This window comes from Halobacillus ihumii (assembly GCF_902726645.1).
Classification (GTDB): Bacteria; Bacillota; Bacilli; order Bacillales; family Halobacillaceae; genus Halobacillus_A; species Halobacillus_A ihumii.
Genome location: NZ_CACVAO010000001.1, coordinates 921,205 through 978,875 on the forward strand (window position 1 = coordinate 921,205; position 57,671 = coordinate 978,875).

At 41.3% G+C, this 57,671-nt stretch carries 49 protein-coding genes and 1 riboswitch (2 of these 50 only partly in view); of the genes, 12 read left to right on the plus strand and 37 right to left on the minus strand.

Annotated features, from left to right (window positions below; genetic code table 11):
* From G6R08_RS04830 to G6R08_RS04850, 5 genes are all read right to left on the minus strand, one after another.
* Positions 1–1,126 carry the 5' portion of a sodium:solute symporter family protein gene (locus G6R08_RS04830; RefSeq protein ID WP_163526934.1) on the minus strand. It extends 527 nt beyond the left edge of the window, so 1,126 of the gene's 1,653 nt are visible here — the first part of the coding sequence; its start codon is at positions 1,124–1,126; its stop codon lies off the left edge, out of view.
* A gap of 15 nt (positions 1,127–1,141) precedes the next feature.
* Complete coding sequence (locus G6R08_RS04835) at positions 1,142–1,438, minus strand: DUF4212 domain-containing protein (protein WP_163526935.1); 297 nt, start codon at positions 1,436–1,438, stop codon at positions 1,142–1,144.
* A 33-nt stretch (positions 1,439–1,471) separates the two neighbouring features.
* Positions 1,472–1,657 carry a hypothetical protein gene (locus G6R08_RS04840; protein WP_163526936.1) on the minus strand — a complete coding sequence of 62 codons (186 nt, stop codon included), beginning with the start codon at positions 1,655–1,657 and terminating at the stop codon, positions 1,472–1,474.
* Positions 1,658–1,892: 235 nt separating this feature from the next.
* Complete coding sequence (gene murQ, locus G6R08_RS04845; RefSeq protein ID WP_163526937.1) at positions 1,893–2,792, minus strand: N-acetylmuramic acid 6-phosphate etherase; 900 nt, start codon at positions 2,790–2,792, stop codon at positions 1,893–1,895.
* 14 nt (positions 2,793–2,806) lie between these two features.
* On the minus strand, positions 2,807–3,715 hold the full coding sequence (locus G6R08_RS04850; protein ID WP_163526938.1) for a BadF/BadG/BcrA/BcrD ATPase family protein: 909 nt from the start codon (positions 3,713–3,715) through the stop codon (positions 2,807–2,809).
* A 251-nt stretch (positions 3,716–3,966) separates the two neighbouring features.
* On the opposite strand from G6R08_RS04850, the gene G6R08_RS04855 reads away from it, so the two are divergent.
* Complete coding sequence (locus tag G6R08_RS04855) at positions 3,967–4,818, plus strand: MurR/RpiR family transcriptional regulator (protein WP_205439394.1); 852 nt, start codon at positions 3,967–3,969, stop codon at positions 4,816–4,818.
* A gap of 67 nt (positions 4,819–4,885) precedes the next feature.
* On the opposite strand, the gene G6R08_RS04860 is transcribed toward G6R08_RS04855, so the two are convergent.
* The gene (locus tag G6R08_RS04860) at positions 4,886–7,996 is read right to left on the minus strand and encodes a chitobiase/beta-hexosaminidase C-terminal domain-containing protein (RefSeq protein WP_163526939.1); all 3,111 of its coding nucleotides are present in this window, start codon (positions 7,994–7,996) and stop codon (positions 4,886–4,888) included.
* A 306-nt stretch (positions 7,997–8,302) separates the two neighbouring features.
* Here G6R08_RS04860 and G6R08_RS04865 point away from each other — a divergent pair, with 306 nt between their 5' ends.
* On the plus strand, positions 8,303–9,031 hold the full coding sequence (locus G6R08_RS04865; RefSeq protein WP_163526940.1) for a DsbA family oxidoreductase: 729 nt from the start codon (positions 8,303–8,305) through the stop codon (positions 9,029–9,031).
* Between the two features lie 63 nt (positions 9,032–9,094).
* Here the strand turns inward: G6R08_RS04865 and G6R08_RS04870 are convergent, their stop codons facing one another.
* Positions 9,095–9,568 (minus strand): acyl-CoA thioesterase, encoded by a 474-nt coding sequence (locus tag G6R08_RS04870; protein WP_163526941.1) that lies wholly within the window; start codon positions 9,566–9,568, stop codon positions 9,095–9,097.
* Positions 9,569–9,755: 187 nt separating this feature from the next.
* A riboswitch (cobalamin riboswitch) is annotated at positions 9,756–9,942 on the minus strand.
* 205 nt (positions 9,943–10,147) lie between these two features.
* On the opposite strand from G6R08_RS04870, the gene G6R08_RS04875 reads away from it, so the two are divergent.
* A complete protein-coding gene (locus tag G6R08_RS04875) occupies positions 10,148–11,665 on the plus strand; it encodes an esterase/lipase family protein (RefSeq protein WP_163526942.1) in 1,518 nt (505 codons plus the stop codon).
* Positions 11,666–11,706: 41 nt separating this feature from the next.
* Here the strand turns inward: G6R08_RS04875 and G6R08_RS04880 are convergent, their stop codons facing one another.
* Positions 11,707–12,087, minus strand: coding sequence for a hypothetical protein (locus G6R08_RS04880; protein ID WP_163526943.1), 381 nt, complete (start codon positions 12,085–12,087; stop codon positions 11,707–11,709).
* Between the two features lie 198 nt (positions 12,088–12,285).
* Here G6R08_RS04880 and G6R08_RS04885 point away from each other — a divergent pair, with 198 nt between their 5' ends.
* Positions 12,286–13,218 (plus strand): LCP family glycopolymer transferase, encoded by a 933-nt coding sequence (locus tag G6R08_RS04885; protein WP_163526944.1) that lies wholly within the window; start codon positions 12,286–12,288, stop codon positions 13,216–13,218.
* A 135-nt stretch (positions 13,219–13,353) separates the two neighbouring features.
* Here G6R08_RS04885 and G6R08_RS04890 read toward each other — a convergent pair whose 3' ends face one another.
* Both G6R08_RS04890 and G6R08_RS04895 read right to left on the minus strand, forming a co-directional pair.
* Positions 13,354–14,262, minus strand: a complete 909-nt coding sequence (locus G6R08_RS04890; protein ID WP_163526945.1) for an acetamidase/formamidase family protein — start codon at positions 14,260–14,262, stop codon at positions 13,354–13,356.
* Between the two features lie 99 nt (positions 14,263–14,361).
* On the minus strand, positions 14,362–15,264 hold the full coding sequence (locus G6R08_RS04895; protein WP_163526946.1) for an EamA family transporter: 903 nt from the start codon (positions 15,262–15,264) through the stop codon (positions 14,362–14,364).
* A 313-nt stretch (positions 15,265–15,577) separates the two neighbouring features.
* Here G6R08_RS04895 and fdhA point away from each other — a divergent pair, with 313 nt between their 5' ends.
* Positions 15,578–16,792, plus strand: a complete 1,215-nt coding sequence (gene fdhA / locus G6R08_RS04900) for a formaldehyde dehydrogenase, glutathione-independent (protein WP_163526947.1) — start codon at positions 15,578–15,580, stop codon at positions 16,790–16,792.
* Between the two features lie 66 nt (positions 16,793–16,858).
* Here the strand turns inward: fdhA and G6R08_RS04905 are convergent, their stop codons facing one another.
* The 5 genes from G6R08_RS04905 to G6R08_RS04925 all read right to left on the minus strand — a co-directional run bounded on the left by G6R08_RS04905 (position 16,859) and on the right by G6R08_RS04925 (position 23,173).
* A complete protein-coding gene (locus tag G6R08_RS04905; RefSeq protein ID WP_163526948.1) occupies positions 16,859–18,778 on the minus strand; it encodes an SEC-C metal-binding domain-containing protein in 1,920 nt (639 codons plus the stop codon).
* Positions 18,779–18,931: 153 nt separating this feature from the next.
* Positions 18,932–19,810: an NAD(P)-binding domain-containing protein gene (locus tag G6R08_RS04910; RefSeq protein ID WP_163526949.1), complete on the minus strand. Its 879-nt coding sequence runs from the start codon at positions 19,808–19,810 to the stop codon at positions 18,932–18,934.
* Positions 19,811–19,905: 95 nt separating this feature from the next.
* Complete coding sequence (locus tag G6R08_RS04915) at positions 19,906–20,832, minus strand: LCP family glycopolymer transferase (protein ID WP_163526950.1); 927 nt, start codon at positions 20,830–20,832, stop codon at positions 19,906–19,908.
* Positions 20,833–21,044: 212 nt separating this feature from the next.
* Entirely contained in the window at positions 21,045–22,535 is a 1,491-nt protein-coding gene (locus tag G6R08_RS04920) for a peptide MFS transporter (protein WP_163526951.1), read from the minus strand.
* A 365-nt stretch (positions 22,536–22,900) separates the two neighbouring features.
* Positions 22,901–23,173 (minus strand): AbrB/MazE/SpoVT family DNA-binding domain-containing protein, encoded by a 273-nt coding sequence (locus tag G6R08_RS04925; RefSeq protein ID WP_163526952.1) that lies wholly within the window; start codon positions 23,171–23,173, stop codon positions 22,901–22,903.
* Between the two features lie 233 nt (positions 23,174–23,406).
* Here G6R08_RS04925 and G6R08_RS04930 point away from each other — a divergent pair, with 233 nt between their 5' ends.
* The 4 genes from G6R08_RS04930 to G6R08_RS22255 all read left to right on the plus strand — a co-directional run bounded on the left by G6R08_RS04930 (position 23,407) and on the right by G6R08_RS22255 (position 28,255).
* Positions 23,407–23,853 (plus strand): MarR family winged helix-turn-helix transcriptional regulator, encoded by a 447-nt coding sequence (locus G6R08_RS04930; RefSeq protein WP_163526953.1) that lies wholly within the window; start codon positions 23,407–23,409, stop codon positions 23,851–23,853.
* Positions 23,854–23,855: 2 nt separating this feature from the next.
* On the plus strand, positions 23,856–26,513 hold the full coding sequence (locus G6R08_RS04935) for an MMPL family transporter (protein ID WP_163526954.1): 2,658 nt from the start codon (positions 23,856–23,858) through the stop codon (positions 26,511–26,513).
* Positions 26,514–27,045: 532 nt separating this feature from the next.
* Entirely contained in the window at positions 27,046–28,119 is a 1,074-nt protein-coding gene (locus tag G6R08_RS04940) for a tetratricopeptide repeat protein (RefSeq protein ID WP_163526955.1), read from the plus strand.
* Between the two features lies 1 nt (position 28,120).
* Positions 28,121–28,255 (plus strand): hypothetical protein, encoded by a 135-nt coding sequence (locus tag G6R08_RS22255; protein ID WP_275897926.1) that lies wholly within the window; start codon positions 28,121–28,123, stop codon positions 28,253–28,255.
* 290 nt (positions 28,256–28,545) lie between these two features.
* Here the strand turns inward: G6R08_RS22255 and G6R08_RS04945 are convergent, their stop codons facing one another.
* The 17 genes from G6R08_RS04945 to G6R08_RS05025 all read right to left on the minus strand — a co-directional run bounded on the left by G6R08_RS04945 (position 28,546) and on the right by G6R08_RS05025 (position 47,961).
* Positions 28,546–30,927, minus strand: a complete 2,382-nt coding sequence (locus tag G6R08_RS04945) for an immune inhibitor A domain-containing protein (protein WP_163526956.1) — start codon at positions 30,925–30,927, stop codon at positions 28,546–28,548.
* A 259-nt stretch (positions 30,928–31,186) separates the two neighbouring features.
* Entirely contained in the window at positions 31,187–31,876 is a 690-nt protein-coding gene (locus tag G6R08_RS04950; RefSeq protein WP_240339648.1) for a YesL family protein, read from the minus strand.
* Between the two features lie 39 nt (positions 31,877–31,915).
* Positions 31,916–32,884, minus strand: a complete 969-nt coding sequence (locus G6R08_RS04955) for a sugar phosphate isomerase/epimerase family protein (RefSeq protein WP_163526957.1) — start codon at positions 32,882–32,884, stop codon at positions 31,916–31,918.
* Between the two features lie 22 nt (positions 32,885–32,906).
* On the minus strand, positions 32,907–33,947 hold the full coding sequence (locus G6R08_RS04960) for a Gfo/Idh/MocA family protein (RefSeq protein WP_163526958.1): 1,041 nt from the start codon (positions 33,945–33,947) through the stop codon (positions 32,907–32,909).
* Between the two features lie 6 nt (positions 33,948–33,953).
* Complete coding sequence (locus tag G6R08_RS04965; protein ID WP_163526959.1) at positions 33,954–34,985, minus strand: Gfo/Idh/MocA family protein; 1,032 nt, start codon at positions 34,983–34,985, stop codon at positions 33,954–33,956.
* A 12-nt stretch (positions 34,986–34,997) separates the two neighbouring features.
* Entirely contained in the window at positions 34,998–35,717 is a 720-nt protein-coding gene (locus tag G6R08_RS04970) for a ThuA domain-containing protein (protein ID WP_163526960.1), read from the minus strand.
* 66 nt (positions 35,718–35,783) lie between these two features.
* Complete coding sequence (locus tag G6R08_RS04975; protein ID WP_163526961.1) at positions 35,784–36,821, minus strand: LacI family DNA-binding transcriptional regulator; 1,038 nt, start codon at positions 36,819–36,821, stop codon at positions 35,784–35,786.
* A gap of 33 nt (positions 36,822–36,854) precedes the next feature.
* A complete protein-coding gene (locus tag G6R08_RS04980) occupies positions 36,855–37,679 on the minus strand; it encodes a carbohydrate ABC transporter permease (protein WP_163526962.1) in 825 nt (274 codons plus the stop codon).
* A complete protein-coding gene (locus G6R08_RS04985; protein WP_163526963.1) occupies positions 37,679–38,539 on the minus strand; it encodes a carbohydrate ABC transporter permease in 861 nt (286 codons plus the stop codon). The genes G6R08_RS04980 and G6R08_RS04985 overlap by 1 nt, the downstream gene beginning before the upstream one ends.
* A 183-nt stretch (positions 38,540–38,722) precedes the next feature.
* Positions 38,723–40,021: an ABC transporter substrate-binding protein gene (locus G6R08_RS04990; protein WP_163526964.1), complete on the minus strand. Its 1,299-nt coding sequence runs from the start codon at positions 40,019–40,021 to the stop codon at positions 38,723–38,725.
* A 347-nt stretch (positions 40,022–40,368) separates the two neighbouring features.
* Entirely contained in the window at positions 40,369–41,406 is a 1,038-nt protein-coding gene (locus G6R08_RS04995) for an acyltransferase (RefSeq protein WP_163526965.1), read from the minus strand.
* 133 nt (positions 41,407–41,539) lie between these two features.
* Positions 41,540–42,409 (minus strand): YitT family protein, encoded by an 870-nt coding sequence (locus G6R08_RS05000; RefSeq protein ID WP_163526966.1) that lies wholly within the window; start codon positions 42,407–42,409, stop codon positions 41,540–41,542.
* Positions 42,410–42,588: 179 nt separating this feature from the next.
* On the minus strand, positions 42,589–43,920 hold the full coding sequence (locus G6R08_RS05005) for a Na+/H+ antiporter family protein (protein WP_163526967.1): 1,332 nt from the start codon (positions 43,918–43,920) through the stop codon (positions 42,589–42,591).
* 30 nt (positions 43,921–43,950) lie between these two features.
* Positions 43,951–45,471: a histidine ammonia-lyase gene (gene hutH / locus G6R08_RS05010; protein ID WP_163526968.1), complete on the minus strand. Its 1,521-nt coding sequence runs from the start codon at positions 45,469–45,471 to the stop codon at positions 43,951–43,953.
* Positions 45,472–45,565: 94 nt separating this feature from the next.
* The gene (gene hutP, locus G6R08_RS05015) at positions 45,566–46,006 is read right to left on the minus strand and encodes a hut operon transcriptional regulator HutP (protein ID WP_163526969.1); all 441 of its coding nucleotides are present in this window, start codon (positions 46,004–46,006) and stop codon (positions 45,566–45,568) included.
* Between the two features lie 204 nt (positions 46,007–46,210).
* The gene (gene panF / locus G6R08_RS05020; protein WP_163526970.1) at positions 46,211–47,680 is read right to left on the minus strand and encodes a sodium/pantothenate symporter; all 1,470 of its coding nucleotides are present in this window, start codon (positions 47,678–47,680) and stop codon (positions 46,211–46,213) included.
* A complete protein-coding gene (locus G6R08_RS05025; protein WP_163526971.1) occupies positions 47,677–47,961 on the minus strand; it encodes a YhdT family protein in 285 nt (94 codons plus the stop codon). Before G6R08_RS05025 ends, panF begins: the two co-directional genes overlap by 4 nt.
* 200 nt (positions 47,962–48,161) lie before the next feature.
* On the opposite strand from G6R08_RS05025, the gene G6R08_RS05030 reads away from it, so the two are divergent.
* Positions 48,162–49,256 carry a PRK06851 family protein gene (locus tag G6R08_RS05030; protein ID WP_163526972.1) on the plus strand — a complete coding sequence of 365 codons (1,095 nt, stop codon included), beginning with the start codon at positions 48,162–48,164 and terminating at the stop codon, positions 49,254–49,256.
* Between the two features lie 216 nt (positions 49,257–49,472).
* On the plus strand, positions 49,473–49,889 hold the full coding sequence (locus tag G6R08_RS05035) for a DoxX family protein (protein ID WP_163526973.1): 417 nt from the start codon (positions 49,473–49,475) through the stop codon (positions 49,887–49,889).
* A 42-nt stretch (positions 49,890–49,931) separates the two neighbouring features.
* Here the strand turns inward: G6R08_RS05035 and nadA are convergent, their stop codons facing one another.
* Genes nadA through nadB form a run of 3 tightly spaced genes read right to left on the minus strand, consistent with a single transcriptional unit; the run spans position 49,932 to position 53,424 of the window.
* A complete protein-coding gene (gene nadA / locus G6R08_RS05040) occupies positions 49,932–51,038 on the minus strand; it encodes a quinolinate synthase NadA (protein WP_163526974.1) in 1,107 nt (368 codons plus the stop codon).
* 3 nt (positions 51,039–51,041) lie between these two features.
* Complete coding sequence (gene nadC / locus G6R08_RS05045; RefSeq protein ID WP_163526975.1) at positions 51,042–51,890, minus strand: carboxylating nicotinate-nucleotide diphosphorylase; 849 nt, start codon at positions 51,888–51,890, stop codon at positions 51,042–51,044.
* Positions 51,871–53,424: an L-aspartate oxidase gene (nadB, locus tag G6R08_RS05050; RefSeq protein WP_163526976.1), complete on the minus strand. Its 1,554-nt coding sequence runs from the start codon at positions 53,422–53,424 to the stop codon at positions 51,871–51,873. Before nadB ends, nadC begins: the two co-directional genes overlap by 20 nt.
* 94 nt (positions 53,425–53,518) lie before the next feature.
* Between nadB and G6R08_RS05055 the strand changes: the two genes are divergently transcribed.
* Entirely contained in the window at positions 53,519–54,661 is a 1,143-nt protein-coding gene (locus G6R08_RS05055; protein ID WP_163526977.1) for an IscS subfamily cysteine desulfurase, read from the plus strand.
* Positions 54,662–54,715: 54 nt separating this feature from the next.
* Here G6R08_RS05055 and uidA read toward each other — a convergent pair whose 3' ends face one another.
* Together uidA and G6R08_RS05065 are read right to left on the minus strand one after the other, a co-directional pair.
* Complete coding sequence (uidA, locus tag G6R08_RS05060) at positions 54,716–56,542, minus strand: beta-glucuronidase (RefSeq protein ID WP_163526978.1); 1,827 nt, start codon at positions 56,540–56,542, stop codon at positions 54,716–54,718.
* Between the two features lie 69 nt (positions 56,543–56,611).
* Positions 56,612–57,671: the 3' portion of an MFS transporter gene (locus tag G6R08_RS05065; RefSeq protein ID WP_163526979.1), read on the minus strand. Its footprint extends 431 nt past the window's final position; the window shows 1,060 of its 1,491 coding nt (coding positions 432–1,491); its start codon lies beyond the right edge, outside the window; the stop codon is at positions 56,612–56,614.

Sequence of the window (57,671 nt, forward strand, 5' to 3'; positions counted from 1 at the left end):
ATGCTGCAGCCATGGCACCTGCAGCCATTAATCCTACAACAAATACACCTAAGTTTGCAATTTCAGGTGTGGCCATAACCACAATGTCATTGCTGATCATGATCTCTGTCCATTGTAAAATTCCATCACCATTGTTATCAGCTAACGATAATTCCCCCGTATTGATCCAGGGCTGGGTCCAGGCTGGCAGATTGCTCAATGAGGAACCCGCCACTTCAGTCATTAGGATGAATCGGGAAAAGGCAGCATAGGCTGGTGCAGATAAATAAAGAAGACCGATAAAGAGAAGCGCCCAGGCCCCGCTCCAACGTGCAGCTTTCATAGTAGCAACGGTGTAAAACCGGACAATAACATGAGGCAGCCCTGCAGTGCCGGCCATTAAAGTAAACATTAACGCTAGAAACTGCCATTTTGTTGCCCCTGTAAAAGGAACAATATATTCAGTAATCCCAAGTTTTTGATCAAGGATCTGCAGTTCCTCGATAATTTGACCGTAAGATAACCAGGGTGCCGGGTTCTGAGTCAATTGCAATGACATGAAAATTACCGGGATTAAATAGGCAACGATCAGGACGAGATATTGGGCTACTTGTGTCCAGGTAATCCCTTTCATACCACCCATCGCAGAATAAAAAGCAATCAGTACTACCCCAATTAAAGTACCTGTAGTTGTGTTCACTTCGAGCAAGCGTCCAATAACAACCCCTGATCCAGATAACTGGCCGACAGAATACGTAAAACTGATAATAATCGTAGCGATCGCAGCAATGATTCGTGCTGTATTACTACGATAACGATCCCCGATAAACTCCGGGACCGTGTAACGGCCGTATTTCCGAAGTTGAGGGGCCAACAAGAAGGTTAAGAGCAAGTAACCGCCTGTCCAGCCCATTATATAGGCAAGTCCATCATAACCGAGAGCCATTACGGTACCGGCCATTCCAATAAAAGAGGCCGCACTCATCCAATCTGCGCCTATAGCCATCCCGTTAAATACAGGTGGAACGCCGCGGCCAGCAACATAGAAGTCCGACGTGGCGCGTGCTTTGTTAAAAACCGCAATACCGATATATAAAGAAAAGGTCGCGATTATGAGGATGAGAGATACAATAAACTGTCCATCCACAATATTTCCCCTCCATTAATGATCTTTTGTGTGATTGTTGGTATCAACAAACTCAGGATCAAAGCCAAATTTTTTATCGATCTTGTCGCTCATAACCGCATTAACAAAAAGCAAAATGATGAAAGTTAAGACCGCTCCCTGCGATCCCATATAATAATGGAATGGAATACCTAGAACAGTAATGGATGAAAGGTCTCGTGCAAAAAATACAATAATATAAGATGCTAAAAAACCGATCGATAAATAAATACAAATCATAGTGGTTCGATATTTAAAATAAGCCTCTGCTTTAGCTGGATCCATTTTTTTCATCTCTCCCACCTCCTTTCAACCGAATAAAGAATTTCAGCTACGTAAATTAAAAATAAAGCGAACGGTATCCCAGAAGGGCATAGGAACCATGATTATTTTCACTAAAGCAAAGCTAAACAAGCCAAGTAATGGAACGAGCATAAAGATTAATTTCTTTCTTCTCAATGCAAATATGACGGAAATAACTGTAATAAGTGAAAGAATGATGACTGGCATCATGGCTAGTCCCTCCCCAAAATTGTAAACGTTATCATTTTACGCAAAAGAAAAAGAGGTTATGATTCCTCTTTCCCATTTTTTCTAATTATTTAAATTTACAGAATATTATGTTTGTTATTATTAGACATATATCGATAAAAGTCAACCATGAAAAATGTCCCACACCGTCCAAAAAGCCCCACCTCAGTTCATCCAAAATATGGATGAACTGAGGTGGGGCTTTTTGGAAATCTGTTTAGTTAGATTCGGCTTGGATGGCTTTCCCTATGTGACCGTTATGTTTAGCTAAAGAAGCATGTACCTGCTCTCCTTTAAGAGAAGTCAATAGTGCCAAAATAGCTGGTTTAACTGCTCCATATTCGTGAAGCACCTGCTCTGCCTTCTTTTCAGAAACACCTGTTGCCTCCATAATGATATGCTTCGAGCGAATCTGCAACTTTTGATTCGTAGGCTGCAAATCAACCATCAAATTACTGTACACTTTTCCTTGCTTAATCATCGTACCTGTCGACAGCATATTTAAAATTAGCTTTTGAGCTGTTCCAGCCTTTAACCGGGTCGAACCCGTAAGGACCTCTGGACCTACATCCGCAACCAACGTAAGGTCTGCTTCCTCTGCCATATCTGATCCCAGTGAACACACAACAGCCAGCACAAGAGCTCCATGGTTTTTGGCCTCTTTCATTGCTCCAATCGTATAAGGGGTCCGACCACTTGCCGCAATCCCGACGATCACATCCTGCTGATTCACATTCTTAGCGTTTATGTCCAATCTACCTTGTTCCACATCATCCTCGGCTCCTTCAAAAGCACTTGTAATGGCTGCCGGTCCACCAGCAATAAGGGCCTGAACATGCTCAGGGTCTGCACTGAATGTGGGAGGACATTCCGAGGCATCAAGAACACCGAGCCGCCCGCTGGTACCAGCCCCAACATAGATCAAACGCCCCCCTAACGACATCCGTTCAGTAATTTTGTCAATGGCGGTGGCAAGCTGAGGAAGAATCTTGCCAATTGCTTGCGGTACAGCATAATCTTCCTTGTTCATCAATTGCACGATTTCAAAACTGCTTGCTTGATCAATCGTCAACGTACTTGAGTTTCTTTGCTCTGTAGAAATTTCCTTTATATTCATAGAAAAATCCTCTCTTATTCAAAAATGCTATGTGAACTATTCGAGCTACAGCTTTTCTTTTTTTCAGCAAGCGAACAAACTCCCATATAAGCAGGCCGTTTAAGATGTCTCACCTCACGAAAAGGGCAGGTGATTTTCTTAGAAAAAGCAGAAAAAAACCGTTCACTGCCTAGCAACACATTCCCTGCCACCACGAGTACGGCTCCTTCATCAAGCTCCATCCTGCCGTAGAGCTGTTCGACCTGTCTGGCAAGTTCACTAGCACCTTCCTGAAGCAGCTGACAAGCCTCCCGATCTCCTTTTATCGCTAATTGATTAATAAATTTAGCAAGAGCAGCCACACTTGTTTTATCCTGGGAATAAAACCAACTTTTCACTTCATTTACCTCGTAAGCCTCCATATAGGACATCACTTTTTCGCAAAAAGGAGTATGATCCAGGCCCATTTCAAGGGCGTATAGTACTCGTTTAACAGCAGACCTGCCAAGAGTGTATCCCCCTCCTTCATCTCCTAATAAATGGCCCCATCCCCCTCTGATAAACAGCTTTTGGTTTTTTTTGCCTGCATGGATCGTGCCTGTTCCTGCAATCGTAAGAATCCCCTCTTGATTAGGCAAACCTGCTTCATAGGCGAGTTCCACATCACTAATAACATCTAATTTCGGATTATTCCGCCACGACTTCGGCAGCGTGATAGTGTGTTTCATCGTCTGATAGCCAGCCATACCGATGACGATATGTTGAATAGGCTGCTCGGATGCTTTCTTGCATGCATCCATCACAGTTTCAATATGCTCAAAAGCCTTTTGTTCATTTATCAATGGATTCCCATAACCTGACTCAAAGGTAAAAAGCACTTCTTCTTCATTATTGATCAGCGCGCCTTTCGTTGCTGTGCCACCTGCATCTATCCCAATAATCATGGATGTGTTCCTTTGCAAAGTTGAAGTCGTTTTTGTTTTATTAAAGTTATTTGTCCTCTTTTTTTCATGAAAAACGCCTCCTACAGTATATAGTTTCAAACAATACTATTTTTTATTGAAATTTAATTTCATTATAGCATATACTTATTCTATGATGTAAACGTTTTTATTTGCTAATATGTTTATAGATCTTCAGAATGATTAGCTACAGAAACGCATCCTTGGAATAGATTGTATGAGGAGGAATAACCATGGCCTACATATCCGGTGGACTCGCCATGTTGAGAAGTGTGGTAAGCAGCCTCCCCACTTCTGAACAAAAAATCGCCAACTACATTTTATCTACACCAGAAACCGTCGTAACAATGACCGTAAAACAATTAGCGGAACAAAGTAAGACAAGCTCTGCTGCGGTTATACGTTTATGTAAATCACTTGAATTAAAAGGATTTCAAGAACTAAAAATGAGAATTGCCGGGGATGTGCAGAAGCCATCCACCTCGGAATACAGGGATATAAACGAAGGGGAGTCTGTGCACCACATCATCGGTCAAATGACGCAGAATGGGATTGAAATTATAAAGCAAACAGAGGAAATGCTGCGACTTGAGGATGTTGAGGAAGCGGTGACCACCATTCATGAAGCGGGATCGATTCACCTGTTTGGAATTGGGGCGTCGGGTCTTGTGGCAGCAGATGGCCAGCAGAAATTCCTGCGTGCCGGTCGATATGCTTTTTGTTTACAGGATCCACACATGGCTTATACCACACTATCCAATGCGAAAGAAAAGGACGTAGCGATCGCCGTTTCTTTTTCAGGTGAGACGAATGAAGTGATTCAATTCTTACGGTTGGCCAAAAAAAATGGCATGAAAACAATCAGCATTACCAAATATGGCTCTTCAACAATATCCCAACTTGCTGATATCCCTCTCTACACATCCGCAACCCAAGAGGCGATGATCCGCAGTGCCGCAACAAGTTCCAGGCTCGCCCAGCTTCACGTAGTGGACATCTTATTTATGAGTTATGTGTCCAATTATTATGAAGAAGTCGTTGAATATCTGGACCGCTCCCGAGCAGCCATCGACGAACAAAAATAATGTGGAAAAAAACACCACCTCAGGTCATCCAGTTTCTGGATGACCTGAGGTGGTTAATTTAGGTAATTTACTTGTGAAAATCTGGGTGAGTGCCTTTTCCTTTCTTCACATGAATCTGGGCAACCATTGGGTCATGATCGCTGGCACGTCCACTTGCTTCAGAAAAGTCTGCATTGATGTGAACGGCATCGATTTTTGTTTCTTTTGCTAAATGATCGCTGACAAGAATGTGATCGAGTACTTGTGAGTTCCCCTGGTAAATATAAGAATAGCGATCTTCAGTCGGAAGTTGCTTAACCATATTGGATAGATCATCGCCTGCAAGTGTTTGCAATGGATTTGAGAACACAAAGTCATTCAAATCCCCGAGCACCACTACATTCTCCCGCTTCACTTCCTCATCGACCTCTTCAACAAAATTATTTACAACCTCAGCTTGCTCGATACGCTGCTCTTCACTTCCCAGCACAACAGGATGTTCCGCTCCAAACAACGCGCCGTCACCGCCTTTTGAATTAAAGTGATTGGCGATAACGATCACTTTTTCACCATTAAATTTGAATTCTGCAGCCAGCGGCTTACGAGAATCATTAAACGCGGCATTCAGTGGATCAATGCGGCCCGGGTTTAGCGTCAACCCGTTTTCGTTAACATCAACAGCTGTGACCGCGTCGCCCTTAGGCTTATCAGTCAGCGATACACGCTCAGGGTTATATAGAAACCCTACACGAATATTTCCACCAGGCTGCCCTCCGTCCATTTTATCAACTGGATTAATGTTAACGAACTTATAGCTTGGTCCGCCTGCAGTTTCAATGGCTTCAATCAATTCTTGATAACTCTTATTTGCAGCGACCGTTCCATCATCTGTCGGCCCGTTATTATCCTGAATTTCAGTCAGCCCGACAATATCAGGACTATTCAAATTCTTCACCAAAGCCTCGCCCAATCGAGCGGCCTTCTCCTGGTCACCCGCTGCGGAGAAATTCTCAACATTGTAACTTGCCACAGTCAGTTTCTGCTTCGAACTCTCAAGCTCCGTCACTTCCCGCTCTGTACCGCCATCCATCAACTCAGGAAAATCTCCGGACGGACGAATCTTGAAATTACTATAATCATAGCTGACCACACCCGTGATCATTTCCGTAAAGTAATCCCCAGTCACAGCATCAATTCCAAGCCCATCCACATCTATCAAAAGACGCTCAGGATTATAATCATTCGGTGAAATGAGCAGACCATCAGCACGGGTAAACCGCTGATCTTCACTAGTTTCCCCATACACAGCGAGCTCTTCATATTTTACTGGTGCCGCAACCGTAGCATCCTTAATCCCAATTAACATCCCTTCAAGACTTTCGTAAAAGTCCAAACCATCCTCTTTCGCATCGAACGACTCCATGCCATCATTTTCAATCACTTCCGTAGGCTGCTCTCGGTCCACGCCTAACACGATTGGATCCGGAAGTTTGGTTCCACCCTTTGTTACGCTTACTTCTGATGCACTAATTTGCGTTGTTAATAAATCCTCTGCATCAGAGTAACCTTCTTCCCGCCATTCAGTTACTTCACCAGCTACCTCTACATGGTCGCCCACCTCTGCTGTACCTGAACGGTCATACACATAAATCCCTTCAGATGTAGCCACTTTGTCATCAGGGTTAAGACTTTGCATGTAGAAACCATTTGATCCATCAAGTTTTGTTACCACGCCTTCTACATGCTCAACGACATTACCTTCGTATGGGGACGTATGACTCGCACCTTGAATGTCATGGATCTCAACATCATCCAGTGGCTTCAGCACCTCGTACTCAAAGGTTGAAACTGGACTTACTTCCCCTGTTTCTTTTACAACAACTGCCTTAATGGTTGTATCCTGCTCAATTGTAATTGGCTCAGTATACTTAGTACTGCTTGGCGTTGGTTCTGAACCATCTGTTGTATAATGGATAGTCGCATTTGATTGCGCGGTGTACAGTTCCACTGTTTCACCCTCTACTAGGGAACCTGACGCTGGATTCGCCTGCACAGCAAACACTTCGTTGACAATATCCCGTGCATTACGTGGAACAAGTCGATATTCATTAAAGCTGTAATTAACGACACCAGCAATTTGCTCATATGTTTTTCCAACTTCTAGAGCATTTTCATCGTTAGGTGTAATCGTAAATGTTCCTGCTGAATCCTGTACGGTGAAATCTCCGTAACTATTTTTGGATAGAACCTCTACCCCATTAACTTGAACAAATTCACCCTCAATTGTTTCACCTTCATTTTGGGAAAATTGTTGAGAAGTTACGTTCTGGGGAGAAGGGACGCCAACTTCTTCTGTGACGACTTCTACATTCGCTGACGAAGCAAGAATCTGCTGCATCCCATAATAATCAGAGAACTCGCCTGTGGCGGTCACTTCATCGCCTGCCTCAGCTGATAAACCGGGAGCACGAACGATAATGCCTCCTGTTTCATCCTGAATGTACAGATTTGTTTGACCACCAGTTTCAAAAGCAACTGTCGCAATTCCTTTTACCTTAACGGTTGCTCCTGGTTCGCTTGTCCGCGCATCCTTAATTGATTGCAGCTCTACTTCAGGAACATCCGGCATTTGATAGCTTCCTAGATACTCCGTCGTATCCTTGGCATAGCTATCCCATTCTCCTGCTGTTTCAAAAGGGTCATCTGTATTTTTGTTCCCAGCAGTAATTGACTCCTTACGAACAAGTGTGACGTCATCAGCATACGATTCTTCGCTGCCAATTTGACCGATAGAATCAACCACCATGCCGTCTTTCTTTAGGACAACGGGATCATTTCCATTAAAATTAATCGCAGAATTGTTAGTGGCATCCGCACTTGTTAAAATCTCTTGATTTGCCCGGCTATTAGCTGCCACGAAAACTTCACCGCTTGGAAGTGTACCAGACAATTCGAAAGTACCCGTCGGCTCCAGTGACCCGTTTGCATACATTTCGATCGTGTAGGCAGACAAATTTATTGAACTGCCCGTTCCGTTATAGATTTCTATCGCTTTATTATAACTGCTTCCCTCTATGTATTCTGAGAAAAATAGGTCATCTGCTGATTCCGCTGCATGACTTTGAGGAACCGCACTTGCAAATGGACTTAACGCTAATACAGCTGCCAGACCAGTAACAACCGTCTTTTTAATACTCATTTCATTCCTCCTAAATAAGTTATAAAAATCTATCAATCTTTCCCAAGTATAAAAGATAATCCGCCTACACATTGACCTTTTTTCTGTAAAAATTACAAATTGCGCCAAAAGACACAGCACAAGACGTCTGACCACTAGAACCATCCAGCCTATTTATATCCATTATCTGGATGACCTGAGGTGGAACTATATTCCAGCCAAAAATATTATCTGTTCTTTCTAGTGGCTTATCAATCAGATTAATGGCATTTCACTTAATTGCCCCGTAAAATAAATGTGTGAAAAATTAACTATGAGGTGATAAACATGAAAATAGAAATTTGGTCGGACTTTGTTTGTCCGTTTTGTTATATTGGAAAGCGTCGACTTGAAGAGGCTCTTTCACAAATAGCTGAAGGTGAACAGACAGAGATCGTCTATAAGAGCTTTGAACTTGACCCGCAAGCGGAGAAAAACACAGGAATGTCTAATGCCGAGAAATTAGCTGCCAAGTATGGGAAGAGCGTGGAAGAAGCCAAGCAGATGAATAAAAACATGGAACAGCAAGCGACCAGCGTAGGGTTGAAATACAATCTGGACACAACAGTTCCTACTAATACATTCGACGCCCACCGTGTAGCTAAATTTGCAGAGAGCAAGGGACTTGGTAAGGAAGCGACAGAACGGTTCTTCCAAGCTGTTCTCACCGATTCAGAAGATGTTGGTGATCACGATACACTAATCAAACTTGCACAAGACATAGGACTTGACCAGACTGATGTCAGTGATGTACTTTCAAGTGAACAATTTGGTGAGGTGGTTCGTGCGGAGGAAGCAGAAGCAAGGGAAATCGGCGTTCAAGGCGTACCTTTTTTCGTCGTTAACAGAAAGTATGCTATTTCTGGAGCTCAGCCTACCGAAGTTTTTGTACAAAGCTTACAGAAAGTAATGGAGGAAGAAAAGCAATCGCCTGCTTTTCAAAGCTTAACTGATGACAAACAGGGAGAAGCCTGCACAGATGAAAGCTGCGACGTCCCGCCGAAAAACGACAACTAATCCCAATTAATTCCACCTCAGGTCATCCAGATTCTGGATGACCTGAGGTGGAATTAATTGGGATTATCGTAAGCTGGCGCGGTTGCGGCGATACTCTTTTCTCGAGGGTGCTGTTTGATGTAACCTTATTTCTTCTTTTGTTTCAGGGATTACTTGTGGAACCGGTGTTGGTTTTCCTTCTGAATCTACAGCAACCATCGTTAAGAATGATTCAGTTGTCACCATCTTCTCCCCCTTTAATAAGTCATCAGCAAACACCTTTACATAAACTTCCATTGATGACCTTCCCGCTGACGTAACAAACGCTTCCAAGGTCAGCGCATCGCCTACCTTAGCCGAAGATAGGAAATCCACTGAGTCAATCGATGCCGTAACAACCACACAATTAGAGTGTTTCATAGCGGTTAAGGCTGCAATTTCATCGATATATGCAAGTACTTTCCCTCCAAAAATCGTATCCAGATGGTTGGTATCTGGAGGCAGAACCAAACGTGTTTGTGTCATTTTCGAAGCATTTACCGGTAAAGCATTTTCCATTTCCTTTCCTCCTTGCAGGTCTCTTACATAGCTGTTAAGCGTTTTTGCAAAAAAGCCAACTCACAAAAAACGCAATAAAAAAACACCTTCCTAAAGAAGATGTGACTTGATTATGAGCAGTTATAAGGGATCAGCAAGAAAAAATAGATACCTCATCACGTAACACCCTCCTATCTCCCGTAGGATTAACATGTTCTTCTTTATGGCAGGTCTCCTGGCTCAGAATCAACAGCCTTTTCTCCTTCCCATTTCGAGTCAGAAACAGTGAAATTCGCAAAATGCCTCCTCTATACAGTGGCGGGACCGCGTTGGAATTGCACCAATCTTCCCTTTTCAGCTTCAATCATGAAGCCACCATAAAGCCTATTAAATTTTGTTTGAGGATACTTGTCCTCCTCTTCACTATCGGCGAGAGCCAGCCAGTTGTCAATAAGAATGGATCAACCTTAAAATATTCACACTAAAACACCTGAGTTCACTGAACTATTTATTTTAACTTTTTGTTCTACAAAAAATTCAGACGTATATAATAAATTGCTGACTGTGACTTCATCGATTTTGTCAGAAAGGAGTGTACAAATGCTAAAAAAAGCAGGAATCTTTCTGCTAGTAGTTATTCTCCTATCACCATTACAAGTTTATGCAGGTTCATTTGGAAAAGGAGACCCCTCCGGAACGCCTGGGCAGTGGTACGTCGGTCTCACTCCCACTGATGTTGATTCTTCCAAGTCGCCTGTTGTGTTTGTTCATGGCTTAAATAGTTCCTCTCACACCTGGTGGAAAGAAAATGATATGTATCAAACGGCTTATAATCATGGCTTTGAAACGGCATTTGTAGATTTGTATCCTACTAAAAATATGTGGGACAACGGAAAGTTATTAGCTGAAAAACTAAAACAAATTTACGAGTACTTTGGCGAAGAATTGGTACTCGTAGCACATAGTAAAGGTGGCATCGATACACAGTCCGCCCTTGTACATTACCAGGCCTCCCCTTACGTTGACCGTTTGATTACCCTCTCTACCCCTCATCATGGTTCACAGCTTGCCGATCTTGCCTATAGCAGTTGGGCCGGGTGGTTGGCTGACATAATTGGAAGTAAAAATCCAGCCGTCTATTCGCTCCAAACCGGCTACATGAACAATTTCCGCAGCCAAACCGACAGTCATGCTAATGTTGATAAAGATCCCATTTTTACATTCGGCGGTACAGGATGGGGAACCTTTGGAACTTCGCTTTACTGGGGCGGGTTATACCTGAGCAGCTATGGAGCGAATGATGGTGCAGTTACTGTGGCTAGCTCACGCCTTCCTTATGCCCAGGAAGTTAAAGTAGCTGACTGGAATCACTCAGAAATCCGCTTAGGCAGTTCCACATTCCGGTTATTTGATCAATACCTTTATGAAAACCAATCCGTAACGGCTTATAAAACGTTAACAGAACCAATGGATCGGAAAAAACATCAGCCTTCCCCTCTTGCAAACTACTACTATCGCGGGGGAACCTATAAAGGATCAACTTATGAAAAATTCATAGTAGAAGATCACGTAACTGAAGCTACCGTGAACTGGATCAGCGAAAGGGAAAATACTGCATTAACTCTCATTGGACCAGACGGTAAAAACCATTCATCCTTTGAAGTCACACCAGCTTCGTCAAATATTTTCCAGGGTGCTTATTATCATTCTATTCAACTAAACCAACCTGCTAAAGGAGAATGGACACTTCAAGCAGCTTCACCTGAGGAGCACTACCTTCTATCCGTCCATTATCAAAGCCCCGTTAATCAGGACTTAGACTTTACAGTAAATAAAAACATGGAAGTATCTTTACTCGCACAGCATCAACAAGCGATCGATCATAACAAAGTAAAAGCAGATATTCGCCTAGACTACTATAAGAAAGGTAAAAAGAAGACGAAAAGCCTAAAGTGGAATGATCTGAACGGCTCCTCTTCTAAAAAGTTAGAAAAACTCGGAGAAGGCACTTACAATCTTACTATTGACCTTAAAGGAAAGACGAAAGCAAACGTTCCATTTAATCGTACCATTGTGACCTCTGTCTACGTAGATAGTGATGGAAAAGTTATAAAATAAGAAGAAACAGCCCCCTTACTTTACAAAGAAAGAAGGGGGTTTCACCTTGTTCGAATCCATTTTGCTATCATTTTCATGAAAAAATAAACAACACAAAAGGCTAAAAATCCGAGTACACTTATGGCGGCATCATTAAACTCCATAGCCCCCCTGCCTGTAATCTTCTGCTGAATTTCTACAGCCAGCACAAAAACAAGAACCATAGAGAGTGTAAACAAAAATGAAATAACCGTAATACTCCATCTAGCAATCATATGAAATAGTACATCTACAAAAATCAATCCTATGATTCCCAGTATTCCGATAATCCAGAAGTGAAGCTCCTTATCAGTCAGATTCCATCCAGACGACTGAGATACTTCTAACAATAGATCATGAAATACATTAACAATTTCAGCTAAAAACACAATCACTTCTTTCATTTTCTTCTTCCCCCCTGCTGCCTGTCCAATTCATAGTAGCACATCAAATCGCCCCACCCCACCTCAGGTCATCCAGATATTGGATGACCTGAGGTGGGGCTTTTTTCCAGATTATTCATCATTACTTTTACAAGATTCACCATTACAAGTATAATAGATAATTAGTTCGATGCTATTCTACATAATTGAGGTGGAGTTATGGGACGAAAAGAAATGAAGAAAAGGAAGAGGAAAAAGGGACGCTGGTGGAAAATCGTCCTGCTCATTGTCGTGCTCCTGCTCATTGGAGGAGGCGTTTATGCATTTACGATTTTTAATAACGTCAAACAAACAGTTAATAGCAAACTTCACGAAAATGTACCTTCCATAGATACAGAGATAACAGATAAGAAAGTTGATAATAAAGAGCCTATCAATATCCTTTTGCTAGGTGTAGATGAACGCGAGAATGATCAAGGACGTTCAGATACAATGATTGTAATGACCCTTGATCCAGCTAATAATCAAATGCAACTGGTCAGTATTCCCCGCGATACTAAAGTGAAAATTGCAGGTGATGGGCGTGTGACCCGGATCAATCATGCTTATGCTTATGGTGGAAGTGATATGTCTGTTAAGACCGTTGAAAACTTCCTTGATATTCATATTGATTATTATGTAACGATGAATATGGAAGGGCTGGCACAGTTGGTCAATGCTGTGGATGGAATCACTGTTAATAATGATATGGCCTTTACCCAAGATGGCTTCCAATTTCCAAAAGGTCAATTGCATTTATCGGGCGAAGAAGCCCTCGCCTATGTGCGTATGCGTAAAGAAGATCCGAAAGGGGACCTTGGACGTAATCACCGTCAGCGTCAAGTGATTCAAGGAGTCATTGATAAAGCTGCCGGATTAAATATGATCAATCAGATTGATGAAGTGATGAATGTATTAGGGAATAATATGAAAACAAATATGGAATTTGGGGATATGCGCCGGCTCGCCATGAATTATAGCAGTGCGCGCAAAAACATCTCTACTTACCAAATGTCCGGGAATCCTATAACTAGTTCTGGGATGTATTTAATAGAGATGCCGCAATCAGAAATTCAAAAAACGCATGACTTAATTGTTAATTTTGGTTCTTAGAATAAACCGTCTCCTCTCTTGCAGGAAGACGGTTTATTTTTTTGCCTAAATATGTTAATTTCACCCACCTCAGGTCATCCAGAATCTGGATGACCTGAGGTGGGTGAAATTGGTTAAAATCCTCTGAAGGCTTTTTTATTTCCTAAATAACTTCAGTCCATATCCATCCAATATCTTTCTTGGCACAAAAAAACGTGCGGTCTTTAATGGATCAACGATTTGGCTTATTTGAACTTCTCCAGCTGCACTCATGAGCATCGTAAACTCAGCAAGGGTTAGATCGGTTTGTGGCTGCAGTAGATCAATCATTTTTTCCACCGCAAGATCAGCAGCCTCATCTAAAGATTCTCTAGAAACAAGTGATGCTGCCCCCGCTGTATTCTCAATATAAGGATAATCAATTGAGTATCCCTTAATCACATCTAATGTCACCATCACTTTCGCTGGAATCTCAACTCCTGACACACATACCTCGCCATCGCCCATGGCCGCATGTACATCTCCTAATGAAAAAAGTCCACCTTCCTGAAAAATTGGGAAATACAATGTTGCACCGGTTGTTATAAGCTTAGTATCCATATTTCCCCCATGAGCTCCCGGCGTCCCACATGAAACAGCTTCGTTCTCTGGAGCAACTCCAATCACGCCAATCATCGGTTGTAAAGGCAGTTTGATTCTGTCATCAAACACTAATTCGTTTTCTTTTATTTCAATCATTTTTATTTTAAATTCATCTATTCGATGCCCCATGACACCAAGTTTCGGACCTGTTGCCATTACACCTCGTTCACCAAGCTCAATCCCATCTATTCTTACTTGCAAAATATCACCTGCCTGGGCGCCTTCTACGTATACTGGTCCCGTAGCCGGGTTAATGCGCTCCCAGTCAATACTCGAAAATGTTTCTTCCTCCGACTGAATTTGATTTTCAAAGCAATCATACGTATCCATAACTACTTGCTCACCGGCACGAACCTTCAAAGCTGGTTTGTTCTCCTTACTCATCGCGTACACAAAAGAATCTTTCTCTAACTTCTGAACCATATCCTTCATCCTCTCCATGTTATTACCATCCATTTTAACAGAATAATCAGACAGTCCGTCATGGAACAGCCCCAACACCAATCGATCCAAGGAGCTGTTTTATGTTGACCTCTTCAAATTGAGTCTTTTATTCAATCCCCTGCTGTTATTTAGGAAAATTGCAGCAATGATTAGGACTACACCGCCCCATTGTAAGGCAGTGATCGATTCAGCGAGTATGAGATTTGCTGAAATGAGTGCTACAGGAAGTTCAATCGCACTTAGTACATTAGCCAATCCATCTGACAGTGTCGGAGCTCCAATTGCAAAGAACAAAGGTGGGATAACAGCACCAAACAAAGCTACTCCTCCCCCTACAATCCACAATTTCACATCTCCAGCCGGTAAGGTAGGGATATCTTTTACAAAGGTAAGGGTAACTAAGATCAGCGAACCAGTCACCATAATCGGACTCCGAGCCCAGGGATCAACATCCACAGCGATTTGCCCGCTAAAAAATATGAATCCTGCATAAGTAAATGCTGATAACATACCAAATATTAGGCCTATGGCAGGCAGTTCTACTATACCCGTGATTAGAATATTAGAAGCGAAAAACACACCAATCAAAGTGATCGCCATCGAACAAATGGCCAGCACAGTCGGTTTCCTTCGATTAAACACCCACTCAAAAAAGAACCCCATCCATACAAACTGAAATAACAAAATAATAGCTAAGGATGCAGACAGATAATGGATAGCTCCATAATAAAAAATACTCGTTAACCCTACGAAACTGCCCATTGCCATAATTTTAAGGATTGTTTTTCTAGTTAAACCGGTCATCTTAGCACGCAGAAGAAAAGCGATTCCCCAAAGAATTATGAAAGCAATAATCATTTGAATAATATTTATTTCTCCAAGTGTATATCCATTACCGAAACCCAACTTCACAAAAACAGGGGTGAATCCGAAACTTCCCGCCCCCGCCAACACAAATAACATCCCTTTATTCCTAGACATCACTAATCACACCCTCTCCATTACGTCCCCATTCTATCATAAAGCACCTGATTCTATGTAAAAATAATCCACCTCAGGTCATCCAGATTATGGATGACCTGAGGTGGATATTTTTCTCAGTTATGTTTAAGGTACTCCTTTTATAGGGTATGAAAAAGTTAAATCTAACTAAGCGTTCTTATCATACATACAGTTCCGGATCCACTAGGAAACCACGCTGCAATAAGACTAAGGAATGAAGTTGTCTCATAAAGAGTTAATAGAATGTCGTTCTGTCCATCAGTCATACATTTTACAGGAGGAGGCATATATAATGGCAACGAATAATCGCGCAGTAGCCTATAACGGTGAAGGGAGCGTAGTCGTAAAGGATATTGATTTTCCAGAATTAGTGTTAAGAGATGGTCCCGGGGTCAACCCAGCTAATGTTGGACGCAAATGTGAGCATGGTGTGATTTTGAAAGTAGTATCTACAAACATTTGCGGGAGCGACCAGCACATGGTTCGTGGACGCACTACAGCCCCAGAAGGATTAGTTCTTGGTCATGAAATTACCGGCGAAGTCATTGAAACGGGAAGAGACGTTGAATTTGTACACAAAGGTGATCTTGTTTCCGTCCCCTTTAATATTGCCTGCGGACGCTGTGTTAACTGTATTGAAGGAAAAACACACATTTGTCTTAATGTAAATCCGGATCGCCCCGGTTCCGCTTACGGCTATGTCGACATGGGAGGCTGGGTCGGCGGGCAAGCCGAATACGTTATGGTTCCCTATGCAGATTTCCAAGTGTTAAAATTTCCTGACAAAGACCAGGCGATGGAAAAAATGCTTGACTTGACCATGCTCTCTGATATTTTTCCAACTGGATTTCATGGGGTATATTCAGCTGGTGTTCAAATAGGCTCAACGGTTTATATTGCGGGGGCCGGACCCGTAGGACTAGCTGCCGCTCACTCTGCCCAGCTGCTTGGCGCATCAGTCGTTATTGTTGGCGATTTAATTGAAGAGCGCCTTGAGCAGGCACGCAGTTTCGGATGTGAAACGATCAATATTAGTAAGCATGATAATATTTCTGAACAGATCGAACAAATCTTAGGCGTGCCTGAAGTCGACGCCGCAGTGGATTGTGTTGGATTTGAAGCACACGGCCATAGTCATGAGGAAGCTCCTGCCGTGGTCTTGAATTCCATTATGGAAGCGACAAAAGCAGGCGGCGGCCTTGGGATCCCTGGTCTTTATGTTACAGAAGATCCGGGAGCCTCAGATGAGGACGCACGCGAAGGTGCCTTAAAACTCAACTTTGGTTTAGGATGGGCAAAAGCTCAATCCTTTGTAACCGGACAAACTCCTGTCATGCGCTATCATCGAGGACTAATGCAAGCTATCTTAAACGATAAAGCTGACATTGCAAAAGCTGTTAACGCAACGATTATAGGATTGGAAGACGCTCCGAAAGGATACAGTGAATTCGACAGCGGTGTCCCTAGAAAATTTGTCCTCGACCCGCACGGATCACTTAAGAATTAACAAAAAACCCCTCGCCAGATTTAGGCGAGGGATTTTTCCATATTTATTCCACCTCAGGTCTTACATTCATTTCCATTTCAAAATCGGGTTAAGTTGTTCGAGGTGCGGCTCCCAAAAGTGTCCATTGCGATGTACATAAATGACCGCTTCCTCAAATGAACCGCGACTAAATAGTTCGGGAAGTTCTTCAGGCATCGATTCCTTACCAGTAAGCAACCCACCTACAAACTCATTGTTAGCATGAGCTAGTTGGAGTTGAGCCCTTATATCCTTCCTGTCCATTTTTAACAAAATCATAAGCAGGGCAATGGTCATCGTCTGCTCTAATGAATCCTCCTCAGGGTACGAGTCTAACAATTTTTGTACATCGAGATATCTTTCCGTTCCTACATAAAGAGGTATTAATCGCGAACGAATTCCTTGATTGTCCTGTGGATTCAACTCAAGAAGTTCCTCATACCACTCAATTGCGTTACCGATTTCTTCTCTTTCCTCGTACATTTCTGCTAAAAACTCAATAGCCCTTAATAGAGGACGGGCCTCGATAACTTGCCATAGACTAACATCCTCATCTGATTTAAGGCGATCATAACCGGAATGAACAGCCTTTATCACTGATGTGAGTTTTTCTGTCTCATTATTTGTAAATTGCGATCTGAGTACAAGTCCATCTACGCTGTTTTTATCAAGTGACAACACTTCATCTACTAATCTTCTTTTCTCTTCATCATTCTTAGTTTCATAGGCTTCGTACGCCTTTACCTGGGCAAGTTCTCTGTCATTTTCTGGAACAAACGGATCATTTCTATGTTGGTTCATATATTCATTAATCTCATCAATTGAATGGAAGCCCATTTGTTCTATCTTTTTATTCAGTTCATACGTATGTCTTTCAACACTTATTTGAGCACTTGGCTTTACATAGAAAATCATTTCCGGATCCTCGCTATGCTCCTCATAATTCTGGATCAGTTCATAAAAAATTTCTATTAACTCCTGATACCGTCTAGACAGACTGTTTGAGCTGATTCTATATTTTTCGGCTACTTCTTTCTGAGTAACTATTCGATCTCCACCAAAATAAGGGACCTCATAGAAGAAATATTCAAGTGCTGCAGCAAATACAGCAGGCTTCCTGATTATCGGATCTTGTTCCTCACAATACCTCAGCCACAACCCTTTTAATGTGACATATGCTTCAAGCTGTTGATCCGAGTAGTCTACATGTTCGTCTAGAACTTCAAATACTTCAAGCTGCTTCTCGGTTAATTCCCCGTTTTCATCAAACGAATCTACCGGTTCCATATAAAGCCACTTAGGGAATGCACTAAGAAAATTGTGATGCAAGTAATCACTGAGCTCAACAGCCCTTGATTGACCATTGAATTCCGCTTCTAAATCAGATATGAAATATTCATAGCCTGCCTTAGTATTTGGCAGTGCCAGAGGAATAAAATTATAAAAGTTCCCCCAATTCATTAAAATGCCCATGTAATAAGGGAAATGTAGCAGGTCTTCATTATCTAATGGAATTCGATCTCTCCCTACTTTAAATTGACCGTCTTTTAGTACATCTTCAACATATACAAACCCATCGGGACCTTCCTCTAAAAGACGAAAGATACTCGCATGTGAAGAGCCCCAAATCTGTAGAGCCTTTATTGTGGCAGGCCGGATCATTGATTTCTGCTTTTGCTTAAAAAAGTGTTGAAAGACAGTTTCTCCATCAGTTTGTGGTACAAATAGACCTTTATAAAGAAGACGAACAAAATGCTCTATCTCTTCTTCTTGAGATGAAGCCTTTGTGGAGGGGAATAAATGAGGGTAATGGTCGTACATGTAATCCTGAAATTGAAGCAAATAACGGTCCAATTCCTCTTCAACTTTTTTCGAAGGGAATTCGATTACATTCGTCTTACCGTGGCATTTTTTATATTTCTTTCCACTTCCGCAAGGACATGGATCATTTCTACCAACCTTCTCCATATCAACTCTCCTCTCCTATCATACTCTCCCATCTATTATAAAGGTTTTTAACAACTAAAGAAAAACAATAAAATCCATACATTTACAAATAATCCCACCTCAGGTCATCCAAATATTGGATGACCTGAGGTGGAAGTTTAATCCATACCTACACTATCCTTTGTAATATTGATAAAGGGCCTGGGTGCCGCTGTTAGCATAGCCGTCCGCTGAGATTTGATCGTACAATTGTTTAGCAAGTTTTAGTCCTGGCAGGTCGAGTTCCATTTTTTCTGCGGATTCGATTGCGATTTTCATATCTTTAATAAAATGTTTCACATAAAATCCGGGTTCTAAATCTCCTTTGATGACGCGAGGAGTAAGGTTACTTAGTGACCAGCTTCCTGCAGCACCGCCGCTTATACTTTCAAGAACGGTGGAGGGGTCAAGACCCGCAGCCTCCGCATAGATTAATGCTTCGGAAACTCCCATCATATTGGAGGCAATAGCAATCTGGTTACTCATTTTTGTAAATTGTCCAGCGCCGGCTGGCCCCTGCCATACAATCTGACTCCCTAATACGTCCAGTATTGGCCAGATATACTCCACCGGCTTTTCTTCACCACCGACCATAATCGAAAGTGTCCCCTGTTTCGCTCCGACGTCACCACCAGATACCGGAGCATCCAATGCATACGAACGGCGTTCTTCAGCCTTTTTAGTAATTTTCTTCGAAAGGTCTGGGGAAGATGTCGTCAAATCAATCATATAGGTACCCTCAGCCGCATGTTCCAGAATACCGTTCTCTCCAAAATAAACCTCTTCCACGTCCGACGGATAGCCGACCATTGTAAAAATAATGTCAGATTCCTTCGTTAGATTCCTCACATTGTCCTGCCAGCAGGCCCCTTTTTCAATCAATTCATCCGCCTTTGACGGAGTACGAGTAAATACATTTACTTCATAGCCTTCCCTCAGCAAACGTTCCACCATGCTTTTCCCCATTACTCCCGTACCTATCCAGCCAATTCTAGCATTCTTCAATCCAGCCATTTTAAGTCCTCCCTTTTCCTTTATGTAATAAAAAGGCAAGACTCCCTTTCTGAGCCCTGCCTGTCCATTTGTTAGTTAAGACTTCTGATAATCTCCTAAGAACTATACTCTTTAATCATCTCATGCGTTTTCTTCACTTCAGACTGCGGCACCTGCAGATAGTAAATATCATTGATCCTTGTGCCCTGCCCAGTCATCTGGTATGTCGTTAAATTCTCCCTGGCACTCCGATAATTCATAGCCAGATTTCTCATATCTTCGAACTTCATATTGGTTGCCACGTTTTCGCCAAAAACATCCATAATCGAACCGATATTATTCACAACATTAATCGATGAACCTTTATTAATAACACCTTGAATAACCTGGCGCTGACGTTCATTACGTCCGGCATCCCCCTGAGGATCGTCATAACGCATCCGGACCCATGCAAGGGCTTCATTTCCTTCAAGCTCAATTTGCCCCTTAGGGAAATTGTAACCTCCCTGTGTAAAGGCAAAGTCATTTTGCACTGTAATCCCGCCTACTAAATCAACCATCTGAGATAAGCCTTCCATATTCATGCGCACATAATAATCCAAACTTATATCCAGAAAATTTTCTACCGTGTTGACAGACATATCGCTGCCGCCAAAAGCGTAGGCATGATTAATTTTATCCATAATACCTTTTCCGACAATTTTTGTTCTAGTATCCCTCGGAATACTGACCATCTGCATCCTGTCATTTGCTGGATCAAGTGTCATCACAATCATCGTGTCTGAACGTCCGGTATCATGTTCCCGTTCATCTACACCAAGCAGCAAAACATTGATCGGCTCTTCATCTTCTACTTTCTTTTCAGTAACCTGATGATCAATGCCCGAAACTTTTTTGTGAATTTCACTGTCAACTGTTGTTTTTACATTACGGTAAATGGAATATAAGTAAGCTGCACTGCCACCGGCTACCAGCAGGACTACAGCCAGCGAAACCCATAGCCACTTTCTTTTCTTTTTTCGTCGATCTTTTCTCGTTGCCATTTCTACACCCTTTCATACCTATTCCCTGCACCATTTATTAACCTCTTTATACTACCTATTATCTCATAATCTGACTTTATATTTTACATGTTTCCTTCCATTTTGCAAAATTTTGATAAAATATTTTTCTGGCTCGAAAAACAATGGTAAATAAAAAAAGCTGCACTTTGTGATCTAACCTCACAAAGTGCAGCTTTTTAGTAAAATGGGGATTAGAAAACACCCTTCATTAGTTTAGAAATCTTAGGTGAGAACAAAAATAGGATGACTCCTAATAAGATAGAAGTTCCTCCAAGAATACCAAAATAAGCAATTTCAGTATTGATATTGTAAAGTTTCACAAGCTGAGCGTTCATCGCTTGTCCTGCAGCATTAGAAAGAAACCATAAGCTCATCGTTTGTGAAGCAAAAGCTGCAGGCGCCAGTTTCGTTGTGGCTGACAAGCCGACAGGGGATAATAGCAGTTCCCCAATGACAACGATAAAGAAGCTGACCACAAGCCATAATGGATTAACTAAATTATCCCCATTGGTTAATGCAGGAATAACCAGTATCAGAAAGGATACTCCAGCAAACATTAAACCGAATGCAAACTTCTGTGGTGTGCTAGGCTGCTTTCCTTTTAATCGAATCCATAACCAGGCAAATACAGGTGCCAGGAAGATAATAAATAATGGATTCAAGGACTGGAACCATGAAGATTGTATAGCGAATCCGCTAAGACTTAAGTCTACACGCTGGTCAGCATACTGAGCTAGAATAATGGATCCTTGCTCCTGGATGGACCAGAACATCATTGACGCAACAAACAACGGAATATAGGCAAGCAGTCTTGACTTTTCGTCTTTCGTTGTCTTTTTATTTCGATACATAACAATAAAATATGCCGTTGGAATGGAGAGACCTAGAAAGCTAACAAGATAGGTTAAGCGATTGATCGTCATGATCCCGGTCGGAATAGTTATAGCAAAAAAGGCAATGACAATGACTGCACCGATACCTGCACGCTTGTAAGTTTTGCTCCGTTCTACTTTCGTTAATGGATTCGGAACATTCTTACCTGCTAAACCTAAGTACTTTTTCTTTGTCACCATAAAAGTAATCAATCCGAAGAACATACCAACAGCAGCGATGGCAAATCCGGCATGGAAGTTAAACTCCTGTCCAACTGTTCCTACGATTAAAGGAGATAAGAAGGCACCAAGGTTAATTCCCATATAAAAAATACTAAAGCCTGAATCTCTGCGATAATCCTCTGAAGCGTAAAGATCTCCTACCACATTTGAGACGTTTGGTTTTAATAAACCGGTACCGATAATAATCAGAGCCATTGAAATGAAAAAGGCTGTTAAACTTCCTGGTAAGGATAAAGCAATGTGTCCAAACATAATGAGGACACCACCATAAAACACAGTAGATGTACCACCTAGCAATCTATCTGCAATCCAACCTCCGATTATTCCAGACATATATACGAGTGCCCCATAAATGGCCATAATAGAAGCTGCAGTTCCCTCGTCTAAGCCAAGGCCGCCCTTCGACACCTCATAATACATATAAAATAATAGAATTGCTCGCATTCCGTAATAGGAAAAACGTTCCCAGAATTCGGTGAAGAATAGTGTAAACAATCCCTTTGGATGTCCAAAGAACCCTCTTTGAGGAACACTGTTTACAATATCCTCCTTACTGTATTGAGCCACGATTTTTAACCTCCTTGATGATTAAGTAGATAATGAATCTGAATAAAACATTACCACTTAAAGGAATTTTCAGAAAAATAATTTGTCGAAATCCCTCTAACAATGTCAAATTATAGTCCTATTCACTAGTAAAAATCAATCGATTGTAATAAATTCCAAATAGGTATTATATTCAAATAAAAGAGAATTATTTTTCACTTGAGGTCTATACGACTATATTAAATAGATGGTACTAGTCTTTAAATCACCCTTAATAAGTCGATGGTCTCCGAAAATTGCAGCTTGATGTCATTTGTTTATTGAGCATTTTTCCATTAAAAAACCGTTCCTCTATAAGAAACGGTTTTCCATAGCATTCTACTATATTATTTAGTGACCTTTTCTAACTCTTCTTTTAATAATTCTAAACCTCTCTGGCTCAGAACAAGGCCGTTAAAGAATTCACGGTTATCCTCGCTAACCTCTCCAGTTATCACACACTCTTTATTGGCTTTATATTTCTTCAAAATAATTTTGTCATCTTCAACAAATATTTCTAGCGGAGTTTTCTCCTCTACTTCTAACGTACGACGCAGCTCTTTTGGAATAACAATTCTTCCAAGCTCATCTACTTTTCGAACAACGCCAGTGCTCTTCATTCTATTCAACCCCTAATTACATTATAGTTTTCTTATTCCTAGCAAGACTAGGATACTATTCACTTTCCAACAAGTCTAACACAAAATTAAATCACGATGTACTAGTACAAATTCCTGTTAATCCATCTAACAATTACTGACGTTAGTTACAATATGATTGCATAAATATAGTTTAGGGTGTAAACTATATTTTGTTTAGGGTATAAACTACTTTTTCGCCTGGAGGTTTTTTAGTGAATGATCGTTTAGATAAAGCTGTAGATCTTTTTAAAGAAGTCATGATCTTTGGTACCGAGAGAATAATAAAGTCGATTGACCACGAAATTTATGATCTTTATTCTCCGGAACAAATTCATATGCTTCAAATTCTGTTCAAGTTAGAAAAAGTATCACCAGGGAGACTTGCTGAATTACAAGGGGTCCATAAGAGTGCCGTTTCAAACAGACTGAAAAAATTGAGCCAAAACGGCTTAATAGATATTGTGAGTTCTGAAAAGGACAACCGAGGAAAAACACTCACCTTGACCGACAAAGGAAAATCTATCATCCATCAATCTAACGAGCTTATTTCCAACCATATAGAAGAATTACTCGCTGGAGAACTTAAAGATTCTGAAATCGATGAATTCATTCGGATATTCAATAAAGTAAAAGCAATTCTAAGAGTAGAGGAAGATTAATAATGAGAATGATATTAAAGTATAAATGGATCATTGTGACACTCATGATCTTATTAACGGCGGGCTTATTTATAGTGTCACCTAATTTAACTCAACAAGCTGAAGAAGCTGGAAACTTACAACTTCCCGAAGGTACAGATTCCCAGAAGGCTGCAGCGATCTTAGAAAAGGCCGGGGCGGATGCAGACACCATTTCCCTTGTATTCACACTTGATGAACCAGTTGATCAGGATGTCAAACAATCCATTGCTTCCACTGTCGACCAGTTGAAGAACTTGGAAGGCTCCATTACTAATGTGGTTGCACCTTTTGAAACTAAAGAGGCGACTGACCAGCTTGTTTCACAAGATGAGAAAACGATCCTTATTCCCATCACAGTTGATGGTACAGACAAAGAAATCAATGAGCTTGCAGACCACATTAAATCTAATATACTGTCTGGCGAACACACAGTTTATATTACTGGGGAAGCGATCATTAACCAGGATGTAAATGAAAGCAGTCAAGAGGGGCTGGAGCGGACTGAAATCATAACAGTAGTTCTGATCTTTGTCCTCCTGCTTGCCGTGTTCCGTTCTATTATCACACCCTTTATTCCACTAGTTGCAGTTGGGATTACCTATTTACTTAGCCAGTCACTTGTGTCCTTTTTTATCGAGTGGTTTAGCTTCCCGGTTTCAAACTATACACAAATATTTCTAGTTGCCGTCCTATTTGGAATCGGAACAGATTATTGTATTTTACTGTTGAGCCGCTATAAAGAAGAACTTACGAATGGACACTCTACTGAAACTGCCATAGTAAATACGTATAAAACCGCAGGTCGTACTCTTTTAATTAGTGGCATTGCTGTTTTTATCGGCTTTGTTGCCATCGGTTTTGCCGAATTTACTATTTTCAAATCAGCAGTCGGTGTTGCTGTGGGGATCGCTGTATTAATGATTGTGCTATTCACGATTATTCCTTTTTTCATGGCTGTCTTAAAGGACAAGTTGTTTTGGCCATCTAAAAAATCGGCTTCCCACAAAGATAGTAAATTGTGGATTCTGCTCGGACGCTTCTCAGTCCATAGACCTATTTGGTCCCTAGTGATTGTTGCCATCATTACTGTTCCACTTCTCTTAACATATAATGGACAATTATCGTTTAATACAGTGGATGAAATCGGTGATGATTATGGTTCGGTTAAAGGACTAAAAGCAATTGAGGAGGGCTTTGGCAAGGGTGAATCTCTCCCTCTAAATATCGTCATTAAAGCTGAAGATGATATGGTTACGAGAGAGGTTATCCCTTATGTTGAAGAATTGAGTTCGGAAATAGCTACAAATGAAGAAGTCGACGCCATTAGAACGATCACAAGACCTACGGGAGAAATTCTTGAAGAATTATATATTGACCATCAACTTCGACAGGTGTCCGATGGTCTGAATCAGGCTCGTGAAGGAATTAATAAAACAAAATCCGGGTTAACCGAGATTGAAGCTGGATTGAATAACATAGCAAACCAACTTCCATCAGGGACGGCAACCAACGCAAATGGTCTAGGTGAGGCTGCTAATGCCCTTAAGCAAATAAACCAGCAGCTTACCACCATAAATCAAGATCTTAGTCAGTCAGGAAATGTGGCTCAAGCTTCTAAACAACTAGCCCAAGTTCAACAGCAACTTGGCCAAATTCAGCAGTCACTCGCTGGTGCATCCTCCAGTTTACAAGGAAAAACGAGTCAAGTAAGCAGACTTAAAGACGGACTTGCTGAATTAGCTAGTGGAGTTGGTGCCTCAATCGATGGTCTCGAAGATATCGAGTCTGGTCTAAAAGATGCTGAAGAAATCACAAAAGCGATGGGAGAATCAAATTCGCTTACCGAAACAGGTGTGTTCATTCCAAAAGGCACCCTTGAAAACGAAGAGTTCCAGCCAGCAATTGATCGTTATTCTTTTGCTAATGAAAAAGGAATTAAAATGGAAATCATTCTAAAGAATGACCCTTATTCTAAAGAAGCAATTGATACGACTGAGGCCATTAAACAAACCGTACAAGATCAAGTTAAAGGAACGCCTTTAGAAGATATGACCATTGCATACAGTGGCATTCCAGCTACGAATGATGATCTTTCAGAGATCTCCAAAAATGATTTTACAAGAACAATGATCATTATTTTAAGCGGATTATTTATTGTCCTTACAATCTTATTCCGGTCTATGATCATGCCGCTTTATATGATTGGATCTCTTTTGCTGACTTACTACACATCTGTTTCTATCGCAGAATTGATTTTCGTCAATCTATTAAACTATGATGGGATCAGCTGGGCCGTACCATTTTTCGGTTTTGTTATGCTTATCGCACTTGGGGTGGATTACTCCATCTTCCTGCTTGATCGTTTCAATGAAGAGGCCAAAATGGATGTGAAAGAAGCCATGATGACATCAATGGCCAAAATGGGATCAGTTGTCATTACTGCAGCCATTATCCTGGCGGGTACATTCGGTGCCATGATGCCATCTGGGGTGCTAAGCTTAATTCAAATTGCTACAATCGTCATTACTGGTCTTCTCCTGTATGGCTTAATAATCCTGCCATTACTCATTCCGGCTATTACCGTTTCCTTTGGGAATGGAGTATGGTGGCCATTTACACGAAAAAATAAACAAAACTAATCAGTTTTAAACATGAGGCCATTCTAAATGAGTGGCCTCTTTTTCTACATTACACGTCAAGTTTTGTATAGTCTCTCTTATGTTCCTGATGAAAAGCTAAGCAATCCTGACAATACTCAACCCATGAAGTACGCCCATCGGTTACCGCTACAATATCTTGTTCCTCAACCAACTCTTTACACTTCCAACACATCACCAGATGGGAATCCAAGAGATTCCTGACATTTCGATTCAAACTCTCAAAATGATTCATATTGACAAACTTTCCCTCCCAACTATTTATTGTTGAAAACTATACACTTTTGTCGATTTGGCTGTCGAATAGGGATTTTTGAATATTTCTACTTCCTTTGCAACAACTTTTCAAATATATTCCTGCTTAATTATTACTTTTCACAGCTTCCTAACATCGGGATTCTAGAGTTTACACATTATTACGCCTAATATGAATTTTTAGAAAATAGTAATAATCTCCCATGGAAAATATAAGGTAGTACGTTATACTATAGGAAAATAATAGAAGGAGATTTGCATGGTTGCTCAAGTACATACGGTTGATTTGTTTAGCGAACTTACAAATGCGTTAAGAAACTATAATCAGGAAGAAAGCACTCAATTGTTAGCTGATTTAGAAAGAGAGTTTCCAGATTCATCCGAGACCACAAACAATGAGGAAATCTGTGCAAAATATGTGTTAACCTCACGTTACTACCTTCAATATGGAGATATTCAAGCTGCGTACTCTATGCTATTGAAGGCAAGAAACCATAAATACTATGTCAGTGAAGATATCCTTTATATGTATGCATACGTCTCAGCTATGTATGAAATGAAAAGGAAAAACTATCCTAAATCACTGGAATGGTACACTTATGCTGAACAATACCTTCCCTATAATAAGGATCCGCTTGAAACAGCTGACTTCTACCATAAAAAGGCAGCTTTATATTATTACATGGAAAATGCCATTCAATCTTCAATCTCTTTAGAACAGGCTATTAGAATTTACAAGAGTAACCCTGCTCTATATTCGATCAAAATTGCTGATTGTGAATTGATTCAGGGATTAAATTATATTGACCTAAAACAGTATGACTTGGCTGAAGAATTGTTCCATTCTTCCCTAAGTCACGATAATGAAAGAGAAAAGCCTAAGTTAAGAACTGCTATTTATCATAATCTGGCATTACTTTACTCAAAGAAAAATTTACCTACCACGTCACTTAGGTATATATATAAATCCCTTGAATATAAAGATTTGCACCCTGACCTTGAAAATGCCTACTATCTTTTAACAAAGGAACTGCTAAAAAGCGGAGAAGTTGGTAAAGGTAAGCATTTTTGTCACAAGGGTTTAAAATTAGACAATCAATTACAATCTTCCTTATATACGTTATTAAGAGAACTTTATATAGAAAATACAGCTAATGAAGCATTACTACATAAAGCATTATCATTTCTTCAGAAACGAGAGAAATGGATCACGACCGAAGAGTATGCAGATAATATTGCTTCGTACTACCTGGATAGAAATGATTTCAGATTAGCAAGCAAATATTTCAATATTTCTCTACAAGCAAAAAATATGAGTTATGGGAGGTGTTAAAATGAAGAAAAAGTTGCTAGTCTTAGGATTTGCAGCAGCCCTAGTTGCTAGTGTGCTAGGCGGTGTTGCAAACACACAAACACAAGACTTCGCTGATGACAGAGGGGTTATCCCTGGTTCCATCGAACTCAGCTAATGAAAAAGAGCAGCCATCACTTGGCTGCTCCTTTTTCATTCCCTTTTACAGACTATGAATAAAGTCTTTAAAAGAAGCTTTCCCTTGCTCAGTCCGCTTAAACACTCCTGCATGTTCCAATACCTCAGCAAATCTTAGTCCGATCTCTTGTTTTAGAATCTCTTTTCCACTTTTCCACTCTCTTCTTCGACTAAATTGACGAGTGAAATATAACAAAACCAGGCTGACTACCTATTCATAAATAAGTAGTCAGCCTGATTTTTTAGGAACAATTTAATTTCTTCTTCCGCTTATTTATAAATAAGCACTTTTCCTACAGTACCATCTTTACTTTGACCAGCAACACGGAAGTTCAACCCATACTCAGGAACATTACGTCCCGCATCAACCAACCCTTCATTCAGCCAGTTTTCACTGTCATCAAATAATGGGATGCGCTTCGTATGGTTATCTTTCATAGTTCTTCCGAGAAGATCACTGTAGTCTATGAACATTTTATCCTTCTTGTCTAAGGTGAACGCAGCATCGTGCACCTGGTAGCGAGTAGAAGCAACCGTACCGTCACTCCAGTAAATTGCTTTCTGATCCGCATCGACTACTCCAAGGAAGCCTTCGCCTGGGTGGAAACCTGTCCAGTTTTCCGTGTACTTGTTATCTACATACCATACAACCAAGCCTGGATCATATTCCATTAGACTGTCTCCGCGACGCAGGTTAGCAAGTCCGCGGTCGACACCGTTATGACTGCGCCATTCTAGCAGATAATAATGCTCGGACATCTTGATTCCATCTTCCTTAGTAAATCCGCTTAACTCGAAACTGCTATCACCTTCTGCATCGTCAAAAACAATTTCTTCTCCGTCAGCTTCGATACTAATATCGTCAGCATAGAAACCTGGTAGAATAGCAGCCGCATCGGTTTTATACTTAAATCCGACTTCTACTTTTTCCCCTGCAAATGCAGAAAGATCAAAGGTTACTTCTTTCCAGCCATCTGAACTACCTGTAATCCCATTGCCCAAATTATTTCCGTGCGGATTCTCATCTGTTGTAATCGCACCTTCAATAGGTTCACCATTAACGGTCACATAAGCATAATCCCAATTTGTTTCAATGTCATACCATGCCTGGAAGGTCAACTCGGCACTAGCAGCATTTGATAGGTCAACCGTTTTTGTCATCGTGTTCGTCAGACTGTTGTCGCTGCCGCTGAAGTATTCATATTGACCACTGACAGGTTCATTAATAACTGTCTTCTTATCCGGCAAAGTTACTTTCACAGCGTCATTATTAGTACCTTTTGTTACACCTTCATCCAGAAGCACTTCAAAACCTTGTTCTGTTACTTCACTCATACTGATTTCAGTACCAGTCAGCCAGTTTCCACCAGCAGTTCCTTGCAGCATTTCTTTTGCATATGGACTGAAACCTGTTGGCATCGTACCAGGAATATCTCCTGCCCAGCTTCCACTTGCCATAATTGACCAATAAGCTACTGGTTCACCGGCTCCAGAGTACTGTGTATCATACTCATCCGGCAGACCTAGATCATGTCCGAATTCGTGAGCCATAACACCTACGGCACCATCTTCCGGCTCAATTGTATAATCGTAAGCGGCCATTTGTCCGTTCCAGTAATCAACTGTCGCTTCTGTTCCTTCAATCGCAGTAGGTTGTGCAAGATTCCAACGGTGGGACCAAATTGCATCTGATCCTAATGAACCGCCGCCAGCTTCCTCACCTACACCAGAATGAATTACCATAAGATGGTCAACTAAACCATCCGGCTCTAAAAAGTCTCCATCTCCATCCAGATCATAGCGATCCCATTCGTCAAAATTACTTAAATTTACGTTAGGATCACTTGCAGCAGCATTCAATGCTTCTTTAACTAGACCACGTGCATTGACATCACTGCCATCAGGAGCTGGATCGTTTGCACCGTAATAAGCAGCCGGGTGGTCGGCTGTGTACCATCCTGCCACCGTTCCTTCAACGGAATAACTTCCGCCAGATTGTTTTTCATAGTATTGTTTCATAGATACATAGGTTTTGCCGTCTGGACCGATCCAGCCGCCATCACCAAATAGCATATCTTCATAATGTGCTTTTGAATAGGCATTTTCACCTTCATAATACATATCTGTTTCACTTTCCGACATTGAATTATGTGGCTTGTCCGGGTATTCAATCAACAATACGAGGACATTGTCAGTACGTGTTTCACCATTCCAGGCTTCCTTTTCAACAGACTGTAATTTACTTGCTTGTCCTAATTTGTTTCCTTTACCATTTGTCATGCTGTTGTTTTTAGCATTGTCTGTTAGCTTAGCTTGTTTTTCTGCCTTCTCTTTAGCCATTTTCCCCTTATCTTCTGTTTTGGCTTTATTAGCCGCAGCTTCAGATTTTGCTTCTAAGTATTTATTCAGGACTTGTTTTGCTTCTTCTGGTGTGGCATTTTCCGAGATCTTCCCGCTTTCCTTTAACATCTCAATCAATCGTTCCTCGTTCGCGATCGCTACATCAAAAGGTGCTCCCCCTTTTTCATGAGCGTGTGTCTTATGTACATCGGACTGAACTGTGCCTGAATTAGCTAATACACTAGAACTAAATGGGGCTAATGCTAGAGTAAGAGCCAAGGCTGAGGTAACAATTCTACTATTCTTTTTCAAAATTATTTCTCCTTTCCAGAAATATATGATAATAAATTACTATCTACAAATATAGGCAATTTATTCAGAATAATCAATCGTTTTAGTAGAAATAATTTACAAATAATTAATATTACCCACCTACCTATTTAAAGCTTTAAAGTGATCAACAGGTAAAAACTACCACCTCAGGTCATCCAGAAACTGGATGACCTGAGGTGGTAGTTTTTGGCACAAAAAACCCTGTCAGCTGTGGAGGCTCAGGCTGACAGGGTTTTGTTTATAATGTTTTATTTGATAGTTTCAAATGTAATCTATAATATGCGGAAAATGCTAAAAAGGAAACGAGCGAACCTGTAAAGAGCGGGATAATCACCTGAAACATATAAAGACTGATATAAAGAATGATTCCTGCACTAATAGCCACAGCTATAAACAAAAGCGGGCTTCCAATTGTAATAAGGAAAGAATGCTTTAATAATGCTCCTAGTTTCATATGATAATGAACCGCAACAGAGAAAAAGTTTAAAGTCCATACAAATAATAGAATGCCCAAAACCAAGAACAGATTCATCAGCATGCTGTTCCGGCTTGAAAAATAATAAATATCTGCGGCTAAAACTCCCCACAAAATCACGAAAATCAATCCACTCAATAAACTCGTCTTGTAATTATTTTTATAGTGACTAAAGAATGATTGAGTTGTTCCTACATCTTCCTCATTTCTAACCCATTCGCGTGCTTTCGCAAACAAAGCGGTCGTCGCTGGGAAAAATAAAATCGGAAGCAGAACAACGAGCGGGACAGCAAGATACAGTGCCCCTGAACCGTTTTCTAAGTATAACAGGCTGAGAAGGAGGAGCCCGATAGGCAGATTAAACAGAGCCCATAATAAATTAGATAAAGAGAAACGCATAATCCACTCACTTATAGCGAAAAATCCTCCTGCTAATCCTGAACTATTCTTCACTTTCGACTCCTCCTTCCTTTCCCTTAAAACATATCTAAATTAGGCCCACCACATATCAGCTGGAGGCTCTTCAATATTTACTGCTTTTAAATTTTTCACGGCTTGATTAAAGCCTTCACTAATTGACATAATCGGATCTTCATGCTCAATGCTGATCACATGATCGTATCCATAAGTGCGAAGTGCACTAACAATATTAGACCATTCCTGGATACCGTGTCCATAGCCAACTGAGCGGAAACTCCAAGCACGTGTTTTCACTTCAGAATATGGCTGCATGTCTGTTAAACCATACATGTTTACATTGTCCTGATCAATGTACGTATCCTTCGCATGGAAATGATGGATAGCTCCGGCATTACCTAAGATTTTAATAGCTGCAACAGGATCGATCCCTTGCCACCACAGATGACTCGGATCAAGGTTTGCTCCTATGGCGTCACTTGTAGCTTCGCGCAGTTTTAACATCGTGTACGGTGTATGAACAAGAAATCCAGCATGCAGTTCCAGTCCTACCTTGATACCATGTTCTTCAGCGAATTTTCCTTGTTCCTTCCAATACGGAATCAGCTTCTCATTCCATTGCCATTCCAATACATCTGAATACTCCGCTGGCCATGGAGTGACAGGCCAATTCGGGGATTTGTCTGTTTCCGTTCCACCTGGTGTGCCTGAAAACGTATTAACAACAGGAACATCAAGTAAACTTGCTAACTTCACCGTTTTCACAAAGGACTCATGAGACTCTTGTGCAAATTGTTTATCCGGAGAAATTGGATTGCCGTGACAGCTAAATGCACTGATCGTCAATCCACGTGAGTTAACTTTGTCCAGGAATTCGACACGTTTCTCCTCACTTTCGAGCAGTTCATCCACGTTACAGTGTGCTGTACCTGGATAACCGCCTGTTCCGATTTCGACTGCTTTCAAACCAGCATTTTTTACATGATCGAGCATATCCTCAAAGGATTTATCAGCAAAAAGGACTGTGAATACGCCCAGTTTCATATCAATCTCCTCCCATCGATTTTCAGACTAGTTTAATACTCGTCCCTGTTTCACTACTTTCATAGATGGCTTCTATTAACTGTGTCACCCGTAATGCCTGTTCTGGTTTGACGATCTGTTCGGAATTCCCGAGACAGCTGTCGACAAAATTATCTGCTTGTAAAAATCCCGGACTAAGATTTTCTTCGGGTAATTTAGCCTGGGTATTCCATACCGTTCCATATTTCGTTTGATAGAGTTCAAATGGATAGACATCCATTCCCCCATCTGCTCCTGAAATACTCAAGGAAGTTTGGTCCTCTTTGATGTTTGCGGCCCATGAGCATTCAAATTGCATGGACATCCCATCTTCAAACATGATGTAACTCGAAACATGATCATCCACATTAAATGTCTTATGGTCAAAAGCGCCCCAGTCATTAACCTGACCTGGCGTTTTGCTCAATCGATTATAAGTTTTTCCGATGACTTCCACAGGCTTCGGATCGTCGAGCAGCCATAAAGCCAGATCAAGCAAGTGGCAGCCAAAGTCAATCAAGCTGCCGCCTCCTTGTAAATCTTTATTGGTAAATACACCCCAGCCTGGCACTTTACGACGACGCATTGCCTGCACGCGAGTGACGAGTGGATCTCCTATTTCTCCATTAAAAATGGCTTCCTTTGCTAACTTAGCTTCAGGCATATAACGATAGTGATAAGCAATCGAAAGCAGTCGATCATTTTGGCGAGCTGCCTCAATCATAGCCTCACACTCTTCAGTAGTAATCGCCATTGGTTTTTCACACAGAACGTGAACTCCAGCGTTTAATGCAGCTACAGCAATTTCTGAATGAAATTTATTTGGAGTACAAATTGTCACTGCATCAACCACTTCAAATAGTTGCTGGTAATTTTCAAAAACGTGAGGAATATCAAACATTTCCGCCACGGATTTAGCACGGTCGTTGTTAACATCCTGGACGGCTGTCAGCTCTACTTTCTCCTCCATTCCAGCAAATGCTGGAATATGTCGCTGTTGGGCGATGCCGCCAACACCGATAATTCCCATCTTCAATTTATTCATTCTAAATCACTTCTCTAACTTTGAAATTTTACGCGTCTCCCCTGATTGCAGTGCCCCTAGAATAATTTCAAGAGAACGTTTTCCTTCGCAGCCATCGATCAGAGGGGTTTTGTCCTCAATAATACTTTCAACAAAGTGATCTATCACATGTGTATTCGTCTGACCGCCTTCCTCATTTGATTGAATTTGGCCGAGCTCATACTTTACAACTTCCCCGGTCGCGTATTGAGCAATAAGCGAGTACTGAGGGTCATCTTCTAAACGTAATGTAGCTTTCTCACCATATATAATAGTAGAGTTGTCTTCTTCTGGCCTATAAGCCCAGCTTGCTGTTAAAGTACCGACAACTCCAGATTCGGAACGCAGAATACAAACCGCGTTATCATCCACCGAAATTCCCTCTTTGGCGTTATTTTCAATAAAACCTGCTACATCAACAAATTCTTCCCCTAGTAAATAGCGCAGTAAATCCGCTTTATGTACACCAAGATCTCCCATAGCTCCAATAAACGCCTGGTCTTTTTTAAAGAACCAGCTATCTGTTCCATCAGCACTCCATCCTTCGGGTCCTCCATGGCCAAATGTCGTACGGAAGCTGTACACTTTTCCTATCTCTCCAGCTTCAATCAGCTGGCGGGCCTTTTGATGAGAGGCTACGAACCTTTGATTGTGGGCAATCATCAACTTTTTACCGTTACGCTCTGCTGTGTTAATCATTTCTTCTGCTTCTTCAGAAGATGTTGCCATCGGTTTTTCGCATAACACATGAGCTCCCGCGTTTAACGCAGCAATGGAAACGGGGGCATGCAAATAGTTTGGCAGACAAACACTTACAGCATCTACGTTTTCTTTTGATAAAAGATCTTCATAATCTGTATAGGAGCGAGCCCCAAAAGCTTCAGCTGTAACCATAGCACGCTCTTCTACAATGTCACAAACGGCCGTAATATCTACTTGTTTATTCGCTTCATACTCCATTAAATGACGATTTTGTGCAATACTTCCACACCCGATAATCGCTACTTTCAAATTAGCCAACTTAATCTCCTCCTACTTTTCAGAAATATTTTCTAATGGCTGTGAGTTTCCGTATACGTTCTTCGGTGTTCCCCCATTGTCAGCCCACTTCACACCATTACGAATCACTTGTTGAACTTCTTTATTGTAGTAAGTTGGATACGTCTCATGTCCAGGACGGAAGTAAAATATTTTACCCCGGCCGCGTTTAAAGGTAGCTCCACTTCGGAATACTTCTCCGCCTTCAAACCAGCTGACAAATATAAGCTCTTCAGGCGTCGGAATATCAAAATGTTCCCCGTACATTTCTTCTTTTTCAATTTCAATGTATTCTCCAAGACCTTCTGTGATCGGGTGTGTCGGATCTACTACCCACATACGTTCACGGTCGTCCGCCTCACGCCATTTCAAATCACACGAAGTACCCATCAATTTCTTGAAGACTTTGGAAAAATGAGCGGAATGTAAAACAACTAATCCCATTCCATCTAAAACGCGCTGTTTCACTTTCTCAGCAATTTCCTCCTGTACTTCATCATGTGCTTTATGCCCCCACCATACAAGTACATCCGTATTTTCAAGTACTTCATCTGTTAAACCATGCTCTTCTTCATCAAGGGTAGCTGTTTTTACAACATGCCCATCCCCTTCAAGAAATTCTGCAATTGCAGAGTGAATTCCTTCCGGATAAATGTCTGTTACCACTTGGTTTTCTTTTTCATGACGAAATTCATTCCATACTGTAATGTTCATTGTATTGACTCCTTTTATCAAATCATATAGTACTGATGTTATCTTTATGGAGTTAGCAAAAATCTCTTAATCCATATTGGGGGTCATTTTCCTGCTGCACGATTGCCTTTCCACAATTGTGGTAGGAACAATAACACTGCGCTTTAACATGCCAGGATCATCGAGGAGGTGAATCAAGCTATTACTGGATTCATATCCAAGCTGATAAGAGTTGGTATCAACTGTTGTCAGCGGAGGATTGGACAATTTAGCAAGCATTGTATTGTTAAAGCTTACGATACTAACATCCTCGGGCATCTTCATGTTTCGTTCTTGTAATACAGCCATTACTTTTAGTGCATTAATATCGTCTGTGACTACTAAAGCAGTAGGCGGTTGCGGCAGGTCCATTAATTCATGGATTGCTTGCATCCTCTTGCTATTTCCAGTATCAATATTTGTTATATAACCATCCGGCAGGTTCAACTTATATTCATTCATGGCATATTTGAAACCTTCCAATCGCGCTTTGTCCACTTCAAAATCGGACCCTCCACCGAGGAGGGCGACCTTGTCATGGCCAAGGTTAATTAAATGATTGGTTGCGTCCCGACAGGCCTGAACATTATCGTTATCCACATACATCACATTGGATGAGTCAATAACTGGTTTACCAACCATGACAAACGGAAAGTCATGTTCCATTAAATAAGGAACAACTTTGTCATCCTTTTTGGAATAAAGAACAATCACTCCGTCAACGCGCTTTCCCTGAACCATTTTAACAACATCGTTAAAAATTTCTTCTTCTGATTCACCAGTTGTCAAATTGATACTATAATCGTTTTCATGACAAGCCTGGCTTATCCCCCGGAGCAATTCCGAGAAAAAAGGATTTTCAAATGAGTGGCTTGCAGAATTCTTCATCACGATCCCGATGGTTTGCGTGGATTGTCTAACGAGAACGCGTGCATTCAAATTCAGATGGTAGCCCAGCTCATCCATCACTTTCCGGACTTTGCGTTTCGTTTTTTCACTAATTCTTGGGCTGTTAGATATGACACGCGAGACCGTGGAAGGAGCTACATTTGCTTGTTTCGCAACATCTTTTATGGTGACCGACACCTTCATCTACCCCTCTATTTGGTTTCGAAAGCCCTATTTAACAGCACCTTCAGAAACCCCTTTAATAATTTGTTTCTGTGCAAAGAAGTACCCGATGATTACAGGAATAATCGCGATCGTCAGTCCTGCCAGCGCCAGGTGCCACTGCTTCGTATATTGCCCGAAGAAAAAGAACATTTTCAGCGGAATCGTGGCATTCGCTTCACTTAAGACCAAAGATGGCAACAAGTAGTCATTCCAGATCCAAATCGTGTTCAAAATGCCCACGGTCACTGAAATCGGCTTTAATAATGGGAAAATGATATACCAGAACAGTTGAAACCGGTTGGCCCCATCAATGATCGCTGCTTCATCCATCGTTTTGGATACCCCCGTCATCGCTCCATGGTAAAGGAAGATCGATAAGCTGCAGCCAAATCCAAGATACATAAAGATTAAGCCGGCGGCATTCAACATGTTTGCTTGGCCGAAAATCGAGACGAGCGGAATCATCACCGATTGGAACGGAATCAGCATGGCGGCTACGAAAATCAGAAACAACACACCGCTCAGTTTACTCTTGTTTCGAGCTAAAGCATAGCCGGCCATCGACGAAAACAGAATGATAACGACAATACTTAACCCCGTAATCAGTACTGAGTTGAATAACGATTTCAGGAATTCCAAATCAATAAAAGCTTGGACAAAGTTATCTAAGTTCAGCGTTTCTGGCAGCCCTAGGACGCCGCTGAAAATTTCACGCTTCGTTTTAAATGCATTCACAATCATTAAGTAGAACGGGGCAATCCAGATCAATCCAAGAATAATACCAAGGACTTCGATTGAGAGTAAATTTCGCTTTTCGGTATTCTTTTTCATTACATCTCAACCTCCCGTTTCTTGTTGTAATACACTTGTGTCAGCGCAATGACCGCCACGATTAAGAAGAAAATAACCGCTTTCGCCTGAGCAAAGGCCATTTGCTGATCTGAGAAGGCTGTCCGAACAATTTCCATCGCGACCATTTGGGTGGAGTTGAACGGTCCCCCGTTTGTCAGCGATAAGTTCTGATCATAGATTTTAAACGCCATGGACAACGTCAGGAACATGCTGACCGTAAATGCCGGGGCCACCAGGGGAAAGGTAATGTTCTTGAACCGCTGGAATCCGTTGGCACCGTCGATTTTGGCCGCTTCGATCAAGTCTTTCGGAATGTTTTCTAAGTAGGCGATGTAAATGATCATAATGTAACCAGCCATCTGCCAGGCTGTGAGAATGACGAGCCCCCAAAAACCGGTGCTGGTCGTCGACAGCCAGCCTGTTAAAGATTCGACGCCGAGCAGCATTCCGATGTCCTCGAATACACTGACAAAGATAAACTGCCAAATGAACCCGAGAATCAGGCCGCCGATTAAGTTCGGCATAAAAAAGACCGTTCGCAGTAAGTTGTTACTTTTGATATTACGTGTTACAAGCAGCGCCAATCCGAGCCCCATAATATTGAGCAGGATCACGGTTATGATAGCAAACTTCACGGTAAACCAAATCGATGCCATGAATTCATCTTCTTGAAATAGATTGATATAGTGTTGTAGTCCGATAAATTTCGTTGCGGTAATCCCGTTCCAGTCTGTGAAGGAAAAAATAAATCCATAAATGAATGGAACGACGACCACCAGTCCCAACCCTAAAATAACCGGAGTGAGAAAGAGCCAGAACCATATATTGCGATTGTGCATGTCACGCCCTCCAATGCTTATACTCTTGTTACTGAAGTTGATGCATATGGATATGATATCGATTTCAGCAGCTTATAAAAATAAAACATCTCACCTATTAGACTCTTATTTTGTTCTAATAGAGGAGATACTTTATTGTGCTGACAAACACATCAAACGATGCGTTTGTCAGCTGTTACAGTTCTACTTACGGGATTGTTCCCAGGCTTTTCTCGATTGCTCTAGGACCTCTTCCCAAGTAATTTTGCCGGCAATATATTCCTGCACAGCAACACCAAACGCGTCCTCAGTCCAGCCAATAGGTGCTCCCAGGAATACCCAGCCTAACGTTTTTTCTGCTTTTACATATTCATAGATTTCTTGTGAAATTGGATCTGCAATTTCAAGGTCTTCATACCCTTCGTAGGCAGGGATGAACTTGAATTTTTCCGTTACAAACTTCTTACCTGTTTCAGAAGTGTACATCCAATCAAGAAATTCCTTACTAGCTTGTACTACTTCATCTTCTGATTCTTTATTGACCACCCAGTAGTTGGGTACGCCTACCGGAATTCCTTCATAACCTTCTACAGGAATCGGAAGAAGGCCTACATTGTTCTGTGCGAATTCCTCATCCATTGAAGCGATCGTGTTATATACCCAGTTTCCTTGTTGAATCATGGCTACCTTGCCAAGTGAGAAATATTCTTCGACTTGTTGAGAGTAGTCAAGACTCAATGTAGGCTGAATAGAATAATCATTTTGCAAATCTAAGAATCGTTTCATTTGGTCCGCCATTTCAAATTTAATCGTATCTGCTTCATAAGCATCCATCACACTGTGATTAAATTCTTCAGCGATGTAAGCATTAGCAAGGTGGTTCCCAATGACCCACTTTTCTTTAGCCGGGAAGGCGAATGGTGCTTTTATACCGAGCTCTTCTTTATTACTATCCAGTTTTTTGACAGCGGACTCAAGATCGTCCATTGTTTTAATTTCATCTGGATTGATTCCTGCTTCTTCAAAAACCTTCTTATTATAAAGCAGTCCATAACCTTCCTGGTTATACGGAAGACCTAGAATTTGGCCATCTTTTTTAACACTTGTAAGCGTGCCATCAAGAGCAGCTTTGGCAGCTTTTGTATCAGATAGGTCAGCTAAATACTTTTCATATTGCTGTACATCAGTTGGTCCACCAATATTGAAAATGTCAGGCTCTTCACCAGAAGAGAAGGATGTTTTCAAGGCAGCACCGTAATCGTTACCTCCCCCTACTGTTTTAACATTAATGTTTACATCAGGGTTTTCTTCTTCATACATAGAGACAAGCTCTTCAAATTGCTCTTTAAACTCCACTTTAAACTGGAACACATCTACAGTTACTGCATCTCCAGAAGATTCACTTGCACTTTCGTCTCCTGATGAGAATGAGCATCCTGTTAATGCAATACTCGATGCCAGCAACGCGGAAGCAATTCCCGTGTAAAACTTTTTCCCCTTCATGTAACCCACTCCCTAGATTATTTTTTAACAAATGAATGAATGCGCTTCCATATCCACTTAAAAAAAAGTTGTTTCAATTCGCTTCAAAGCGCACACGTTTGCACTTATAACTGTAAAGCGTTTCCATATGTAGATTGGAAAGTATTAGTAGAACATTAATAAGATCAAATACTTTTAGTGAATACGTTTGCACAAATTCATTAAACAAATCATATCACGGGTTGTCCGATATGGCAACATGAATTTTCAGAATCCTGATAAACCCTGCTGTTTAAACGGTTTTTAAAAAAATCCCCCTGCCGTAGAACTATTAATAGTCTGCAGCAGGAGGACCGCCTGGCTTCGCTTTATATATATTTTGGTTTTAGGCGTTGAATGCTGATATACAGTAAATAAGATACTAAAAACAAATAAGGAGTAAAAAGCAGCCCCCAAAGCAAACTTTCCCTGATCACACTAATGCCGGCATAATCAACCAGCCGGTTTGTTACATCCATAACCGCGGTGTGAATCACGTAAATTCCTACTGTGTTCTTGCCAACTTTATTAATGGTTGACTCTTTCCCTACATGCGGCAGTCTCAGGATGAACATGAATAGCGAAAGCGAAACGAATATGGTTGAAATGAAGTAATTTCCGCCGCTTCCACCGAGCTCATGTGCTGTTATATGTCTCTCAAGGAACTGTAAAACGGAGAAGCCGATGAACACCAATCCCCACACCCATGCCTTCCATTGATGAGAAAGCTTAATAAATTGGGGTTGATACTTAGCAATGGTACCACCAAGTGTTACGTAAAAAATTCCAAAGAATGTTCCATCACGAGATTCGAAGCTAAGATTATAGATCCCTGAGTAAGATTGATCAAACAGACCAATGACATATAATAGGAAACTAAGCACCAGTAACCATTTAATTTTATCAAAATAGTAAAACAGAGCAAAAATAACCATGGCCCAAATCGCCGCCGGTAAATACCAGAGATGGTATTGCGTGTGTCCTGCACCATAATAAAAAATATCTAACGTTAAAAAGGTGCTGATATATTCAATAATTGGTTCACTCGTAAATCCTTTTTCAAGAATCAGCATAACTAAATCGTACATAAAGAAAAACAAGAACCACGCGGCATACAAATTTATTAAAGTTGATATATATTTAGGGAAATACTGTCCGCCCTTTCGCTCCACCTGGTTTACCACTAAGTACCCTGCGACCATAAAGAAAAAAGGTACTCCAAAACGGGCAAACGTATCGATAAAGAAGTCAATTCGCTCTCCATTGATCCCGAGAAAATCTACTTCCTTAAATGAATGGGAATGAATATAAACGATAAAAAACATAGCGATGAATTTCACAAAATCAATGGTTGAAACTCGTCTCATAACAAAAACCTCACTTTTAAAACGCTGCTAGTGAGATAGCTATTCGTTCCCAACCTTCTACAATTGAGCGACGTAACGAAACTGAAACAGAATTGAAAAACCCCTGATAGATAATCATCTATCAGGGGAAAGGTTATTTTCCAGTTTCATAAAGCTTTGATAGCGAGAAACCACGGCCGAGAATTTCCGAAGCATTGAGGAAAACAATGAACGAAGTAGGTTCTTTCTCTTGAAGAGTTTTCTTCAAATAGATAGCTTCCTCCTGCTCAACTACACACAAAATCATCGTTTTTTCTGTATTGGAATGACCTCCAACCGTCCTTATTTTCGTTAATCCGCGATCGATTTCATTTTTAATAATCGACTGAATTAAATCTTCTTTTTCAGATATAATGAGAACAAGTTTCGAAGGTGATGTTTGCAATTGAACAAAATCAATCACTTTACTCGTTACATAAATCGACATCATTGCGAAAAGGGCGAGCTCCAGATTAAAGACAATAGCGGAAGTGATCACAACGAAACCATCCACAATTAATTGGGAAAATCCACTCGAAAACCCGGTGTACTTTTTCAAAGCCTGAGCAATCATGGCGGTTCCGCCGGTTGAGCCTTTTCCTCGATAAACCGTTCCCAGCCCAACACCTAACAGAATCCCCCCATAAATTGCGGCCAGCAGAGGATTGTCAATCTTGAAAGGAATGTCGGCACTAAGCCATATGATAAAGGGTACAAATAATGTTCCCACTAATGTCTTTAAGCTGAAATCCTTTCCAAGCAGAATAATTCCCAAAATAAACAATGGAATGTTGATGGCCCATTGAACGTACGCGGGATTAAACTTGTACAATTCATATAAGATAGTACTGATACCAGATACGCCGCCTGACGCAAGCTTCGCTGGCAGCAGGAACATATTATACGATAAGCCAACGAAAGCAGATCCAATAATGATATAACAATATTCAATGAATAGCTTTAATTGTGGTGAACGCTGCGTCATCCTAACCTCATCCTTTCTTCCACGAACTCCACTATTCTAACATAAAAATCGACAAATCTCTTATCAGTGTTCGGGTCTTGAACTTTCCTCGTATACGCGCACAAAAAGCTTGTAGAGAAAGACATAGAGTTTCTCTACAAGCTTATAGTGTCCTTAATGGTTGTTTTTTGCTTAGATTATTAAAATATTACTGCTGCAATGATTCCAAAAATGAATAGTGGAATATTGTAATGCAGAAATGTTGGTACACACGTCTCCCAGATATGATGGTGCTTGCCGTCCGCATTCAAACCTGATGTTGGTCCAAGTGTACTGTCCGAAGCAGGGGACCCGGCATCACCTAACGCTCCAGCTGTGCCGATTAAAGCAGCCGTGGCCATCGGTGAGAAACCTGCTGCTATACAAATAGGTACATATAAGGCAGCGATGACTGGCACCGTACCAAATGAGGAACCAATGCCCATTGTAATTAATAACCCTACAAGAAGCATAACGGTCGCAATTAGCAAATGTGACCCATCCAGGAGTCCTTCCGTTTGATCAACAAGTGACTGTACCGCACCTGTTTCTTTTAAAATAGTGGCATACCCTGATGCGATCAGCATGACAAAGGCAATCATTCCCATCATCCCAATTCCGTCCTGTACCACTTGCTCGCCTTGAAAAAATTTAACTACCCTGGTTGCAAACATAACGATAATTCCTGCAAGGGCTCCAATAACAAGGGAATCCGTATAAAGCTGGAGTCCCAAAGCTGCTAGAATAGCCAGAACTGTCATCCAATGCTGGATGCTCCACGTAACCTCTTTTCGATGAAACACATCTTCTGGAATATTCTCATCATCAGCAATCTTCGGATCACCCTTATCGCCTTGACTGACTCGATCCTTTCGATATGTAATAAGTAAGGCAATTAATAGGCCAACAATCATGCCTGCCCCCGGAAGCAGCATCGCCAATGTCACATGGTTTAAAGCAATGTCCATTCCATTTGCGGCCATTTCATCCTGAATGATCCCCTGAAAGATCAAGCCGAAACCCGCAGGAATCATAATATAAGGAGCTTTCAAACCAAATGTCAATGCGGTGGCCACTGCTCGTCTGTCCAATTTAATCCGGTCAAATAAAGAGAGCAAGGGTGGAATTAAGATCGGGATAAAAGCGATATGGACGGGAATGACGTTCTGAGAGAGACAAGCCAGTCCCGCTATCGTAAAGACGAGCACAAGCTTTCTGTGCCCGATCACCTTGAGCATCTTGTTAACAAGAATGCTCGTGATCCCTGACAGCCCGATCATCACAGCGAATATCCCAAGTAAAATGTAACTGAGTGCCGTATTCGCTTGATTGCCCATACCTGAAACTACTACATCAACAGACTCTGATACACTCATTCCTGAGACCAGTCCTGCTGTTATAGCTGCGATTAAGATGGCAAAAATCACGTTAATCCGTACTAAACTTAAAACTACCATAACGATAACACTTATAATTACTGCATTTGTGAACATCTAATTCCCCCTTTTCAGCATCTCGATTCATTATGAGCTGGTTATCGTCGTTTGTTCAACCAACCAATCATATTGATCGCGGCTCAGCCATTTCGCAAGAGCTTCTATGTCTTTGGAAAACGCCCGATCTTCAGTTATAGTCGGTACCACTTTTCTCCCTTTGACAAACAGGTTTTGAATAGAAGCAGAAGCTAAAGAGGTTCCCTTATATTCAAGTGCTTGCATCGCACAAATCATTTCAATGGCAGCCACTTTTTGTGCATTGATAATGATTTGATGCGCGTGCCTTGCTCCAATCGTGCCCATGCTAACATGGTCTTCCTGATTCGCAGAAGACGGAATTGAGTCTACACTGGCCGGATGAGCCAATGTTTTATTTTCCGAGACTAGCGATGCAGCAACATACTGCATAATCATGGCTCCGGATTGAAGACCAGGGTCCGGACTTAAGAAACCAGGCAGATCATTGAGCTGCGGATTAACGAGTCGCTCTACACGACGTTCAGAAATATTGGCGATCTCAGCTACAGCAATTTTCAAGAAATCCATCGCAAGAGCAATCGGCTGTCCGTGAAAATTACCTCCAGAAACAATTGTTTTCCCATTATCAAAAATGAGCGGGTTATCAGTTGCTGCATTCATTTCAATTTCCAGTTTTTCTTTCACATAAGCAAGGCTTTGTCTTGAAGCCCCATGCACCTGAGGAATGCAGCGCAGTGAATAGGCATCTTGTACACGCTTATCGCCTTGACGTGTAGTGAGTTGACTGTCACTGGTAATGGTACGTATCCTTTCAGCCACTTCCATTTGTTCAGGATACCCACGGGCTTCATGAATGGCCGGATGAAAAGCATCCATAATCCCTTCAAGAGATTCTAACGTCATGGCTGCAATCCAGTCACTTTGGTCGACCAATCGCTCGGCTGCAAGATAATTGATCACTCCCATCGCCGTCATAGCTTGTGTGCCGTTAATAAGGGCAAGCCCCTCTTTTGCTTTTAGGGTCAAAGGTTTATATCCCAATTCATCATAAACTTCTTTCGTTGTCTTTACTTTACCACGATAATGAACTTCTCCCTCTCCAACGAGCACCAGCGCAAGATGTGACAAAGGGGCAAGGTCCCCTGAAGCACCCAGAGACCCCTGACTAGGAATGACCGGCAATATATTTTCGTTTGCAAGGTCACGGAGACGTTCCACCACACAAGGACGAACACCAGAGAATCCTTTCAGTAAAGCATTCAGCCTTAACACAATCATTGCTTTACTCACCACATTTGGGAAAGCTTCTCCCACCCCACAGGCGTGTGAACGAATCAAATGCAGCTGCAGGTCATCAACATCTTTATCCTTTATACGAACATCACTAAACTTCCCAAAGCCCGTGTTAATTCCATAAACAGTGTCGCCGCTTTCAACAATTTTTTCTACAGCCTCTCTGCTTTTACGTACTTTCTCCATGCTATCCGGATTAATGGCTACGAACTCATCGTCGTATATCATGCCCTTCATTTGCTGTATTGTTAAATCTGAACCATTTAATTGAATCATAGTAATTTACTCCTCTCCATAATAAAAAAAGAGACGACAATGGCATACGAAATACCATTGCCGCCTCCTCATTACTCATGACTATAGGCAGCTGTTACCCTATATGATTTATCCCTAGTCCGAACGTTTCATGCTCGAGACCTTTTACTGGCGCACCAATTGTTCCGTAAAAAGCGACCGCCAGCCATTCTCCTTCATCCAATTGCTCATACGGAGAGCCTCGCACAATTGCAAAACGCAATCCTACCGTCCGCATCATATCTCCCGCACCAATTTGACCGCGCATAACCCCTTCAAGAGCTTCTAAAATTGCGTGATACAAGGCGTGAGTCTCTCTGTATAATTCATCGGAAATAATCTGACTGCGTTTCGCAGCTGTTTCCACAGCCGCGATCACCTTTTGCATATTCATCGACCCTGCTCTGCCTTGACAATACTCCACATCTTTCAGTTGTGAAGTAAATGGCTCTAACTCTGCCGGTGTTAAAGAAACAACCAGCATCGCTAACTTTCCAATCGGAATCTTCTGTGTCATTCACTTCACCTAATTCAACGTGAGAATCAACTACTAACTATTAGCTATTTAAATTGTAAACGCTTTCTAAATTATCTGTCAATAGTTATTTGGTAAATTTTAGCATATTACCAAACTGACAAATTAGCATAATAAAGGAATGGATATAACTACCACCTCAGGTCATCCATAAAATGGATGACCTGAGGTGGTAGTTTTTGGATTTTATAGGTTTCCTTCGATTTTCTGTTGGGCTGCATATTCTTTTAAGGTCATGCTTTGTGTTGCCAAACTGACGACTACATAGGCGACAAACGATAAGATAATCGGTAAAACGACACTGTGCATCCCAAAAGGGGTTGGAAAGAATTGCTGGATCACAATGTACGTGATAACTCCAACGACCATCGAGGACAGTGCACCATATTTATTTCCCTTTTTCCAATATAATCCCATCACAACCGGCCAAATAAACGTTGCTTCTAACCCGCCAAAGGCAAACAAATTAAGCCATATCAGAAGATCTGGCGGATTGAGAGCCATTAAGAACACGAGAACTCCAAGCAGCGATGTCACACCGAAGCTTAATGTTTTTACTCGTTGAGGAGAGGCATCAGGCTTGATGTAATTAACATAAACATCCTTAATGACAGAGGAACTAACCAAAAGCAGCAAGGAATCAACTGTTGACATAATAGCAGCCATTGGTGCAGCTAAGACTACACCCGCAAGCCATGCAGGTAACACTTCTAAAGCAATCAACGGCATTACTTTATCTCCAACTTCTATCCCCGGCAGAATTGGTCTGGCAAATACTCCGATTAAATGCATATTCAACATGATAAATCCAACGACAACAGTTCCAATAATTAAGGCACGATGCATAGCTTGCGAACTTTTATAAGACATCGCCCTTACGGTAACTTGAGGCAGCCCGACTACAGCTACACCTACAAGAATCCAGAAAGAAGAAACATAAGTGGGGGTCAAGCTGCCTTCTGCTCCAAACGGTGTAATTAAATTCGGATTCTCGGCAGCTAATTCTTGTATAATAGCCGGAATGCCTCCCCCCGCAATAATCGTTGCTACGAGAAGAATCAGTGTTCCTCCAAACATCACAACACCTTGAACCGCATCCGTTAAGGCCACCGCCCTAAAACCGCCGATCACCACATAAACGAGTACGGACAAAGCGAATATGAATAATGCTGTATGGTACGGCAACCCTGTTAATGATTCGATTAATCGAGCACCGCCTACCCATTGAGCAGCCATCGCCGAAAATAGAAAAATAATGATACTGACTGCCGCGGTCAGTACGACCCATTTGCTTTGATAACGCCCCTTTAAATAATCGGTTAAGGTTACTGCATTATACTTTCGGGACATGATAGCGAATTTTTTCCCTAAAATCATCAGGACAAAGTAACCAGTAACTACTTGCGACATAGCAAGCAAAACCCAGCCTAATCCTTCTGTATATGCTACCCCAGGTCCTCCTATAAAACTACTTGCACTCCCATATGTAGCTGTCATCGTCATAGCCAAAATGAATCCGCCCAGCTCACGTCCCCCTAAAAAGTATTCTTCTAAAAAGTCATTATTGGACTTTCTTAAGGACCCACTAGCTATGAACCCAACTAGGAAAATAAGTACTAAGAAAATAATTAATGGCACAATTACAGCTGCGTTCATGATCCATTTCCTCTGCCTTCCTCTTCTTCAAATGGGACGTCCACGAAAAAGAAATTTACCACCACAACCACGAGAGCAACGATAAGTATGAATCCAACTACACAACTATAAAAAAACCATGCTGGCAGCCCCAATACAAAATGATAGTTTTCTGGAGGTTTGCTGCCTAATCCGTAAGCAAAACCATACCACCATACAAAATTAATCACAGCTAGCGTAATACCAATTAAAGCTTCGCGATTTGCTATGGTAAAACGATAGTCTTTATTTCTTCCAGACATGTCTCATCCTCCATACCGATATATTTCCCTTAGTGTACCAGATTTGTCCGCCCCCTCAACAAAGAAACTGTTTATTCTACAATTTTCCTACTATTGTAACTTGAAACCGTCATCGGGTTATTCACCTATATAAAATGAATGCATACCTTACATTATAAAGAGAGATACGGATAGAAAAATGGTTGCGAAGGAGTGTTAGGATGGCTGGAAAGGTTTTGCATTATTTTGCCGGTGATTATACGGCTAAAGGGTTTTACACTCTCTATGATTTTAATTTCCAAGGACTAGATCAAATTTTTATGCTGCAGGGGTTACCTTATACAGGAAAAGTTGACGTGATGAAAAAATTGTTGAAGAAATGGGAAGATAAGAATCTCAATATAGAAATCATTCACGATTCGACTGACAACCAAGGATTGGACGGGATTATATTTCCTCAATTAAAAATCGGTATTTATGGTGGAGAATCCCCTTTGATGGACTTCGATTTAGACCACCTCGAGTACATCAATATGAATGCTGCCATTAACTTTGATCAATTACAGGACCAGAAAGCTCAAATTTTCTTATTAAAGAATAAATTGAAGAAATCTCGTCTTGAAGCCCTTCATTCATTTAGAAAAGGGCTTGATATACATGACGAGTTAGAAGAAATCTACATTGAGGAAATGAATTTTGCAAAAGCAGACCAATTAACTAATGACTTAATCTCCCATCTTTTTACCACTAAAAGTACTTCTGATACCACTCCTGTAGTGAAGCGACGCTTCTTTGGCGCTTCCACTCCAAAAGGGGTAACGGATTATATTCCAAACTTAACTGAAGATCTAAATACGCGTTATTTCATTAAAGGCCGTGCAGGCACAGGTAAATCTACTATTCTTAAAAAGGTAGCTGCTGCCGGCGAAAACCTTGGTTATGACGTAGAAATTTACCACTGTGGATTTGACCCTGGAAGTTTAGATATGGTGATTGTTCGAGAATTAGGATTTTGTGTTTTTGATAGTACCGATCCACATGAATATTTCCCAGAACGTGAGGGCGACATAATTGTTGATGTCTATGATGAAGCCGTCACTCCAGGCACCGATGAAAAATATGCAGATGAAATTAGCAATCTGACACGCGGCTATAAATCGTATATGAAAGAAGGAGTTCGCTTCTTGAAGGAAGCAAAGCAGCACAATGACGAACTTGACTCTCTTTACCAAGTCGCCGTAGATGCTTCTGAAACGGATCGTATTTTTGAATCGATTTACAAAGATATTGGGAAAAAGATAAATACTCTCAAATAATTTATGCTATAAATATAGAAAGTGGGGTTGTCAAACACAGCACCACTTTCTATATTTGTTTCATTATCAGTTCAATATGAATGGAATACCGTCAAAATTTATTAGAAAAATCTTAAGTAATTATTTTATTCATAAAATGAAAAGGAGGGCATGTATCGGTATGTAAAAGTGTACATTAGAGTAATCAAACTAATTAATCAGGAGGTAATCTGAGCAATGAAACGTGAAATTGGTGGACTAATTCTTAGACTGACTCTGGGTGTTATTTTCTTTTTTCACGGATTTTTAAAATTTCAAAGTGGTATTGAGAACACAGTGGACATGTTCGTTGATTTAGGATTACCAGGTTTCTTGGCCTACGTAGTCGCATTCACAGAATTCATTGGAGGAGCTGCCTTAATCCTTGGGTTAGCAACACGAACTGTATCCACACTACTTGCCATAATTATGGCAGGAGCTATTTTGAAAGTGAAGTTGAGAAATGGACTTATTGGCACCGAACAAGCTGCTGGATTTGAATTTGACCTCGCCCTTTTGGCCATGTCTGTTTATCTCCTGATCAACGGCAGTACAATGTGGGCCATTGATCAGACTTCAGCATCAGACTCAAGCAGACAAAAATCCACCGCTTAAAATGATCATATTAAAGGCCGAATTCGCTACCCGGCCTGAATTTCACACCCTTTTAAGCATGCGATAGAGTGCCGTTTCGGCATCCACCGCGATCTCCTTATCTACTTCTATTACATTAGTTGGCTTTCCTTGTGCGATAGATTCAAGCGACCACGCCAAATGAGGCAAGTCAATTCGATTCATCGTTAAACACGGGCACATGTTAGGATTTAAGGAAATGATGTGCTGATCTGGATGCTCCTTAATAATTCGATTAACAAGATTCATTTCTGTTCCGATTGCCCACGAACTGCCTGGGGGAGATTGCTCAATCGTTTTGATGATATGATTCGTAGAACCAGCCTCATCAGATAAAGCAACGACTTCCCGACGACACTCTGGATGAACGATAACGTTCATATTAGGATACTGATCTCGAACTTGATGTACGTTAGCAACCGTGAAATTTTCATGAACAGAGCAATGGCCCTTCCATAAGATCACTTTAACATCATCGATAGAACCTTCATAAACGAGCTCTTCTTTTATCGGATCCCAAACAGCCATATCATCAAGAGAGATGCCAAGGTCGTAAGCGGTGTTACGACCAAGGTGCTGATCTGGCAAAAACATAATCCGCTGCTTTTGGGTGAACGCCCATTGAATCATTTGCTTAGCATTCGATGAAGTAACTGTGGCACCGCCATGCTTTCCAACAAATGCTTTAATCGCTGCCGTTGAGTTAACATAAGTTAATGGAAGAATTGTGTCACCGAAATCTTTCATAAGCTGTTCCCAGGCCTTCTCGGTTTGAGTGAAATTCGCCATATCAGCCATCGTACAGCCAGCACGCATATCTGGCAGGTACACCTTCTGGTCATCTCTTGTTAAAATATCAGCTGTTTCCGCCATAAAATGAACGCCGCAAAACACGATGGCTTCCGCTTCGTGCTGGGAGGCCGAAATTTGAGCTAGTTTCAAGGAGTCACCACGGGCATCTGCAAATTGCAGTACTTCATCCTTCTGATAATGATGCCCTGGTAAAAATAGGCGCGTCCCCATTTGCTCTTTTACCAGTTGAACGCGTTCACACAGCTCTTGGTTGTCTAATTGTAAGTATATTTCTGGTATTGTTGGTGATGAACTTTCCAATGTCTCAAAAATATTCATATTTTAACCCTCCACGTTATATGGTTCCACATTAGCGCTTATATCCAGTGCAGAAACAGAGTGTGTTAAACACCCTAACGAAATATAATCAACCCCACAGTCGCTATATTTGGAAAGGTCCTGTATCACAATTCCTCCAGAAGCCTCTGTGGTAATATGTGCAGGAACAAGCTCTACAAATCTATGAATATCTTCCACACTTCGGTTATCAAACATAATACAATCCGCACCTGCCTCAACAGCTTCAAGTACTTGGGCCTCGGTTTCCGTTTCAATTTCAATTTTAATCATATGACCCGTCCTTTGACGAATTCTTTCCACTGCGCTCGTAATTGAACCCGCAAAACTAATATGATTGTCTTTGATCATCACCGCATCGTATAAACCGTTTCTATGATTAAAGCCTCCGCCAGTCCTCACAGCATATTTCTCGAACATGCGTAGCCCGGGAGTTGTCTTTCGTGTATCACAGATCCTCGTATGACTACTATTGAGTCGAGTTACGGCTTTCCGTGTCAATGTTGCAGTTCCGCTCATTCGCTGGATCAGGTTTAAAATAACGCGCTCCCCTTTTAATAGACTTGCCCATTTCCCTTGAGCCACAGCGACCGTATCCCCTTCCGTGATAAGGTCTCCATCTGTTTTTAGTAGATTTACTTTAACCGTCGGGTCCAGTAATCGGTAGCCGGTTATAAGAATAGAGGTTCCACACATTACACCTGCCTGTTTGGCTTCAAAAGCAACCGTTCCCTCATGACTTTCTTCAAATAAAAAATCACTCGTCACATCGTGATCTCCTATGTCTTCTATGAAAAAATGCTCTAAGTCCTGTTTAAGCTTGAACTGATTCATGAACTGTCCTCTTTTCTAATTTCTTTGTTAGATGTTGATTCTCCCATCCCTTATTCTCATTTGGAAAATCAATTCTGTAGTGTCCCCCACGACTCTCTGTGCGTTCTAAAGCAGCGGTCGTAATCAGCCAGCAAGTTTGCAGCATGGCGATAATCTCCCATTGAACTTTGGTAAGTTGACTGAAATCCGCTGTCATCCACTTATTAAGCTCAAACGATTCTATCCAACTGAGCTGCTCCCTGAGAGATTTGTCGTTGCGAACAATTCCCACCCGGTCCATCATCGTTCTTTGAATCTCTTCCTTCACAGGCAGTGTCAAGCATGGAGGATTTTGATGAACACAGTCTGATGGTTTTTTCGGAAAAAACCATAACGGATCCTGTGCCGACAAATGCTGTGCTAACCTGCGCCCATACACTAACCCCTCCAGTAAAGAATTGCTGGCCAGTCGATTTGCTCCATGAATTCCCGTGCAGGCCACTTCCCCAATCGCATAAAGACCAGTAATATTCGTCCTGCCGACATGGTCAGTTGCTACACCGCCCATAAGAAAGTGACATCCCGGCGCAACTGGTATTTTCCCTTGTACACCATATTGAGCACATAATTTGGCTGCCGTTGGAAACCTTTGTTCAAAGTCAGCCATCGAAGTAACATCTAAATATACTGCAAAGCCATTCTGGATCGAGTTGAAAATCTCTTGAGCGACTACATGTCTTGGAGCTAAATCACGAAATGGGTGTACACCTTCCATTAGATAGTTTCCGAATCCATCTACCAGCCGCGCTCCCGCTCCGCGGACAGCTTCCGAAACCAGCCCACGTGTTTTTCCATTATGAAATAGCAGCGTAGGATGAAATTGTACAAACTCCATATCCTTAACTCGAGCCCCGGCCCAATAGGCTAAAGCAATTCCATCACCCGTTACCTCCTGGGCATTTGAGGTATATGAATAAAGCTGACCACATCCTCCTGTTGCCAACACCACATGAGGTGCCAGGATATCCTGCAGGTTTCCATCCTTTGATTTACTTCTTACCCCATTACAAGATCCATCTTCCTGAATCAGAAGTTCATACACCGATTCATCTTCATATATTTGAATATTTGATCCCAATTTTTCCAATAGCCCATCAACAATCCTGCGCCCTGTCTGATCACCACCCCCGTGAATAATTCGGGCATGGCTGTGTGCTCCTTCTTTTCCCAAGTGAAGGCCGCCTTCTCTGTCATAATCAAACTGACAGTTATAACCGATTAACTCTTGAATGATATCCGGTGCTTCTGCAGTAAGTTTCCAGACAGCCTCGTGATCATTCACATATCTACCCGCATCAATCGTATCCTGAAAATGTGAAGCAGGATGATCGTCCTCTCCCATTGCAGCCGCTATCCCCCCTTGAGCCAGGAAGGAATTACTTTGCTGCATTTTTGACTTTGTGAGAACAATCACATGCAAGCGCCTGGAAATATGCACGGCAAGCTGCAATGCAGCGATTCCGCTTCCTACAATGATGACATCTGCTTTCCGCAAAACATCTCACCTCTATTTTTACATATGTATTGACACATATCTTTACATATATTTTAATGGATTACAAGGGATTTGTTAAGGGGGATTATCACATATGAAATATTTCGACTATGCAGCCACTTGTCCAATAGGCAAGGAAGCTCTCCAAGCCTACATAAAAGCATCTAAGGAATTCTTTGCCAATACTCGCAGTGTTCATGATGAAGGATCAAAAGCTGATAGATTAATAGAACATTGCCGTGAAAGAATGGCAGAACTACTGCAAGTTGCAGCAGAGGGAATCACTTTTACGAGCGGTGGTACCGAAAGTAACTTGCTGGCATTATATGCTCTTGCCCGTGCCGGGACAGGTAAGCATATCGTGGTCTCTGCAGGTGAACATTCATCGATCCATAACATAACGGCTAAACTGGCAGAAGAAGAAGGATATGAATTGAGTATTATTCCGATGACGAAAGACGGGTTGGTAAATGTAGAGGAGTTGAATCAGGTTATTCGGGAAGATACCTCATTCGTTTCGATTCAACATGTAAATGCCGACCTTGGAACGATCCAGCCGCTTGAATCCATTTCTGAAATCTGCCGAGAAAAACGTACGTTATTGCATAGTGATTGTGTACAATCTTTTGGAAAAGTAGAAATGGATAAAGTCACTTCATTAGTCGACAGCTTTTCCATTTCAAGTCATAAAATTTACGGACCTAAAGGCGTGGGGGCATTATATATCAGCCCATCCCTCTCCTTTACTCCTTTTCTTCCTAATGTGTCCCATGAGAACGGCGTTCGTCAAGGTACTTTAAACACTCCAGGCATCGCCGCTTTCACGACAGCTGCTGAAATGTGTTTAAATAAGCTCGAAAGCCATCAAGCGCACATAAAAAATTTAAAGAAAGAATTTCTTACTTTATTAGAAGAGTCAGGGATGTGTATAAAGGCTGTCGGATCAGAAGTTGACTCCTTTGTACCTGTGCTTGGCCTTTGTATCCACGAAATTGACGGTCAGCACATGATGCTCGAAGGAAATCGCCGCGGCTACTTTTTTTCAACAGGAAGCGCATGTCAAGTAAGAAGCGGCGGCCCGCCGAGAACTTTGCTATCGATGGGGTTAGCTGAAGAGGAAGCGAAAACCTTCATTCGTATTTCGTTTGGCGTGGATCAGTCATTAGAGGATGTGAAAGGGTTAGCGCATTGCCTTAATGAGGTGATCAGTGAGCGTATAAAGGTTGTTAGAAAGTGATGGGGTTATCGAAAATAATCCGAACTAATACGTTCGGATTATTTTATGCCTTATTCAGTTTTGGCCAATTTTCTCCCTGATTTTTTTATAATTAAAATCAGGAATATTCGCCCAGCGTTCACGCATCTTATGGGCTGCCAACTTCGGTTTCCGTTCACGAGTAAAAATTCCTTTCTTATTACCCTGAACACGAATAACCCCTTGACTCGTTTGGAAATCAGCAAAATTCCAAATATGCTCTCCAACAAAATTCTCGAACTGGTCAAAAATTTCGTGGTTCGCATCTAAATACTCAACTTGATATTCTTCTGTGAACATAACAGGATCAACATCATGGAGACCAGCAATCGTATCTGCTCCATACTCTGTCATAATAATTGGTTTTCCAGGACATCGTTCTTCCCATCCTTCAAACTCTTCTTTCAACTTCGCTTTTGCTAAATCGAGCTGTCCGCCTTGTAGATACCATCCATAGTAACGATTTAGAGCCAGCACATCTACAAGATCTCCTACCTTGCATTTATCAGGAGTTGACTTCAGGTAAGTAACGATCGTGACCGGCCGATCTTGTGGATCTAATTCTTTTGCTAATTCAACTAATGGTTTGAAATATTCGTAAGCGCCTTCCTCTTCAGAAGCTGGCTCATTGGCGATGCTCCACAGAACGACAGAAGGATGATTTTTATCACGAGTAATCAATTCTTTGATCACATCTACATGATGATCATATGTTCCGATTTCCTTCCAAGTGTCTCTTGGTTCAGTGTCGCCTAGGAGAGCTGCGCCAAAGTTCAAGTGCACACCTACTGCTGGTGTTTCATCAATAATTACGAGTCCCTCGCGATCTGCCAACCGCATAATCTCTTCAGAATATGGGTAATGAGCGGTACGGAAAGAGTTTGCACCGATCCATTTCATCAATTGAAAATCCATCACATTTAACGCTTCGTCCATTCCCCTACCATGAACGTGCGAATCTTCATGCTTTCCAAATCCTTTGAAATAGAACGGTTCACCATTAATCAAAAATTGATTTTCAGCGACTTCTACTGTTCGAACACCAAAGGGTTGATCATATTGATCGACAACGCTCTCGCTCTCCAGAAGTTCAACTCTCAGTGTATAAAGGTAGGAGTTCAATGGCTGCCACAAATGAACATCCTTGATTTCGACCTCGCCGCTTGCACCTTGAGCTTCGGCTACAACTCTTTTTTCTTCATCTAATACACTTATATTAACTTCAGACTGTCCACCTGCTGATTCGACATCATATTTAACGATTCCATTTTCCCCGTTCACATCCGTGACAACAGTAATATCCTTCACGTAAGATTTAGGGGTGGTATATATTTTAACAGGACGATGAATTCCCGCATAATTGAAAAAGTCGAAATTCGGGCTGTTTTCAACTACTGTACCTAACCCGTCCACTTCATGTTCGTGATAATGGCCAACAGGCAATGTTGTTTCGTCAACGATATTATTGACAGCTACCGTCAATCGGTTCGTCCCATTTTGAACGTGATCATTAATTTCTTTTTCAAAAGGGGTGAAGCCTCCTTTATGCTCCATCAACAACTCACCATTAAGATATACTTTTGCAACATGGGTGGCCGATCCAAAACGTAAAACCATTCTTTCCTGATTCATATAATTCGGCACATGGAACTCTCTTTCATACCAGACCCACCCAATGTGGTTGCGAATTTCCTTTGTTACTCCAACATCGTTATATGATGTCGGAACGGCCATGTTCAAGGTATCTTCCAAAGAACGTTTTTGCCATTCCTGTTCAAAACCCTCTCCGTGATCAAGCTTGAAATCCCAAATCCCGTTAAGGTCTACGATTCCTCTAGTGTTTGTAGTAATTGGGTATAACATCGTTACATCTCCTTCTCTTAAGTAGTTTTCAAAAGTCCTATAACCTTAATTCAATTAACTTTTCAAGACTCACCAAACCATAGCCTCATCCTCATCCTCCTCTTCTTCTGACTTTTGTTTTTCATCAGCTATAGCACTTTGGATTTCGTTCATTTTCTTTTTATCTAAAATATAGAATTTCATAGCTATAATTGAAATAAGCCAACCTAAGATTGGAATACCAAATGCTATGATTAAGGTCATAATCAATAATGGTGTAGTGAGCGTCTCTCCCAATTGTGGAAATTCATTTTTATAGCCAATTATGGCTACGAGAAATCCGACAAGTGCTGGTGCCAGAGAAGAGACCATTTTATCAATAAAGGAGAATATGGTTCCTATCATTCCAGGTACGTAACGTCCCGTCTTAAATGTTTCATAATCAGAAACGTCTGCGATCATTGGAATAACAATAGATGGCGTCAACGTTCCAATCCCTGTACCGATGCTGAACAAAATTAGGAAGACGATTGTTATTCCTCCCATACTTTCAAGTGAAATGATAGAAGGATCGATGATTAAGAAAAAGGGAATTAATATTCCAAACGAAATCACGCCTAGCCATGATGCTTTTACCAGAGTATTTTTCATGCCGCTTTTTCTTGCATACATAACTCCTAAAAAAGTAATGATTAGCCCCGGCACAATTGTAATTAGTGAAATGGTACCACTCAGTGCATAATCACCAAGCATAATTCCGAAAAACATAACCATAACCGGTGCTTGTCTCATAACCAGGGAAGCAACCTTATCTGTTGATGCAGCGATCACTAACATTTGCAGCGGTCTATTTGCCTTGAAAATTGGCAAGTAATCACGAAATCTAGTATTCACCGTCAAATCAGCTAACCCAAAGTATTCTTTTCTGTCTTTATTCCAAATTGCTATGGTTGCCAAAACAGTAAAAACACCGGCGGCTATCATTACGATTGTATTCAATTCTGTAAAGAGCGCCATGTTGAAGTCTCCGTGTTTGGCAATTAGATAGGAAGCCACAAAAATCTGTCCACCGGTGAAAACGCCAATGTTATAAACTGAATCAAAAATGGAAAAAAGAGGACGCTGCTTAGGGTGGTTCGTTAAAACGGTC

Coding starts and splice junctions, on each gene's coding strand:
- G6R08_RS04835 (WP_163526935.1), bottom strand. CDS start 1,438: ATGAAAAAAATGGATCCAGCTAAAGCAGAGGCTTATTTTAAATATCGA.
- G6R08_RS04840 (WP_163526936.1), bottom strand. CDS start 1,657: ATGATGCCAGTCATCATTCTTTCACTTATTACAGTTATTTCCGTCATA.
- murQ (WP_163526937.1), bottom strand. CDS start 2,792: ATGAATATAAAGGAAATTTCTACAGAGCAAAGAAACTCAAGTACGTTG.
- G6R08_RS04850 (WP_163526938.1), bottom strand. CDS start 3,715: ATGATTATTGGGATAGATGCAGGTGGCACAGCAACGAAAGGCGCGCTG.
- G6R08_RS04855 (WP_205439394.1), top strand. CDS start 3,967: ATGGCCTACATATCCGGTGGACTCGCCATGTTGAGAAGTGTGGTAAGC.
- G6R08_RS04860 (WP_163526939.1), bottom strand. CDS start 7,996: ATGAGTATTAAAAAGACGGTTGTTACTGGTCTGGCAGCTGTATTAGCG.
- G6R08_RS04865 (WP_163526940.1), top strand. CDS start 8,303: ATGAAAATAGAAATTTGGTCGGACTTTGTTTGTCCGTTTTGTTATATT.
- G6R08_RS04870 (WP_163526941.1), bottom strand. CDS start 9,568: ATGGAAAATGCTTTACCGGTAAATGCTTCGAAAATGACACAAACACGT.
- G6R08_RS04875 (WP_163526942.1), top strand. CDS start 10,148: ATGCTAAAAAAAGCAGGAATCTTTCTGCTAGTAGTTATTCTCCTATCA.
- G6R08_RS04880 (WP_163526943.1), bottom strand. CDS start 12,087: ATGAAAGAAGTGATTGTGTTTTTAGCTGAAATTGTTAATGTATTTCAT.
- G6R08_RS04885 (WP_163526944.1), top strand. CDS start 12,286: ATGGGACGAAAAGAAATGAAGAAAAGGAAGAGGAAAAAGGGACGCTGG.
- G6R08_RS04890 (WP_163526945.1), bottom strand. CDS start 14,262: ATGGTTCAGAAGTTAGAGAAAGATTCTTTTGTGTACGCGATGAGTAAG.
- G6R08_RS04895 (WP_163526946.1), bottom strand. CDS start 15,264: ATGTCTAGGAATAAAGGGATGTTATTTGTGTTGGCGGGGGCGGGAAGT.
- fdhA (WP_163526947.1), top strand. CDS start 15,578: ATGGCAACGAATAATCGCGCAGTAGCCTATAACGGTGAAGGGAGCGTA.
- G6R08_RS04905 (WP_163526948.1), bottom strand. CDS start 18,778: ATGGAGAAGGTTGGTAGAAATGATCCATGTCCTTGCGGAAGTGGAAAG.
- G6R08_RS04910 (WP_163526949.1), bottom strand. CDS start 19,810: ATGGCTGGATTGAAGAATGCTAGAATTGGCTGGATAGGTACGGGAGTA.
- G6R08_RS04915 (WP_163526950.1), bottom strand. CDS start 20,832: ATGGCAACGAGAAAAGATCGACGAAAAAAGAAAAGAAAGTGGCTATGG.
- G6R08_RS04925 (WP_163526952.1), bottom strand. CDS start 23,173: ATGAAGAGCACTGGCGTTGTTCGAAAAGTAGATGAGCTTGGAAGAATT.
- G6R08_RS04935 (WP_163526954.1), top strand. CDS start 23,856: ATGAGAATGATATTAAAGTATAAATGGATCATTGTGACACTCATGATC.
- G6R08_RS04940 (WP_163526955.1), top strand. CDS start 27,046: ATGGTTGCTCAAGTACATACGGTTGATTTGTTTAGCGAACTTACAAAT.
- G6R08_RS22255 (WP_275897926.1), top strand. CDS start 28,121: ATGAAGAAAAAGTTGCTAGTCTTAGGATTTGCAGCAGCCCTAGTTGCT.
- G6R08_RS04955 (WP_163526957.1), bottom strand. CDS start 32,884: ATGAAACTGGGCGTATTCACAGTCCTTTTTGCTGATAAATCCTTTGAG.
- G6R08_RS04960 (WP_163526958.1), bottom strand. CDS start 33,947: ATGAATAAATTGAAGATGGGAATTATCGGTGTTGGCGGCATCGCCCAA.
- G6R08_RS04970 (WP_163526960.1), bottom strand. CDS start 35,717: ATGAACATTACAGTATGGAATGAATTTCGTCATGAAAAAGAAAACCAA.
- G6R08_RS04980 (WP_163526962.1), bottom strand. CDS start 37,679: ATGAAAAAGAATACCGAAAAGCGAAATTTACTCTCAATCGAAGTCCTT.
- G6R08_RS04985 (WP_163526963.1), bottom strand. CDS start 38,539: ATGCACAATCGCAATATATGGTTCTGGCTCTTTCTCACTCCGGTTATT.
- G6R08_RS04990 (WP_163526964.1), bottom strand. CDS start 40,021: ATGAAGGGGAAAAAGTTTTACACGGGAATTGCTTCCGCGTTGCTGGCA.
- G6R08_RS04995 (WP_163526965.1), bottom strand. CDS start 41,406: ATGAGACGAGTTTCAACCATTGATTTTGTGAAATTCATCGCTATGTTT.
- G6R08_RS05000 (WP_163526966.1), bottom strand. CDS start 42,409: ATGACGCAGCGTTCACCACAATTAAAGCTATTCATTGAATATTGTTAT.
- G6R08_RS05005 (WP_163526967.1), bottom strand. CDS start 43,920: ATGTTCACAAATGCAGTAATTATAAGTGTTATCGTTATGGTAGTTTTA.
- hutH (WP_163526968.1), bottom strand. CDS start 45,471: ATGATTCAATTAAATGGTTCAGATTTAACAATACAGCAAATGAAGGGC.
- hutP (WP_163526969.1), bottom strand. CDS start 46,006: ATGACACAGAAGATTCCGATTGGAAAGTTAGCGATGCTGGTTGTTTCT.
- panF (WP_163526970.1), bottom strand. CDS start 47,680: ATGAACGCAGCTGTAATTGTGCCATTAATTATTTTCTTAGTACTTATT.
- G6R08_RS05025 (WP_163526971.1), bottom strand. CDS start 47,961: ATGTCTGGAAGAAATAAAGACTATCGTTTTACCATAGCAAATCGCGAA.
- G6R08_RS05030 (WP_163526972.1), top strand. CDS start 48,162: ATGGCTGGAAAGGTTTTGCATTATTTTGCCGGTGATTATACGGCTAAA.
- G6R08_RS05035 (WP_163526973.1), top strand. CDS start 49,473: ATGAAACGTGAAATTGGTGGACTAATTCTTAGACTGACTCTGGGTGTT.
- nadA (WP_163526974.1), bottom strand. CDS start 51,038: ATGAATATTTTTGAGACATTGGAAAGTTCATCACCAACAATACCAGAA.
- nadC (WP_163526975.1), bottom strand. CDS start 51,890: ATGAATCAGTTCAAGCTTAAACAGGACTTAGAGCATTTTTTCATAGAA.
- G6R08_RS05055 (WP_163526977.1), top strand. CDS start 53,519: ATGAAATATTTCGACTATGCAGCCACTTGTCCAATAGGCAAGGAAGCT.
- uidA (WP_163526978.1), bottom strand. CDS start 56,542: ATGTTATACCCAATTACTACAAACACTAGAGGAATCGTAGACCTTAAC.